Origin of the sequence: Roseibium suaedae, assembly GCF_900142725.1 — a bacterium.
In the GTDB taxonomy this organism is placed as follows: Bacteria; Pseudomonadota; Alphaproteobacteria; order Rhizobiales; family Stappiaceae; genus Roseibium; species Roseibium suaedae.
Genome location: NZ_FRBW01000001.1, coordinates 1,152,844 through 1,207,770, shown reverse-complemented (window position 1 = coordinate 1,207,770; position 54,927 = coordinate 1,152,844). Strand labels below are relative to the sequence as shown.

The 54,927-nt window shown below is 61.6% G+C and carries 56 protein-coding genes and 1 riboswitch; of the genes, 23 read left to right on the top strand and 33 right to left on the bottom strand.

The window, feature by feature from the left end; genetic code table 11:
- Nucleotides 1-116: 116 nt before the first annotated feature.
- Complete coding sequence (locus tag BUA94_RS05435) at nucleotides 117-1,448, top strand: DUF2336 domain-containing protein (protein ID WP_084081712.1); 1,332 nt, start codon at nucleotides 117-119, stop codon at nucleotides 1,446-1,448.
- Nucleotides 1,449-1,461: 13 nt separating this feature from the next.
- On the opposite strand, the gene BUA94_RS05430 is transcribed toward BUA94_RS05435, so the two are convergent.
- The 3 genes from BUA94_RS05430 to BUA94_RS05420 all read right to left on the bottom strand — a co-directional run bounded on the left by BUA94_RS05430 (nucleotide 1,462) and on the right by BUA94_RS05420 (nucleotide 4,625).
- Nucleotides 1,462-1,848 (bottom strand): DUF1491 family protein, encoded by a 387-nt coding sequence (locus BUA94_RS05430; protein ID WP_073009770.1) that lies wholly within the window; start codon nucleotides 1,846-1,848, stop codon nucleotides 1,462-1,464.
- A gap of 96 nt (nucleotides 1,849-1,944) precedes the next feature.
- Nucleotides 1,945-2,745 (bottom strand): peptidoglycan-binding domain-containing protein, encoded by an 801-nt coding sequence (locus BUA94_RS05425; protein WP_208979972.1) that lies wholly within the window; start codon nucleotides 2,743-2,745, stop codon nucleotides 1,945-1,947.
- 62 nt (nucleotides 2,746-2,807) lie between these two features.
- Nucleotides 2,808-4,625 (bottom strand): sensor histidine kinase, encoded by a 1,818-nt coding sequence (locus BUA94_RS05420; protein WP_073009763.1) that lies wholly within the window; start codon nucleotides 4,623-4,625, stop codon nucleotides 2,808-2,810.
- Nucleotides 4,626-4,956: 331 nt separating this feature from the next.
- Between BUA94_RS05420 and BUA94_RS05415 the strand changes: the two genes are divergently transcribed.
- Nucleotides 4,957-5,454: a DUF5330 domain-containing protein gene (locus tag BUA94_RS05415; RefSeq protein ID WP_073009760.1), complete on the top strand. Its 498-nt coding sequence runs from the start codon at nucleotides 4,957-4,959 to the stop codon at nucleotides 5,452-5,454.
- Between the two features lie 402 nt (nucleotides 5,455-5,856).
- Nucleotides 5,857-6,288: a SufE family protein gene (locus BUA94_RS05410; protein ID WP_073010991.1), complete on the top strand. Its 432-nt coding sequence runs from the start codon at nucleotides 5,857-5,859 to the stop codon at nucleotides 6,286-6,288.
- A 26-nt stretch (nucleotides 6,289-6,314) separates the two neighbouring features.
- On the opposite strand, the gene BUA94_RS05405 is transcribed toward BUA94_RS05410, so the two are convergent.
- The 12 genes from BUA94_RS05405 to BUA94_RS05350 form a co-directional block, all read right to left on the bottom strand.
- A complete protein-coding gene (locus BUA94_RS05405) occupies nucleotides 6,315-7,124 on the bottom strand; it encodes a DUF6456 domain-containing protein (protein WP_084081711.1) in 810 nt (269 codons plus the stop codon).
- On the bottom strand, nucleotides 7,121-7,534 hold the full coding sequence (locus BUA94_RS05400) for a helix-turn-helix domain-containing protein (RefSeq protein ID WP_084081710.1): 414 nt from the start codon (nucleotides 7,532-7,534) through the stop codon (nucleotides 7,121-7,123). Before BUA94_RS05400 ends, BUA94_RS05405 begins: the two co-directional genes overlap by 4 nt.
- Nucleotides 7,535-7,912: 378 nt before the next feature.
- Nucleotides 7,913-8,329 carry a Ros/MucR family transcriptional regulator gene (locus BUA94_RS05395; protein ID WP_073009757.1) on the bottom strand — a complete coding sequence of 139 codons (417 nt, stop codon included), beginning with the start codon at nucleotides 8,327-8,329 and terminating at the stop codon, nucleotides 7,913-7,915.
- 341 nt (nucleotides 8,330-8,670) lie between these two features.
- Nucleotides 8,671-9,015 carry a monovalent cation/H(+) antiporter subunit G gene (gene mnhG / locus BUA94_RS05390; RefSeq protein WP_073009754.1) on the bottom strand — a complete coding sequence of 115 codons (345 nt, stop codon included), beginning with the start codon at nucleotides 9,013-9,015 and terminating at the stop codon, nucleotides 8,671-8,673.
- Nucleotides 9,012-9,368, bottom strand: coding sequence for a cation:proton antiporter (locus tag BUA94_RS05385; protein ID WP_073009751.1), 357 nt, complete (start codon nucleotides 9,366-9,368; stop codon nucleotides 9,012-9,014). Before BUA94_RS05385 ends, mnhG begins: the two co-directional genes overlap by 4 nt.
- Complete coding sequence (locus BUA94_RS05380) at nucleotides 9,365-9,841, bottom strand: Na+/H+ antiporter subunit E (protein WP_073009748.1); 477 nt, start codon at nucleotides 9,839-9,841, stop codon at nucleotides 9,365-9,367. The genes BUA94_RS05385 and BUA94_RS05380 overlap by 4 nt, the downstream gene beginning before the upstream one ends.
- On the bottom strand, nucleotides 9,842-11,428 hold the full coding sequence (locus BUA94_RS05375; protein ID WP_073009745.1) for a Na+/H+ antiporter subunit D: 1,587 nt from the start codon (nucleotides 11,426-11,428) through the stop codon (nucleotides 9,842-9,844).
- A 5-nt stretch (nucleotides 11,429-11,433) separates the two neighbouring features.
- Nucleotides 11,434-11,811 (bottom strand): Na+/H+ antiporter subunit C, encoded by a 378-nt coding sequence (locus BUA94_RS05370; protein WP_073009742.1) that lies wholly within the window; start codon nucleotides 11,809-11,811, stop codon nucleotides 11,434-11,436.
- Nucleotides 11,811-12,230, bottom strand: coding sequence for a Na+/H+ antiporter subunit B (locus tag BUA94_RS05365; protein WP_073009739.1), 420 nt, complete (start codon nucleotides 12,228-12,230; stop codon nucleotides 11,811-11,813). Before BUA94_RS05365 ends, BUA94_RS05370 begins: the two co-directional genes overlap by 1 nt.
- Complete coding sequence (locus tag BUA94_RS05360) at nucleotides 12,230-14,614, bottom strand: putative monovalent cation/H+ antiporter subunit A (protein ID WP_073009733.1); 2,385 nt, start codon at nucleotides 14,612-14,614, stop codon at nucleotides 12,230-12,232. Before BUA94_RS05360 ends, BUA94_RS05365 begins: the two co-directional genes overlap by 1 nt.
- Nucleotides 14,615-15,790: 1,176 nt before the next feature.
- Nucleotides 15,791-16,681 carry an SRPBCC domain-containing protein gene (locus tag BUA94_RS05355; RefSeq protein ID WP_073009730.1) on the bottom strand — a complete coding sequence of 297 codons (891 nt, stop codon included), beginning with the start codon at nucleotides 16,679-16,681 and terminating at the stop codon, nucleotides 15,791-15,793.
- The gene (locus BUA94_RS05350; protein WP_073009727.1) at nucleotides 16,678-17,019 is read right to left on the bottom strand and encodes an ArsR/SmtB family transcription factor; all 342 of its coding nucleotides are present in this window, start codon (nucleotides 17,017-17,019) and stop codon (nucleotides 16,678-16,680) included. Before BUA94_RS05350 ends, BUA94_RS05355 begins: the two co-directional genes overlap by 4 nt.
- 190 nt (nucleotides 17,020-17,209) lie before the next feature.
- Between BUA94_RS05350 and msrB the strand changes: the two genes are divergently transcribed.
- Entirely contained in the window at nucleotides 17,210-17,632 is a 423-nt protein-coding gene (msrB, locus tag BUA94_RS05345) for a peptide-methionine (R)-S-oxide reductase MsrB (protein ID WP_073009724.1), read from the top strand.
- Between the two features lie 70 nt (nucleotides 17,633-17,702).
- Here msrB and BUA94_RS05340 read toward each other — a convergent pair whose 3' ends face one another.
- Together BUA94_RS05340 and BUA94_RS05335 are read right to left on the bottom strand one after the other, a co-directional pair.
- Nucleotides 17,703-18,305: a cytochrome b/b6 domain-containing protein gene (locus BUA94_RS05340; RefSeq protein ID WP_139251012.1), complete on the bottom strand. Its 603-nt coding sequence runs from the start codon at nucleotides 18,303-18,305 to the stop codon at nucleotides 17,703-17,705.
- A complete protein-coding gene (locus tag BUA94_RS05335; protein WP_073009721.1) occupies nucleotides 18,305-18,586 on the bottom strand; it encodes a PepSY domain-containing protein in 282 nt (93 codons plus the stop codon). The genes BUA94_RS05340 and BUA94_RS05335 overlap by 1 nt, the downstream gene beginning before the upstream one ends.
- A 260-nt stretch (nucleotides 18,587-18,846) precedes the next feature.
- On the opposite strand from BUA94_RS05335, the gene BUA94_RS05330 reads away from it, so the two are divergent.
- The 3 genes from BUA94_RS05330 to BUA94_RS05320 are packed head-to-tail and all read left to right on the top strand — an operon-like array spanning nucleotide 18,847 to nucleotide 21,103.
- Entirely contained in the window at nucleotides 18,847-19,095 is a 249-nt protein-coding gene (locus BUA94_RS05330) for a PepSY domain-containing protein (protein WP_175558000.1), read from the top strand.
- Complete coding sequence (locus BUA94_RS05325; RefSeq protein WP_073009714.1) at nucleotides 19,095-19,760, top strand: response regulator transcription factor; 666 nt, start codon at nucleotides 19,095-19,097, stop codon at nucleotides 19,758-19,760. The genes BUA94_RS05330 and BUA94_RS05325 overlap by 1 nt, the downstream gene beginning before the upstream one ends.
- On the top strand, nucleotides 19,757-21,103 hold the full coding sequence (locus tag BUA94_RS05320; RefSeq protein WP_073009711.1) for a sensor histidine kinase: 1,347 nt from the start codon (nucleotides 19,757-19,759) through the stop codon (nucleotides 21,101-21,103). The genes BUA94_RS05325 and BUA94_RS05320 overlap by 4 nt, the downstream gene beginning before the upstream one ends.
- Before the next feature lie 449 nt (nucleotides 21,104-21,552).
- Here the strand turns inward: BUA94_RS05320 and BUA94_RS05315 are convergent, their stop codons facing one another.
- Nucleotides 21,553-22,008: a winged helix-turn-helix transcriptional regulator gene (locus BUA94_RS05315; protein WP_084081709.1), complete on the bottom strand. Its 456-nt coding sequence runs from the start codon at nucleotides 22,006-22,008 to the stop codon at nucleotides 21,553-21,555.
- A gap of 108 nt (nucleotides 22,009-22,116) precedes the next feature.
- Here BUA94_RS05315 and BUA94_RS05310 point away from each other — a divergent pair, with 108 nt between their 5' ends.
- Entirely contained in the window at nucleotides 22,117-22,968 is an 852-nt protein-coding gene (locus tag BUA94_RS05310; RefSeq protein WP_073009708.1) for an SDR family oxidoreductase, read from the top strand.
- A gap of 84 nt (nucleotides 22,969-23,052) precedes the next feature.
- Here the strand turns inward: BUA94_RS05310 and BUA94_RS05305 are convergent, their stop codons facing one another.
- From BUA94_RS05305 to BUA94_RS05290, 4 genes are all read right to left on the bottom strand, one after another.
- Entirely contained in the window at nucleotides 23,053-24,201 is a 1,149-nt protein-coding gene (locus BUA94_RS05305; protein ID WP_235860446.1) for a FecCD family ABC transporter permease, read from the bottom strand.
- Nucleotides 24,202-24,204: 3 nt separating this feature from the next.
- Nucleotides 24,205-25,140 (bottom strand): ABC transporter substrate-binding protein, encoded by a 936-nt coding sequence (locus tag BUA94_RS05300; protein ID WP_073009705.1) that lies wholly within the window; start codon nucleotides 25,138-25,140, stop codon nucleotides 24,205-24,207.
- Between the two features lie 15 nt (nucleotides 25,141-25,155).
- On the bottom strand, nucleotides 25,156-25,935 hold the full coding sequence (locus BUA94_RS05295; RefSeq protein ID WP_073009701.1) for an ABC transporter ATP-binding protein: 780 nt from the start codon (nucleotides 25,933-25,935) through the stop codon (nucleotides 25,156-25,158).
- A gap of 424 nt (nucleotides 25,936-26,359) precedes the next feature.
- Nucleotides 26,360-26,572, bottom strand: a riboswitch (cobalamin riboswitch).
- A gap of 102 nt (nucleotides 26,573-26,674) precedes the next feature.
- The gene (locus BUA94_RS05290) at nucleotides 26,675-28,819 is read right to left on the bottom strand and encodes a methyl-accepting chemotaxis protein (protein ID WP_073009698.1); all 2,145 of its coding nucleotides are present in this window, start codon (nucleotides 28,817-28,819) and stop codon (nucleotides 26,675-26,677) included.
- A 605-nt stretch (nucleotides 28,820-29,424) separates the two neighbouring features.
- Between BUA94_RS05290 and BUA94_RS05285 the strand changes: the two genes are divergently transcribed.
- The 4 genes from BUA94_RS05285 (at nucleotide 29,425) to BUA94_RS05270 (ending at nucleotide 34,386) form a co-directional block, all read left to right on the top strand.
- On the top strand, nucleotides 29,425-30,666 hold the full coding sequence (locus BUA94_RS05285; RefSeq protein WP_073010973.1) for an MFS transporter: 1,242 nt from the start codon (nucleotides 29,425-29,427) through the stop codon (nucleotides 30,664-30,666).
- A gap of 215 nt (nucleotides 30,667-30,881) precedes the next feature.
- Entirely contained in the window at nucleotides 30,882-31,568 is a 687-nt protein-coding gene (gene aphA / locus BUA94_RS05280) for an acid phosphatase AphA (RefSeq protein WP_073010970.1), read from the top strand.
- An 82-nt stretch (nucleotides 31,569-31,650) separates the two neighbouring features.
- Nucleotides 31,651-33,735, top strand: a complete 2,085-nt coding sequence (locus tag BUA94_RS05275; protein WP_073010967.1) for a S9 family peptidase — start codon at nucleotides 31,651-31,653, stop codon at nucleotides 33,733-33,735.
- A gap of 309 nt (nucleotides 33,736-34,044) precedes the next feature.
- Nucleotides 34,045-34,386: a hypothetical protein gene (locus tag BUA94_RS05270; RefSeq protein WP_073009695.1), complete on the top strand. Its 342-nt coding sequence runs from the start codon at nucleotides 34,045-34,047 to the stop codon at nucleotides 34,384-34,386.
- Between the two features lie 74 nt (nucleotides 34,387-34,460).
- On the opposite strand, the gene BUA94_RS05265 is transcribed toward BUA94_RS05270, so the two are convergent.
- The 3 genes from BUA94_RS05265 to BUA94_RS05255 form a co-directional block, all read right to left on the bottom strand.
- Nucleotides 34,461-35,384, bottom strand: coding sequence for a c-type cytochrome (locus BUA94_RS05265; protein ID WP_073009692.1), 924 nt, complete (start codon nucleotides 35,382-35,384; stop codon nucleotides 34,461-34,463).
- A gap of 161 nt (nucleotides 35,385-35,545) precedes the next feature.
- On the bottom strand, nucleotides 35,546-35,992 hold the full coding sequence (locus BUA94_RS05260) for a c-type cytochrome (protein WP_073009689.1): 447 nt from the start codon (nucleotides 35,990-35,992) through the stop codon (nucleotides 35,546-35,548).
- A gap of 607 nt (nucleotides 35,993-36,599) precedes the next feature.
- Nucleotides 36,600-37,199, bottom strand: a complete 600-nt coding sequence (locus BUA94_RS05255; RefSeq protein WP_073009686.1) for a superoxide dismutase — start codon at nucleotides 37,197-37,199, stop codon at nucleotides 36,600-36,602.
- A 361-nt stretch (nucleotides 37,200-37,560) separates the two neighbouring features.
- Here BUA94_RS05255 and BUA94_RS05250 point away from each other — a divergent pair, with 361 nt between their 5' ends.
- The 5 genes from BUA94_RS05250 to BUA94_RS05230 all read left to right on the top strand — a co-directional run bounded on the left by BUA94_RS05250 (nucleotide 37,561) and on the right by BUA94_RS05230 (nucleotide 41,202).
- Entirely contained in the window at nucleotides 37,561-38,253 is a 693-nt protein-coding gene (locus tag BUA94_RS05250; RefSeq protein WP_073009683.1) for a thermonuclease family protein, read from the top strand.
- 136 nt (nucleotides 38,254-38,389) lie between these two features.
- The gene (locus tag BUA94_RS05245) at nucleotides 38,390-38,728 is read left to right on the top strand and encodes a hypothetical protein (RefSeq protein ID WP_139251011.1); all 339 of its coding nucleotides are present in this window, start codon (nucleotides 38,390-38,392) and stop codon (nucleotides 38,726-38,728) included.
- Nucleotides 38,729-39,030: 302 nt separating this feature from the next.
- Complete coding sequence (locus tag BUA94_RS05240) at nucleotides 39,031-39,576, top strand: peroxiredoxin (protein WP_073010964.1); 546 nt, start codon at nucleotides 39,031-39,033, stop codon at nucleotides 39,574-39,576.
- A 143-nt stretch (nucleotides 39,577-39,719) separates the two neighbouring features.
- Complete coding sequence (locus tag BUA94_RS05235; protein ID WP_073009677.1) at nucleotides 39,720-40,949, top strand: YbfB/YjiJ family MFS transporter; 1,230 nt, start codon at nucleotides 39,720-39,722, stop codon at nucleotides 40,947-40,949.
- A gap of 58 nt (nucleotides 40,950-41,007) precedes the next feature.
- On the top strand, nucleotides 41,008-41,202 hold the full coding sequence (locus BUA94_RS05230; RefSeq protein ID WP_073009674.1) for a hypothetical protein: 195 nt from the start codon (nucleotides 41,008-41,010) through the stop codon (nucleotides 41,200-41,202).
- On the opposite strand, the gene BUA94_RS05225 is transcribed toward BUA94_RS05230, so the two are convergent.
- The gene (locus BUA94_RS05225) at nucleotides 41,191-42,048 is read right to left on the bottom strand and encodes a branched-chain amino acid aminotransferase (RefSeq protein WP_073009671.1); all 858 of its coding nucleotides are present in this window, start codon (nucleotides 42,046-42,048) and stop codon (nucleotides 41,191-41,193) included. The genes BUA94_RS05230 and BUA94_RS05225 overlap by 12 nt on opposite strands.
- A gap of 244 nt (nucleotides 42,049-42,292) precedes the next feature.
- On the opposite strand from BUA94_RS05225, the gene BUA94_RS05220 reads away from it, so the two are divergent.
- The 3 genes from BUA94_RS05220 (at nucleotide 42,293) to BUA94_RS05210 (ending at nucleotide 44,902) form a co-directional block, all read left to right on the top strand.
- Nucleotides 42,293-43,558 (top strand): SulP family inorganic anion transporter, encoded by a 1,266-nt coding sequence (locus BUA94_RS05220; RefSeq protein ID WP_073009668.1) that lies wholly within the window; start codon nucleotides 42,293-42,295, stop codon nucleotides 43,556-43,558.
- Between the two features lie 94 nt (nucleotides 43,559-43,652).
- Nucleotides 43,653-44,087: a VOC family protein gene (locus BUA94_RS05215; protein ID WP_073009665.1), complete on the top strand. Its 435-nt coding sequence runs from the start codon at nucleotides 43,653-43,655 to the stop codon at nucleotides 44,085-44,087.
- Between the two features lie 152 nt (nucleotides 44,088-44,239).
- A complete protein-coding gene (locus tag BUA94_RS05210) occupies nucleotides 44,240-44,902 on the top strand; it encodes a haloacid dehalogenase type II (protein WP_073009662.1) in 663 nt (220 codons plus the stop codon).
- Between the two features lie 477 nt (nucleotides 44,903-45,379).
- Here BUA94_RS05210 and BUA94_RS05205 read toward each other — a convergent pair whose 3' ends face one another.
- Together BUA94_RS05205 and BUA94_RS23530 are read right to left on the bottom strand one after the other, a co-directional pair.
- Nucleotides 45,380-45,784 carry a cupin domain-containing protein gene (locus BUA94_RS05205; RefSeq protein ID WP_073009658.1) on the bottom strand — a complete coding sequence of 135 codons (405 nt, stop codon included), beginning with the start codon at nucleotides 45,782-45,784 and terminating at the stop codon, nucleotides 45,380-45,382.
- Nucleotides 45,785-45,880: 96 nt separating this feature from the next.
- Nucleotides 45,881-46,051 (bottom strand): hypothetical protein, encoded by a 171-nt coding sequence (locus tag BUA94_RS23530; protein ID WP_175557999.1) that lies wholly within the window; start codon nucleotides 46,049-46,051, stop codon nucleotides 45,881-45,883.
- Nucleotides 46,052-46,234: 183 nt separating this feature from the next.
- Here BUA94_RS23530 and BUA94_RS05200 point away from each other — a divergent pair, with 183 nt between their 5' ends.
- Together BUA94_RS05200 and BUA94_RS05195 are read left to right on the top strand one after the other, a co-directional pair.
- Nucleotides 46,235-46,846: a DUF2975 domain-containing protein gene (locus BUA94_RS05200; protein WP_208979969.1), complete on the top strand. Its 612-nt coding sequence runs from the start codon at nucleotides 46,235-46,237 to the stop codon at nucleotides 46,844-46,846.
- A 23-nt stretch (nucleotides 46,847-46,869) separates the two neighbouring features.
- Nucleotides 46,870-47,091, top strand: a complete 222-nt coding sequence (locus BUA94_RS05195; RefSeq protein WP_073009655.1) for a helix-turn-helix domain-containing protein — start codon at nucleotides 46,870-46,872, stop codon at nucleotides 47,089-47,091.
- Nucleotides 47,092-47,158: 67 nt separating this feature from the next.
- Here BUA94_RS05195 and BUA94_RS05190 read toward each other — a convergent pair whose 3' ends face one another.
- From BUA94_RS05190 to BUA94_RS05180, 3 genes are all read right to left on the bottom strand, one after another.
- The gene (locus BUA94_RS05190; RefSeq protein ID WP_073009652.1) at nucleotides 47,159-47,446 is read right to left on the bottom strand and encodes a hypothetical protein; all 288 of its coding nucleotides are present in this window, start codon (nucleotides 47,444-47,446) and stop codon (nucleotides 47,159-47,161) included.
- Between the two features lie 77 nt (nucleotides 47,447-47,523).
- Entirely contained in the window at nucleotides 47,524-49,689 is a 2,166-nt protein-coding gene (scpA, locus tag BUA94_RS05185) for a methylmalonyl-CoA mutase (protein ID WP_073009650.1), read from the bottom strand.
- Nucleotides 49,686-51,665, bottom strand: a complete 1,980-nt coding sequence (locus BUA94_RS05180) for a methylmalonyl-CoA mutase family protein (protein ID WP_073010957.1) — start codon at nucleotides 51,663-51,665, stop codon at nucleotides 49,686-49,688. The genes scpA and BUA94_RS05180 overlap by 4 nt, the downstream gene beginning before the upstream one ends.
- Before the next feature lie 550 nt (nucleotides 51,666-52,215).
- Between BUA94_RS05180 and BUA94_RS23755 the strand changes: the two genes are divergently transcribed.
- Nucleotides 52,216-52,917, top strand: coding sequence for a helix-turn-helix domain-containing protein (locus tag BUA94_RS23755; protein ID WP_073009647.1), 702 nt, complete (start codon nucleotides 52,216-52,218; stop codon nucleotides 52,915-52,917).
- Between the two features lie 1,056 nt (nucleotides 52,918-53,973).
- On the opposite strand, the gene BUA94_RS05170 is transcribed toward BUA94_RS23755, so the two are convergent.
- Entirely contained in the window at nucleotides 53,974-54,381 is a 408-nt protein-coding gene (locus tag BUA94_RS05170; RefSeq protein ID WP_073009643.1) for a DUF4332 domain-containing protein, read from the bottom strand.
- Nucleotides 54,382-54,427: 46 nt separating this feature from the next.
- Nucleotides 54,428-54,814: a hypothetical protein gene (locus BUA94_RS05165; protein ID WP_073009640.1), complete on the bottom strand. Its 387-nt coding sequence runs from the start codon at nucleotides 54,812-54,814 to the stop codon at nucleotides 54,428-54,430.
- Nucleotides 54,815-54,927 lie beyond the last annotated feature (113 nt).

Sequence of the window (54,927 nt, the reverse complement as noted above, 5' to 3'; positions counted from 1 at the left end):
TTAGGCGCCTTCAGGGTTAACAGGATGCTAACGGTTTGCGCCCTATTTTATGCATTAGGCGCTCAAACGCCTGCTCTGCTGTTTGTTTTGCGTTTTAAGCGAGAGCCTCGACCCAGATGAGTTTTTCCAGTCCGCCGGCTCCCCGGCGCCCCTTCGGGAAATGTGCCCCCGCCCCTGCGGCAGGAACCCCGTCTGCCGCTCCACCGGCGGCCGGTTCCGCTCATCCGCCCATTGACCGCTTCGCGCATTCTTCAGCCGACCGCTCCACGCAGCCCCATGTTGATCACTCCGCCTTGGGGGATGTGCTGCGCAGCGCGACCGATCTCTATGTCAGCCGCCAGAGCCATGACCCGCATGAAAAGGCTCTCTACCGGGAACTTGCGGTCAGTTCGCTGGACCTTGTCAGCATCGAAGACCGGCGCCAGATCGCGTTTCAGCTGATCCGGCACCCGGACGCGCCCCAGGACGTGCTGGCGCGGCTGGCTGCAGACGAAGATGCCACCACCGCCTATCCGGTGCTGCGCAACGCCCTCCATGTGGACCACGAAACCTTGCTCAGGCAGGCGGTCCGCGGTCCGGACAGCCTGCGCCGTGCCATTCTCACCCGTCCGGGTGTGGAATTGGAGGTTCTGGACGCCATCGCCGAGCATGGCGGTGTCGATGCCGTGCGCGAGCTGCTGCAGCATCCGGACTTCATTCTGGACGAGGAAACCGTCCACCTCCTGTGCACCCGCCACGAGATCCTGCCTGCCATCGGCACCCAGCTCGCCGCACGCGGCGTTCTCTCGTCCCGGCAGATGATGGGCAGCTTCCTGTCGCTGTCCTCGGAGCTGCGCATGGAGGCCCTCGCCTCCGCCGAGCTGGCAGCCCTTGTCGCGCTTGCCCGCAATGGCGGACGCAAGCCTTCGCGCCCCGGAACGCCAGCAGAGACCCTCATTGGTCTGGAAAGATCCGCACTCAGCGGCTCGCTAGATGCTTTTTCGCAAAGCCTGTCCGAGGCAACCGGTCTTTCCGCCGCCACGAGCCTTGCCATGGTCAACGGTGACAGCGGCGAAGCCCTTGCCGTCTGCCTGAAGAGCCTCGGCATCCCTCAGGCCAGCGCTGACCGCATGTTCATCCGCCTGCTTGGCGCCCACTTGCCGCTGCCTGAAATCCGCGGCCTGAGCGCGCTCTATGACAGCTTGAGCGAAGGCGCGGCTCTTGCCCTGATCAACCAGTGGCTTGCCGAGGAAAATCCGGGCAGACCAGCGGCAGCACCAGTACAAGCCGCCGCTCCTGTCATCACACAGCGTCCGGAACAGGCTCCTGAACGGGAGACTGACCAGCGGCAGGCCCGGCATCAGGGGCAGTACCAGGAAACCCGGCGGGCCCGTGGCACCCAGCCGGTTACCCGCGACACGATCTGGCAGGATCTCGACGACATCGAACGCCTGCTGCGGATCGGCTGACCGGCAGGCCCATTCAAAACTTGAAGAACGCGTTGGGGTCCTCGCCGCTTGGGGGCGTGGCCTCGTCTTCGGCAAGCGGAAGATCGACAGTTCCGTCCCGGGCTTCCACTTCCACCAGCCAGTAATCCGGATCCATCCGCGCCTCGCGGGTCAGCCGTGCCGTCACTGCCTCCTGATCGACACAAGAGAGCACCTTTTCAAACAGGCGCCCCTGAGGCTGGTCCATGAACATGGCTTGCGGTGCCGGGCCGTAAAGGTCCAGCGTGCCGTCCATCCGGTCAACGGAAATGAAGATCGCCCCGGCCTCTGCCGCGCCCTTGCGCGAGACGGACGCAAAGCCGCCAGTGGCAAAGGCCTTGCGCACGAAAGCTGAAACGAAGAAATCCGAAGTCACGCGCATTGCTGGTCTCCTGAGCAGCAGGGGCCTGGCAGCCGGTCCGGTCAAGACCCGCTGGCGCCCTACCGGCGGCTCATCACACGAGAGCTTGAAGCCCCATTATTGCGGAATGGTGGCGCCGCTGACCATTTCCAGGCGGGAGACGACCGCCTCGGACGGCGTGCCGGTGATCGGCAGGCCCCGGTCCAGTTCGAAGCGCCGGATGGCGCTGGAGGTGTTTTCGCCCATCATGCCATCGGCACGCAAGGGGCCGTAGCCGAGATCCGACAACAGCTCCTGGATCTTGGCCAGGCGCCGGTTTTCCGGAGCCACATTGAGCACAGGTGCCGGAGGCACCGGACCTGCATCCGCAGTCACATGAGACCCAGGCGAGGAAACAGGTGCTGGCACTGACGACACTTGTGCGGGTGTTGGTGCAGGCACCGTGGTCGAAGTCACCCGGGCGGGCGGCTCATAGGTGTCTGCGTCCGTTGGCTTGGGTACGGGAACCGGTCCGCCGGCAATGGGAGCAGGCACCGTTCCCTGCAGCACGATCAGCGCCAGCAGCCCTTCGCTTGGCTCGCCGGTCTCCGGCTTGCCCTGAAGGCGTTCATAGTGGCGGATGGCGCGCTCTGTCGCAGGACCGTTGATCCCGTCCAGCGGACCTTCATAGATACCGACACGGCGCAGGGCATTTTGCAGTTCGAGCACCAGACTGGAGACTTCAGGCGCCTCGACAGACGTCCGGTCCTGGGGCTCGACAATCACCGGGCGCTCACGGGTGGCATAGAGCGGGGCAGGATGACGCCCCGTCTGCAAGCCCACCGCATTGGCCACGATCAGGCACCCGGTCAGGGCCATGACCGCAGCCCCGCCAGCTGCCACAGGATTATCCCGCGCCAGGCTGCCAGCCCGCGACATCAAGCCTTCCGGCTCCCGCACTTGTTCCTGCCGCCGTTTCCGGCCCATGCACCGCGCCTCCGTTATGCGCTTTTGCGATTTTCTGCCGGATTGTCTCCGGCCTGTTCGTTCAATGTTTGTCCAGGGGTAGCCGCCTTCCGGCTCGCGGCCGGAAGATAGACCTCAGCAAGGGTGCCCTTGCCCTGACGGCTTTCCACCTTCAGTCGTCCGCCATGAAGGGCCACAAGTCCCTTGACGATGGACAGTCCCAGACCACAGCCCGGCGTACTGGTGCCGCCGCCTGCCTGCAGGCGGGCAAAAGGCTGGCCAATGCGCTGGATCTGGTCGCGGGCAATGCCCTCACCCTCATCGCAGACGCTGACCACCACTTCGGCGCCGTCCCGGCGGATGCCGAGCACAACCTTGCCGCCCTCGGGCGAAAACTTGATGCCGTTGCTGACCAGATTGATCAGGATCTGCCGCATGGCCCGCTTGTCCGCGGCAAGGGCTGGCAGGCCGGAAAGCGCCGGCAGAACCAGGCAAACGCCCTTTGCCTCAGCCTCAGGCGTCAGCATGGCCGCGCAGCTTCCAACCAGATCCCCAAGATCCACCGGCTCGATGGCGAGCTTGACCGATCCGGTCTCCAGGCGCGAGCTGTCGAGGATCTCATCCACCACCTGCAGGAGATGCAGGCTGGAGCGATGAATGAGGTCGGCATATTCCCGGCCGACCGGGCCGGTCGTGCCTTCGGCCGGCGCAGTGCGCAGCATGTTGGAGAAGCCGATGATGGCGTTGAGCGGCGTGCGCAATTCGTGGCTGGCGCTGGCAATGAAGCGGGTCTTTTCCAGACTTGCTTCCTGCGCATCGCGGAAAGCCGTCTGCAGTTCCTCGTCACGGGCGCGGCTTGTGGTGATGTCCTCGAGCGTCAGGCACAAGGTCCCTTCGGCCATGCCATCTCCCATGCCCTGACTGTTTGCCGGGCGAATGGTCAAGGCAGTCCAGACATAATCGGCCAGACCTGCCTCGCCCGGCTGGGCAGCCCCATGACGCAGGCGCAGTTCGACCCGGCGCGTCACGCCGTCTTCACGCACATCCGACAGGCCTGTCAGATAAAGCGGACGATCCATCACATGCAGACGCTGGAACAGCCAGTCGCCCCGGGCCGCGCGCGGACTGAGCCCCAGCAGCTTTTCCAGGGAGCCGCCGATCACGTCGGTCGTGCCATCGTCGGACAGGGTGCAGGTCACGCTGGCGATCGTTCCATTGAACAGGCGCTGGCGGGCCGCTGTCTCTTCCAGAAGCTTGCGCGAGCGCGCCTGATCCACCGCCACACGGTAGGCCAGAATGCTCATGTAGAGACAGGCCGCGATGGTGGAGATCATCAATCCGCTGCCACCGGCAACCGCATAGGCAGCATCTGCGGAAGGAACGAAAACCAGCGCCAGGGCGATCGCGGCACATCCGACTGTGGCTCCGATGATCACCTTGCGCGAGCCGGACAGCGCGGCTTCCAGCGGAACAATGGTCAGCCAGATCAGGGCAAAAGACTGGATGCCGCCAGTCAGCAGGCAGATCCCGGTCAGGAAACTTGCAAAAAGCGCAGCAGAGCCTGCATGGGCCCGCTCCAGATCGCCGGTCTGGCTGAGATAAAGCGCCAGAGGAAGCTGCGCGAGCATCCAGGCAAGGGCGAGCGCTGCCGGCAGGTTCGTGGCACCGAAAAACGCGAGATACAGCGGCAGAACCAGAAGCGCGAGCGATCCCGACGCCAGGCATCCGGCCAGAAACGAACGATGGCGCGGCAGGGCAATCGGGTCATCGGCAACAGCCGGATGCACCCAGGCCTCAAGCCAGGCGGCCAGAGAATCGGTCAGCCCCGAAAACGTCGAGATGTGGTTACGCACGCTACTCTACCAGGCCCAAAAACGCGGGCAACAGAACCATTTAGTGGAAACATTTTTGCTGCCGACCACTTAAGGAACGATAAAGGATGGGAAATTGCCGCCGCTTAAGAGCGAAAAAACAGTCCTCTCAGGGGCTTGCCGGCAGATCGGTAAAATTTGAATCAAATTCGTCTAAAAATTGGCTCAAATACCTGTTTCATTTGATGAAAATCCCACGATTGGATGCAACCCGGCTTTCGGATGTGGGTGCTAGTGTGGCCTCATAACGAAAAGCGGAGACGCCGGGGCGGCGGACTTCGCAACCGAAAGTCTGAACTCTAAGGGTAGCATCATGTTCTTTCTCTTGAGGACCGCGTTCTGGCTGACGCTGGTACTAGCGTTGATCCCGATTGGATCGGGGGGAAGCGACAGCGAAACAAAATCGATCGATCCGGTGGCCGCCTATTTTGCGGCGCAGGCTGCCGTGTCGGATCTGAGCGGTTTCTGCGGACGCAATCCAGCGGCCTGCGAAACCGGCAGCGAAGCAATTTCTGCCATCGGTGCCCGCGCCCGTGACGGCGCCCGCATCGTCTATGAATATCTGGACACGCAAGTGGCCGACGAAAAGTCCGGAACAGGCCCGGGCTTCACCGATCAACCCGGACTTGTCACCGGCTCCATCCCGGATCAGGTGGTCGAGGTTCATGATGTCAAGGAAGCCGCGCCCCAGGCAGGCGGCACCCTGACCGAACAGGACCTCGCCCTGCCCTGGAAGGCTGCCAAGACCTCGACAATCCGTCCGGAAACCCCGATTGGGCCGCTGCCCCGGCCCAACCCTCGCGCGGGCTAAAAGCCTAGAGGGGCCGTTTTAGGGAGCAGCAGGCGCTCCTCTCGAAAACGGTTGTTTGCGCCCCCCGCCTGCCGGACCGGCAAGGACCCCAGGGTCCGCGCTGCAACGGTATTGACGGCATCACTGAAGCGGATCTTGCCGCACGCCGCAGATGGTATGCTGCCCATCCCATCTGCGGCGTCTTTTCAGTGCCGTCTTCGTGGGCCTGTTGCGCTGTCCGATAGAAGAAGCCGCCCTGAAGGACAGGCGCAAACCTGAAAGACGGCGCAAAAACTTTCCCGGGTTTTTCCGGCCTTTCGGTTTTCAGACGCCGTCTCTGGGTCTATATCAGGCACTGACTTGGCGCATGCAGCTTGCAGAAGCGCCCATTTCTCCGCTCGCATGCAAGGCCTGCCGCAGATCATGACCACTTCTCTGGACGACATCCTCGAAAGCTTCGACTTCCTCGACGATTGGGAAGACCGGTACAAGTATCTGATCGACCTCGGCAAGGAACTGCCGGGGCTGCCGGAAGACGAAAAAAGCGAGACCAACAAGGTACGCGGCTGCGTTTCGCAGGTCTGGCTGGTTACGGAAACGAACCAGAACGCCAGCGGCAAGCCGGTTCTCAACTTCCGCGGCGACAGCGACGCCCTGATCGTTCAGGGACTGGTGGCGATTGTCCTTGCGCTCTATTCCGGCAAGACGGCGGATGAAATCCTGGAAACCGATGTGGATGCCCTCTTCACCCGCCTCGGCCTCAAGGAACACCTGACCCCGCAGCGCTCCAACGGCCTGAAGTCCATGGTCGGCCGCATCCGCACCGACGCCGAACGCGCCCTGGCCGCAGCCTGAGCACCGCCCTTTCCCCTGCCTGAAACTCAGTGACGCTCGGCACGAATACGGCTTGAGCGGTCGGATGCCGTGATCCTGTAGCCATAGCGGTCTGCCAGACCATCCAGGGCAATCTGCAGGACGACCTTGGCGGAACGGGCTGGCCAGCCGCGCTCTGCTTCGACGGCTTCCAGCCCCTTGAGATGACAGCAGACGTCGATGAGAAGCCCGGCCAGCACCGGCTGCAGGGAATTCAGCACCCGTTCCACCCGTTTGCGCGCTGCCAGAACGTCGTCGGTCATGTCTGCTCCCGCGTTACCTGCGCCTCTTTGACCGAGTGGCGCTTCCACCCGCCAGCCACCGGCAAGGCTTGGCATGAGACGGGCGAAACTGTAGTCGGCCCGCAGACGTTCCCCGGCTTCTACCTGCGCCCGGTCCAGAAGGGATTTGCCGCTCCGGTCCCGGCGCTTGGCCAGCCATGCGAGCGGGCTTTCGGTCAGGTTGATCCCGGCCATGATGTCCCCCTCACCATCCGGCGCTGGACGCGGCTCCTGAACAATCTCCCTGTGCTGATCCTGACAGGAGCCGCCGCTCAGCAAGCGGCGCAAGGCAAGCCGCCCCTCCCCCGTAATCGAGAAGCCCGCATCAGCCTCTTCTCCCACAAGCCCTCTTGCCAGCAACGACCTCAGCAGCGGTTCTTGGACGGCCTGCGGTTCCCGCCGGGGGCTACAGAGCTGAACCTCACCCGTCGCGCTGTCGCGTCGGATCTCTGCCCCAGGGGCGGCCAGCGCTTTCAGAAGGCGCAGCACATCCGGCTGCTTCATGGTCTCAGATGCGTCGAGCTTGGTCTTCTTCACAGCAATCCTCCCAAATGTCCGAGCGCCGGATCGTCTTCCAGCGTCACCCGATCCTCGATGGATTTGACGAGCAGATCGAAGGCCGGGTCTTCGCGGCGTTCCTCGACCGTCCGGCAGGCATGGGCCACGGTCGACCGGTCCCGGCCATAACGGCGGGCGACCTCCGAACAGGAGAGTTCCAGGACAACATGGGCGATATACATGACCAGTTGCCGGGCATCGGAGACATGCACCTTGCCGCGGGTGTCGCGGTAGAGATCCGCCGGCAGAATACAAAAGGCCCGGGCGACATAGCCTTCCGCAAGATGCAGATGGGCCTGGATCCGGTTCCGCCGGATCAGCCAGATGAATGACTTCTGCTCAAAGACCCCAGCCACCTGTCGCGCTTCACGAGGCCGCACGCCTGCCATTGCACCCCTCCACTTCCGCGGGAACCCTGCCGTTTCCCGGCTAGGCTTATTTTCCTACAAGTGTAACGCTGCAATTCATGGTTAGGGATAAGTTTAGTAACAACCTTAAAATGAAGCTTTTTGGCCATGGCCAAGGTCATCTGGCTGCGCCGGTCAAGGGTTTGAAATCGCGATTGTTTTTCAAGAGAGCAAACGCTGATTGGCTCCCCCCTCCTGCCCAGGGGCGGAGCGCCTGGTGAGGGACAAGTTTTCGCCGCTGCGGAAAACCTGACACCTGCCTCATTTGACACTCTGCGGAAACGGAAAAAGCCGCCCGGTTTCCCGGACGGCTTTCTGATGTCTTTTCCGCGGCGAATGGGTCCGCCGCCGAGAAAGATCTTAGCGGGAGCGCTTGCGCTGCTGGCCGAGACCCATCTTCTTTGCCAGTTCCGAACGCGCCGCAGCGTAGTTCGGGGCAACCATCGGGTAATCCGGACCCAGGTCCCACTTTTCGCGGTACTCTTCCGGGGTCATGTCGTAGTGCGTACGCAGGTGACGCTTCAGCGACTTGAACTTCTTGCCGTCTTCCAGACAGATGATGTAGTCCGGCATGACAGACTTCTTGACCGGAACGGCAGGCTTCAGGGGCTCCGGCTCCGGCTCGACAACGGTACCGGAAGTCCGCTGCAGGGCGCCATAGACCTCGTTGATCAGGTTCGGCAGATCAGAAGATGCCACGGTGTTGTTGCTGACATAAGCGGAAACGATATCTGCTGTCAGATCAATAAGGTTTGCATCTACCGGACTATCAGTCATTTTTCACCCGTTCTGTAGCCATTTTTGAAATATTTTCCCATCAAGAGAGAAGAGTGGCTTCAAGGACCCGGAGCACAGTCAGGTTTACTTAGGCGCTCACGAATGGAAAGCGATTCTACTTAACGGAAACGATGGCGAACTTATATCCCTGAGCGAAACGGGCGACAACCCCTAAAAACAAAGAATTCGTTTCTGTTATCTTTGTTTCCGCTAGAAACTCTAAAAGCTCTCGCTTTCAAGCAGAATTCAGATCAATGAATTCATCAGTAATTGTGGCGAAAATCGTTCAAAACATGGCAAGGCCTACAGGAACTTCTGCCCTGTAGGCAAGTTTTGTCCCATCAGTTTTTGGGGCGCATCGCGGCTTTCAGCTCGTCGATCTTGGTGTCCGCGCAGGGACGGTAGCCAACCGCATAGGCGGCCTTTGCCAGAAGATGGGCGGAAATCGGCGCTGTCAGCAGGAAGAACACCACGCCTGCGATGGCGCGGGTCACGACGCTGAGTTCACCGGCATAGACGGCCAGCGCGAGCAGCATGACGCCGGAGCCGAGCGTTCCGGCCTTGGACGCTGCATGCATGCGCATGTAGACGTCCTTGAGGCGCAGAACCCCAACGGAAGCAACCAGAGAGAACAGGGCGCCGATAATCAGCATCAGACCCACGATGATGTCGAAGACTGCGCTCATTGTCCGGCCTTTCTGCGTTCGATGCTTTCCTTGACTTCCTGAAGGATCGTCTTGTCTCCCGCCAGTCCCCGGTTCAACACGAAGCGGGCAAAGGCGACGGTGGCCAGGAAGCCGACCAGGCCCAGCGTGATCGCGATGTCGAGATACAGGTAATAGTGGGTCAAAACGCCGATTGCGGCGATGAAGCCGATCCCGACAGCCACAAGCATGTCCAGAGCCACGATCCGGTCCGGAAGCGTCGGCCCCTTGATCGTGCGGATGACGATCAGCACGAAGGAAATCGTCAGGATCGCCAGGGAAATGTGAACACAGGCGGTCAGGAATGTGCCGGCGAAGGCCTCAAAGGCTGTCATCGGAACACCTCCAGGATCTTGCGTTCAAAACCGTTCTTGATGTCATCGATCGTTCCTTGCGGATCCGGAACGTCGATGCAGTGGACGAAGAGCGTCTTGCGGTCTTCGGAAACATCAACGGACAAGGTGCCCGGCGTCAGGGTGATCAGGTTGGCAAGCAGGGTGATTTCAAAGTCACCGGTAACCGTCAGCGGATAGGCGATGATGCCCGGCTGCAGTTCGATCTTCGGACGGATCACGATGCGTGCCACGCGCCAGGCCGACAGGACCAGTTCGTAGACGAAGAGAATGGCGAGGCTGACGACCTTGCCCGCGCGCTGGAAGGACGCAGTCGTTCCAACCTGCTCGCGGATCAGGAACAGGGCGGCCAGGGACAGGGCAAAGCCGAACGCCAGATTGACGACGGAGAAGCTGCCGGTCACCGCGGCCCAGGACAGGGCCATCAGAATGTTGATCAGGAACAAGCCGGACATTTAGGCTCCTCCAAAGACTGAGCGCAGATAGCCCATGGGCTCCACGACGCCGCTTGCACCGCGGCTGACCAGCTGGAGCATCCACTCCGGCTGCAGGCCGATGTAGATCACCAGCGCCGTCAGGATGCCGAGCGACACCCAGAGGGCCGGCGAGGACAGGGCCTTGTCCGTCGGCATCAGGGCGATGGCCGTGCCATCGGCCGTGCCTTCAGGACCGCCGCGCCAGAAGGAATAGATCCAGATGCGGCCGATGGCGATGGTGGTCAGGAAGCTGGACACGAGCAGCGCCGTTGCGACCCAGACCCGGCCAGAGCTGAGCATGGCGTCCAGCAGCATGATCTTCGGCCAGAAGCCCGAGAACGGCGGCAGGCCGGAGACGGCGAAGCCGAGGATCAGGAAGATCGCCGCAAAGGCCGGGCTGGCCGCATAAAGCCCGCCAAGATCCCGCAGACGGTAGGAACCGCCCATCAGGCGCAGAATACCGGCGGCCATGTAGAGCGCAGTCATCACGATGATGGAATGCGCGGCGTAGAAGATCGCGCCGGAAATGGCCAGCGTGGAGCCGACGGCAATACCGCCGAGCATGGAGCCGATGCCGGAGATGATCATGTAACCGAGGCTGCGCCGCACTTCGCCCTGGGACAGGGCGCCCATGGCCCCGGTCAGCATGGTGGCGATCGCCACCAGGGCAATCAGGTCGCCCAGATCGGAACGGGCAGCCGGCATGATCAGCACGAAGACGCGGATCAACGCATAGACGCCGACCTTGGTCAAAAGGCCTGCGAACAGCGCGGAGACCACGATATTCGGCGTGTGATAGGAGGCCGGGAGCCAGAAATTGACCGGGAACGCAGCAGCCTTCATGGCGAAAGCCAGGAAGTAGAGCGCTGCAATGGTCGACAGCATGCCCGCCTGATCGGCGCTGATGGCAGAGACCTTCTGGGACAGGTCCGCCATGTTCAGCGTGCCGAACAGGCCATAGAGCAGAGCGGTGGCGACCAGGAACAGGTTCGTGCCGAGCAGGTTCAGGATGCCGTATTTCACCGTGCCGTCGAGCTGGGCGCGGTCATTGCCAAGCACCAGGAGGCCGTAGGAGGAAATCAGCAGAACTTCGAACCAGACATAGAGGTTGAAGATATCGCCGGTCAGGAACGCGCCCGACACACCGGTCATCATCAGCAGCAGGAACGGATAGAAGCCGTAGCGCCGCCCCGTGCCATCCACGGAGACTGAGGCATAAAGACCCGTGCAGAAGGCAACGATGGAGGCCACCAGAGACAGCCCTGCCCCCAGCGCATCCACCGTGAAGGCAATGCCGAAGGGCGGCAGCCAGTTGCCCATGACCATGGTCAGGACGCCCCGGTCGATCACCCGGGCAAGCAGAGCCACATTGGCCAGAACGAGAAGCGCGAGGAACCCGATGCCGATCTTCGGCTGCAGGCTCATATTCTTGCGGGTCATCAGACACAGGGTGCCGCCAAGGATCGTCAGGATCGACGGCGCGATCACCACCCAGTCACCCAGGGTGACAGGCGTGGTGTTCATGGACTGGGCCACAAGTTCGGGATTGAGAGAAACACCGGCCATGGTGGTCAGTATCCTTGCGGGGGAGCAGGTTCGTCGACGGGTTCGGCGACGCGCATTTCATTGGCGTCATCCGTTCCCAGCTCCTGATAGGCCCGGAAGGCCAGCACCAGGAGGAAGGCGAAGAAGGAGAAGGAAATCACGATGGCCGTCAGAACCAGAGCCTGGGGCAGCGGGTTCGCGGTCTCGACCAGCAGGTGATAGGAATCCTCCGGGATCAGGGGCGGCACCTCACGGGTCAGCCGGCCCGACGTGAAGATCAGGAGGTTGACCGCATTGCCCAGGATCGCGATGCCCAGCAGGATGCGCACGAGCTGCCGCGACAGCATCAGATAGACGGATACGGCGAAGAACAGGCCGATCAGGACCGAAAGACCGGTTTCCATCAGTCGCTCTCCCTTTCTTCCAGAGCCAGTGCGATGGAGGCAATCGCGCCCACCACGACGAGATAGACACCGATGTCAAAGACCATCGGGGTGGACAGGTCCACCTCTACGTCGAAGAACGGGAACGAGATCCACTGGCTGGTCATGTAGGACTGGTGCAGCAGCAGGGACGGCAGGCCCGCCAGTGCCGACAGGAACAGTCCGAAGGCTGAAATGCTCATCGGGTGGAACACGATGGCGCGGCGCACCGGGGCAACGCCGCAGGCGATGCCGTAGATGGCCAGCGCGGAAGCCGCGATCAGCCCGCCGATGAACCCGCCGCCCGGCTCGTTGTGCCCGCGCAGGAGCACGAAGATCGAGAACAGAACCATCAGGGCGGTCAGATAGGGCGCGACGGTGCGGAAGATGATCGTGCGCATCAGCGGCGTGCCTCCAGCTTCTTGTTGCGGGCTTCGGTACCGGCTCTCGGGGTCAAGCGGTCCTCCGGTTTGGTGCGGACGCGGATCAGCGCCAGCACGCAAAGGCCGGTCAGAACCACCACCGAGATTTCACCCAGCGTATCAAAGCCGCGGAAGTCGACGATGATCACGTTCACGATGTTGCGGCCATGGGCCACCGTGCGCGAGAACTCGGCGAAGAAGTCCGACAACCGGCTGTCGAAAGGCTGCTGGGTCACGGCCATCAGGGTCAGACCCATGCCGATGCCGACACCGGCGGCGATGATTGCGGAGATGACCGAGGCGCCGAAGGGCCGGTGATCCCGCGGATTCAGGTTCAGGCGGGTCATGACCAGAGCCAGGATCACCACAGACAGGGTTTCCACCATGAACTGGGTGAAGCTCAGGTCCGGTGCACCGAAGAGCATGAAGATCAGTGCCACGGCAAAGCCCTGGATGCCGAGCGACACAATGGCCGTCAGGCGGGTCTTGGCGACCAGCACGGCAACCAGACCGATTGCCGCGATGAACAGGATGCCCCACTCATAGAAGGTGTAGTCCGGCATTGCCGGAACCTCCGGCCAGCCGCCCGTCACATAACGCGGCAGCAGCACGGCGACGGCGGTCGCAACGAAGGTCAGCGTCATGTAGGTCTGCATCTTGCCGCCCTGCACGAAACGGGTCACCCCGTTGGAGAGCGAGACGAGACCGGCCACGAACTGGTCGAAGCCCTTGTCCGGGCCCCAGCCGATGGCCGTCAGGATGCCGCTGATCAGGTCGCGCAGACGGTTCAGCTGGAAATAGAGAAGAATGCCGAGCGCGAAGGTGCCAAGGGACACAAACAGCGGCGCGGCAATATGGGCCGGGATCAGATGCAGTTCGGTCTCGGCCGGCTGGCCCGTGATCGAGGACAGCATCGGACCGATGAACAGCGTGCCGGTCGCATGGGTCATAACCGCCGCCACCAGACCGGTGAGGGACAGGACCACCGGGCCGGCAAAGAGCATCACCGGTCCTTCATGGGCATGCTTGGGTGTTTCCACCTTGGCCCCGAGGAACGGCTTGATGGCTACAGCTGCCGCAATCACCAGCATCAGGGCATTGCCGAGAACCGCGGTGGCGGTGATCAGCAGGGCGCCGGACCCGGCCTCCAGCGTGCCTTCATAAAGCACTTCCTTGGCGATGAAGCCGATGAAGGGGAAGAAGCCGCACATGGAGAAGGCCGCAAGGCAGGCCGCCGTGAAGGTGACCGGCATGGCGCCTTTCAGCCCGCCGAGGCGGGTGATGTCGCGGGTTCCGGCCTCGTGGTCCACCGTACCGGCGACCATGAACAGCGCGCCCTTGAACAGGGAGTGGGCCAGAAGATAGAGCACCGCCCCTTCCAGCGCCTTTTCGACGCTGGTGCCCACCAGCATGACCAGAAGGCCGAGGGAGGCAACAGTGGTGTAGGCGAGCATCAGCTTCAGATCGGTCTGGCGCACCGCCAGCAGGGTTCCGACCAGCAGCGTCACGCCGCCGAAGAGCGGCAGGACGGTGGTCCAGAGCGCTGTATCTCCCAGAAGCGGATGCATGCGCATCAGGAGGTAGACGCCGGCCTTGACCATGGTGGCCGAATGCAGGAACGCGGACACGGGCGTCGGCGCTTCCATGGCGTTGGGCAGCCAGAAATGGAACGGGAACTGGGCCGACTTGGTGAAGGCACCGCCGAGAACCAGCAGGAAGATCGGCAGATACCAGCCGCTGTTCTTGATGATGTCCGGGTTCTGCAGCAGAACCGACATCTCGATTTCCTTGGTCACGCCGATGATCAGCACGAAGCCGGCCAAAAGCGCCAGCCCGCCGCCGCCGGTGACCACCAGCGCCTGCAGCGCCGCCCGGCGCGAGGCAGCCCTGAGGTGATCGAAGCCGATCAGCAGGAAGGACGTGATCGAGGTCAGTTCCCAGAAAATGAAGAGCGTGATCAGGTTGTTGCCGGTCACGAGGCCCATCATGGCGCCCATGAACAGGAACAGGAACGAGAAGAAGCGTCCCTGTTGCGGATGTCCCTTCAGATAGCCGCCCGCATAAAGAATGATGAAAGTGCCGATGCCGGAAATCAGCAAGGCAAACAGCGTCGACAAGCCGTCCACGAAAAAGGACAGATTGATGCCGTAGCTCGGCGCCCATTCGCGCGAGATCACGAAGGTCTGGCCTTCGGACACGGCGGCAACGAAGCCTGCGAAATGGAAGAAGATGAAGGCAGGCACCAGTGCCAGCAGCCAGGCTGCATTGTGCTTGAGCACCTTGGTGGCAATGGGCGCGACGGCCGCGGCGGCGAAAGGCGCCAGGATGGCCAGGATGGTGGTGTCTATCGCAGCAGTCGTCATGCGGGCTCTGTCACTTTTTCCGGAAGGGACTGGACGGACGGCGGGTGGAATCGGCGCCCCTGCGCCAACCAGCTAACGGCACTTGTCATAGTTTGCACCTTGATGGCACGCAAGCGTTAGGAAACAGTTTCGGAGCCAGAAAAAACAAGGAAAAGAGGCCTCCCGCCACTATTGATGAGCCACTAGACTTGGAAAAACTGCACAATATTGCGCCCCTCCCCGCCCCACTTGGGAGCTGAGGCCCGGCTTTTCAATAGTCCGTGAGTCATTCCCCCTTCCCCACCCGCAGCCCCGCACCCGCACTGCACAATCAGGCAGAAGGAGTTCCTTGATCCCGGCTTTCCGCGCGTTTTCTTCTTGGGGAGTGACAGGGAAATACTGTCAGATGGCCGAACTGCGGCAAGAGTGGGTCAAAAGGGCGCAGGGGGATAAGACCCGAAATGCCAGGACGCACTCCCTCACCCCAACCCTCTCCCTGAAGGGAGAGGGAGCAGGCTGCGGCAAGGAGCAAGGCAGTGCCTATTTCCGACTCTTCGGACAGCTTTTCCCCTCCCCGCGGAAAACCTCTCCACTACCTCTCCCAAGCCTGGGAGAGGTCGACGCGAAGCGGCGGGTGAGGGTTGGCAGGCTGTGCCTGTCTCTCAACGCGTTGTGCCGGAAATCCCCTCCCCTCCGTCCTGCCATGGCTTGACCCCATGCCGTGACCTTCCGGCAAACCGGGGCATTTCTATATGGAGAGGTCACGGAGTGGATTGCAGCATCGAGTGCTGCAATGACGAAAGAGGAGAGGCTGATGAGGCAAATCTCTGCCCTGCGGAAGAGAGCGAGGCACGGGCTCACAACGCGGTCATCCCGCGCTCGATGCGGGATCCAATCCACTTCACGGGACTGGCCAAAGGGAAGATGCGGATCGCAGGATGGAGCAAAGCAAAGCCCCCAGGTGCAGCCGGAAGGGCGAGTGGATCCCCGGTCGAGCCGGGGATGACCGGGGGAAGATCTGAGCGCGCGCCCTCACCCCAACCCTCTCCCTGAAGGGAGAGGGAGCAGGCTGCGGCAAGGCGTGAGACAGTGCCTATTTCCGACTCTTCGGACAGCTTTTCCCCTCCCCGCGAAAACCCTCACCGCCCCCTCTCCCAAGCCTGGGAGAGGTCGGCGCGCAGCGGCGGGTGAGGGGTGTCAGCCCTCCAAAACCACTTTCTCCAGTTTGCCCAGGGTCTGCTGGCCCAGAGCTTCTGCACCGAAGCCCTTGGCGGTCTGGAACTCGGCTTCCGTTGTGAAGACGATGGCGAGCGTGACGCGGGTTGCGCCGTTCCTGTCCTCGAAGGAAGCCCAGGCATCGGCGTGTTTCGGTCCGTTCTCGCCCCAAAGCAGCGTGTAGCCGAACCGTTCTTCCGGCACGATGTCGTGGTAGAGATGATGGTTCGGGAAAACCCTGCCGTCCGGCGCGATCATGTCGAAAACCCATTCGCCGCCGGAGCGCAGATCGATCCGGGAGGTGCGGCAGGAAAATCCGTCCGGTCCCCACCATTTGGGCAGGGTTTCCGGGTTCATCCACGCAGCCCAAACCAGGGAGCGCGGCGCCTTGATCTCCCGCTGCAGCACCATGGTGCGCGTGGCAACACCCGACAGATTGTCGAGCCCGGAGCCAAAGCCCTGCCGGTACCCCTCTTCCATTCCCTCGCCCAGCGCCGAGAGCTGAACGGTCAGCGTCAGCTGGCTTCCGGATCCGCTTTTCGCAAATGCCGCCGTCACCAGAGCTGCGGACAAGGTCTGCCCTTCGCAGGAGATCACCTCGTAATTGATGCTGCGCTCGCCCTCGGCAAGGAACAGCCAGCCGTTTTCGCAGCGGATGTCCGGCTCCCCCTCGACCTTGCACAGGGAAACCTCCCGGCCGCCAACCCTTGTATCTGCCTCAAGGATCTCCACGGTCACGGAAGGGTCTGGAGAGGCCCAAAGGGCCCGGGCTGCGGGGGCCGTGCAGGCCTGCCAGAGAACGCTCACGGGCGCGGCGATCTTCCGCTCGAATGTCAGGGTCGCAAACCGGGTTTCTGCCGGGTCCTTCGTCATTTTTCCTTGTCCTCCATCAGGGTCATTACCAAGGCATCCAGCCGGTCCAGCCGCGCCTCCCAGATCTGCCGCTGCTCATCCAGCCAGTTGCGCACGGGGGCCATCGCCTCGGGCACGATCGCGCAGGTCCTGATCCGGCCATCCTTGGCCGACGTGATCAGCCCCGCCTCCTCCAGCACGGCCAGATGGCGCATGACCGTGGGCAGACGCAGGCCGGTCGGCTCTGCAAGTTCACCAACGGGCGCCGCCCCCCCGGCCAGCCGGGTCAGGATCGCCCGCCGGGTCGGATCGGAAAGCGCGTGAAAGAGCAGCGAAAGGTCAGGATCATGCTTAGCCATGTGACAAACTATTCAGAGGCTGCCGGAAGAAACAAGAAAAACTTAGACAGATTGCTAAGTTTCTACCTCCCGTCTTCGTCACGTCCTCCGCTCCAAAGCGTGATGCCCCGCAGAGCGCGTGCTCTCTTGCTCAAGCGGGAGCCCCGGCCTATCTGTGGTGCCAGAGTTTCACTGACATGAGGAGCCCGCCATGGTTGATGCTGCGGCAAAGGACGGCAAACTGATCAAGAGCCTGGACGACTGGCGCGACCAGTTGACGGCGGAGCAGTTCTACATCACCCGCCAGCACGGCACGGAACGGCCCTTCACCGGCCCCTACTGGAATTCCTTCGAGCCGGGCCGCTATGATTGCGTGTGCTGCGATCAACCGCTCTTTCTGTCCGACACCAAATTCGATGCCGGTTGCGGCTGGCCGAGTTTCTTCAAGGCAGTAACCCCTGACGCGATCACCGAGATCGAGGACCGCTCCCACGGCATGGTGCGCACGGAAATCCGCTGTTCCAAGTGTGAGGCCCATCTGGGCCACGTCTTCCCGGACGGCCCGCCGCCCACGGGCCTGCGCTACTGCCTGAACGGCCACGCCATGGCCTTCGTGCCGCTGGACGAGCGGTAACATCCCGTTTCAAGAACAGCAAAAGGGCCGGAGGGTGTGTCTCCGGCCCTTGTCTGGTGAAGACTTCCGGTCAAAGGGGGCGTTTTAGACCGGTAATCATGGACTTCACCAGATCCTCGCCATGCTCCAGGCTGGCGACGAGGACGCCCAGTACATGTAGCCCGACAAGAACGAGAACCAGGTTCGCCAGCACCTCATGCAGTCCTGAGACCCAGTCGACACCCCAGAAGGCATCGGTCGTCTGCAGGTAGCCGGTAAGTGCCGTCCCTGACAGGACCAGGATCAGCGCGACGATCATGGCAGCCCCGGCCGGATTGTGACCGAGATGCCGGCTTGCCCGGCGGCTGGCGATATCGCGCAGATAGCCAAGGGTGGTGCCGGGGCCACGCACAAAGCTCGTGAACCGGGCGAAACGGCTGCCGATCACACCCCAGACCAGGCGGAAGGCAAGGAGACCGACAATCACATAGCCAACCGGCTCATGCACTTTCTGGATTTCGTCCCCGGTCAGCCAGGCGATGGCAACAAGGGCAACCAGCGACCAGTGGAAGATCCGCACCAGCGGATCCCACACCCGGACCATGCCCCCGGCAGGTGCCGGGGAGACGGTCCCGTCTGCCCCGGCCAGCGGCATCCCGCCGCCCGCCGGAGACATTTCCGGAGCGCTGGTCATCAGTCGTCCTTGTCGGAGCTGAGGATTTCGCCGGTCACCGGATGAACAAGCTGCTCAACCTTGGCGCCCTTGGCATCGATGGCATAAACTTCATAGACGCCGTCTTCTTCCTTCACTTTGCGCACATCATAGCCTTCGGCGGTGAACTTGGCCTTGATGGCATCGGTGGTCATCCACTGGTCGCGCGGAGCGTCGATCTTGAAATCCTTGCCGGAGGCAAAAGCGGTGCCTGCTGCTGCGAGGGAAAGGGCAAGGGCGGTGGCGGCAATCAGCTTCTTCATGGTTCCAGTTTCCTTATCATTAGCCTGCCGCTTCTTTGTCTTCAGCAGCGGGGCTCGTTGGTGACGAAACCTGTTTCGCACACTGGCCCTGACACCCCGCTTGTGGCCTTTGTCAGGCTTTTGTCAGCTTGTCCGCGGTAGTAAGAAGGATCATGATTTTTTCGCCCGCCCTCCTTGCCCCAGTTTCAGTCCGGCCCCGCCGGAAGACGCTTTCTGCGTGTCTTCTGCTCGCCGTCGCGATGCTGGGACAGGGAATGCAGATGGCGAAGGCCGATGATGACGACCACGAGCGCGCCCGCCGGGCAGTCGAGACGGAACAGGTCCGGCCCCTGGCGGAAATTCTGGCCAAGGTTCGCCCTTCCCTTCCCGGCCGGATCATCGGCACGGAATTCGAGGAAGATGACGGCCGCTACATCTACGAGTTCAAGGTCATTTCGCCCAACGGCCGCCTGCGCGAACTGCATGTGGATGCCACCAGCGGCGAAATCCTGTCCGAGGAGGATGACTGATGCGGGTGCTTGTTGCCGAGGATGAACCGCGCATCCGCGAAGACGTTGCCACCACGCTCCGGGCCGCCGGCTATATGGTGGAGACCTCGGAAGACGGGGAAGACACCTGGTTTTTGGGCGACACGGAAGACTATGACCTGATCGTGCTGGACCTCGGCCTGCCGCAGCTCGATGGCCTGTCCGTGCTCAAGCGCTGGCGGGCAGCCGGACGCCTGATGCCCGTGCTGATCCTGACGGCGAGAGGCTCCTGGCCGGAACGGGTCGAGGGTATTGATGCAGGTGCCGACGACTATCTGCCCAAGCCCTTCCGGATGGAGGAGCTGACGGCCCGCGCCCGTGCCCTGATCCGCAGGTCGGCCGGTCTTGCCAGCCCGATGATCGAGATTGGCCCGCTGAGCCTTGATGTGCGCCAGATGCGCCTGACCCGTAACGGCGTGCCGATCAGCCTGACACCCCTGGAATACCGCCTGACCTCCTATCTGATGCATCACAAGGACAGGACCGTGCCGCCGGTCGAGCTGCTGGAGCATCTTTACGGCGACGACGATGCCCGCGACCCAAATGCACTGGAGGCCGTGCTGACCCGCCTCAGGAAAAAGCTTGGTCCGGACACGATCGAGACCCGGCGCGGCTTCGGCTATCAGATGTCCGGCGCCGCCGGATGAAGGGCCGCTCGCTCCGCCTGCGCCTGCTTCTGGCGGGCGCTGTTTCCACTGTGCTTGCCCTCGCCCTGTCGGGAGCGGGCCTGACCCTGCTCTTCTCCCGCCATGTGGAGCAGCGCGAGGAGGCGGAACTGGCCATTCTTCTGGACCAGCTCGCGGGCAACCTGGAATGGAACCCGGCAACAGCGACCCTGTCCCTGCCCCGCCCGCCCGGCGACCCTCGTTTCGACACGCCGCTTTCGGGCCGCTACTGGCAGGTGGAGGCTGGCGGCAAGACCCTGCGCTCCCGCTCGCTCTGGGACGGTGTCTTGCCGATGCCGGACGATAGTCTGGCGGATGGTGCCATCCACCGGCATTCGGGCAAGGGCCCTTCCGGAGAAGACCTTCTCATTCTGGAGCGGGGCATCACCCTGCCCCGCAGCATGGGCAGCGAAAAGGCCGAGATCGCGGCGGCCGTCAGCCTTGCCGATGTTCAGGCCGCCTCACGGGACTTTGCCATCGGCCTTCTGCCCTATCTGACACTTCTGACCCTGTTCCTGACGGGAGCTGCCTATGTGCAGGTGACCGTCGGTCTCAGCCCGCTGCGCCGGATACGCTCCGGGCTTCAGGCCATTCACGCCAGCCCGTCAGAGCGGCTCGGCGATGATTTTCCGGCCGAAATCCAGCCAATCGCCAGCGAGGTCGATGCGCTTCTGGCAGCCCGCGAAGACCAGATCGGCAAGGCACGGGCGCGCGCCGCCGACCTTGCCCACGGCCTCAAGACCCCCTTGCAGGTGCTGGCTGGCGATGTGGCGCGGCTGCGGAGCCTTGGACAGGATGCCATCGCTGGCGACATTGAGTCCCTCGCCGACGGCATGCGCCGTCATGTGGACCGGGAGCTGGCCCGCGCCCGCATGGCCGCGGCAAGCAGCAATGCGCGGGCGAATGTGGCTGCAGCCGTGGCACAGGTTTCCAGCGTGGTTCAGCGCACTCCGCAGGGACAGGCCCTCACCTGGAACATTGGCCTGCCGGACGCTTTGCAAGCGGCCATCGACCCGGATGATCTGTCCGAGATCCTCGGCAATCTCATCGAAAATGGCTCCCGCCATGCCTGCAGCCGGATCACGGTGTCGGCAGAGGGCTCCGGTGACACCATCAGCCTAATGATCCGGGATGACGGTCCGGGCATCGAGGCGGAAAAACTCGGCCAGATCCTGAAACGCGGCACCCGTCTGGATGAGACCCCCGGCGGCACCGGCCTCGGCCTTGCCATCGTTCAGGACATTCTGAACGCCTGGGCTGGATCGCTGGAGATCACCTCCAGCGCAGGCGGAACTTGTGTGAAGGTGACCTTGCTGCGGGGGTGACCGATGGAGAGGCAACGCCCTGCCCTCATCCGCAAGGCTGGCATTCTCGCCCCTTGCGGGAAGGCTATCGCATATGACACCAAGGTCCCCTATGCGGGATAGCCATGACGCTTTTCGAGCGTGCAGCCCATCCTTCGAGACGCAGCCTTGCTGCTCCTCAGGATGAGGTTATCGTACTGAAAACGCGTAGGAAAATGATCTGTCGCGAATATTCCCCTCATCCTGAGGAGCCTGGCAACCGCCAGGCGTCTCGAAGGATGGGCCACTTGCAGAAACTTCATTTATCAACGGAGACCGGCTTCCAGCGTTCCGTTGCCCGCAAGGGGGAGAATGATATCTGCCGAGCGTTTGGCCATCCCCCAAAGCAATTCAAATGGCAAAACAAGAGATCACACCTTGCCGCAGCAGGTTCCCTCTCCGTTCAGGGAGAGGGTTAGGGTGAGGGCAAATCAGCCCCGTTCAGCCGTCATTCCGGCTGCAGCGATGCTCTCGCGGGTCTCCAGGATGCGCCCGATGTTGTCCTCGATCCAGATGACGAGGTCGCGAACCTTCAGGGCGGCTTCTTCTCCAAGTGGGGTCAGGGAATATTCCACGTGGGGCGGAACGACCGGGAAGGACTGGCGCAGGACGAACCCGTCCGCCTCCAGCGTCTGCAGGGTCTGAGCCAGCATCTTCTCGCTGACACCGCCGACCTTGCGCCGAAGCTCGGAAAACCGGTGCGTGTGCTCCAGCAGCGCGATCAGCACCAGCACGCCCCAGCGGCTCATCAGATGGCTGAGAATTTCCCGGGAGGGGCAGCGCTCGTTCAGCACTTCGCCACGCTTCAAAATTCCTTCGAGCGTGAGATCTCGTTCCGGAACGGCAGAAACCTCAGTATTTGCGCGGCTTTGCGACTGTGCACTCATGACGCTCTCCAACTTTTTTCAAACTTACCTTTTTGTATGTACTTACCAAAAGAAAGTTTGCAAGACATATCTCACTGCATCGACGGACCCCACATTAGGAGATCGACAATGATTGCAGTGACCGGTGCGAATGGCCAACTGGGCCGCCTTGTTCTTGAAGCCCTGACCGCCAAGGGCGCAACCTCTGTCCGCGCCCTCGTGCGCAGCCCGGAAAAGGCGCAGGACCTTGCCAGCAGCACGGTTTCGCTGGCCGAAGCCGACTACACCAAGCCGGACACGCTCGCCAAAGCCCTTGCAGGCGTCGAGCGTCTGCTGCTGATTTCCAGCAATGAAATCGGCCAGCGCACCACCCAGCATCTGGCCGTCATAGACGCTGCCAAGGCCGCCGGTGTGAAGCTGATCGCCTACACCAGCCTGCTGCATGCGGACACGTCCAAGATGGCGCTGGCACCGGAGCACAAGGCAACTGAAGAAGCGCTTGCGGCCTCGGGCATTTCCTATGTGCTGCTGCGCAACGGCTGGTATCTGGAGAATTTCGATGCTGCCCTGGCCTCCGGCCTGGAGCATGGCGCCATTGCCGGTGCCGCTGGAGAAGGCAAGATCGCAGCCGCCTCCCGCAAGGACTACGCGGAAGCCGCCGCTGCGGTTCTTCTTGGCGCGGACACTTCCAGCCGGACCTATGAACTGGCGGGCAGCCCGGCCTTCACCTTGAGCGAACTGGCGGCAAGCCTGTCTGAAGCCTCCGGCAAGGAGATCCCCTATCACGACATGCCGGAAGCCGATTACGCCAAGCTTCTGACCCAGGTCGGCCTGCCGGAAGCCTTTGCCGGCGTTCTGGCCGACAGCGACGCCAATGCTGCCAAGGGATCGCTCTACGAGACGTCTGACGATCTGGAACAGCTGACCGGCCGCAAGAGCCTGTCCTACAAGGAATACGTCCGGAGCTTCCTGGCCCGTTGATCCTGTCTTTCCCGGCAAGTCACGCGACAAGCCGGTGAAGCGAGCGTGCAGGCCCCGCCCCCGGGGCCTGCATGTGTTTTTGCCTCAGCCGCTCTTGCGCCGCAGGATGCCGAGGAAGAAAACGCCGCCCAGAAAACCGGTGACGATGCCGACCGGAATGTCTTCCGGTGCCAGCAGCGACCGGGCGGCCAGATCGGCCCAGATCATGATCAGGGCACCGGCCAACAGCGAGGCGGGAAGCACACGGCGGTAGCTCCCTCCCACAATCCGCCGGACGATATGCGGCACCATCAGGCCGACAAAGCCGATGATGCCCGAAAAGGAAACCATGACCCCGGTGATCAGCGAGCAGACGACAAAGATCGTCAGCCGGAACCGCGTCACGGCAATTCCAAGGGTCGCGGCTGTTTCGTCGCCGATAGTCATGGCGTTGAGGTCTTCCGCCCTCGCGATGAGATAGGGGATCGTCAGTGCCAGCACGCCCGCCGGGAAGATCAGGTGGCTCCATTGGGCCAGCCCCAGACCGCCCAGCATCCAGAAGATCACCGTATGGGTCGCCCGCGGATCGCCCATGAAGATCAGCATGTTGCCAAAGGACATGAGAATGAAGGAGACGGCCACCCCGGCCAGAACCAGCTTGTCCGCGCTGGTGGCCCCGGTCAGCCGCGTCACCGCCAGCACCATGACGGTTGCAACCAGCGCTCCGGCAAAGGCCATGACCGGCACTGTCAGCAGCCCCAGGAAAAGACCGGTGTGCAACAGCGCCGTGATCGCCCCGCAAGCCCCGCCTGCGGAAATGCCCAGAAGATGCGGATCAGCCAGAGGATTGCGGGTCACCGCCTGAAGTGCCGCACCGACGGCCGCAAGACCGGCACCGACACAGGCGGCCAGGATCGCTCTTGGAATGCGGATATCCCAGACGATGGCCTCCCGCCCGGCAGACCAGACCGGCTCCACCGTTCCCGGCAAAAGCTTGTTGGCCAGAATGCTGGCCACATGACCGACCGGCACCGGAACTGAGCCGGTGCCGACAGCAACCAGGAAAGACAGGACCAGAAGAAGGAGCCCCCCAAGCACGACAAGCCGGAAGCGCCCCTGCCCGGCAGAGGCGCGTACCGTTTGCGCCGGAGTGTCCTTCGGCTGCGCAACCGGCAGGCCAAACGGGGCTTTCATCCCGTCAGGTGCGTCCCGCTCTTCGCGCTCAAGTGCCTGTCCTGCCGTCCGGTCCAGCATGGGTCACTGCCCCCAGAAGGCGGAAGCGAGGGTCTTGACCGCTTCGATGTTGCGCGGGCCGGGCGTCGCCTGGACATAGTCCAGCGTGACGAAACGGTTGTTCTTCACCGCGTTGATCTTCGCCAGAGCCGGGTTGCTGCGCATGAAGTTACGCTTCTGTTCGGCGGTGACATTGCCGTAGTTGACGATGACGACCACGTCCGGGTTCTTTTCGACGACGGTTTCCCAATCGATGGTGGCCCAGCTCTTTTCAAAATCATCCAGTACATTCACGCCGCCAGCCGCTTCGATGAGCGCGGTCGGCATGGCATAGCGGCCAGCCGTGAAAGGTTTTTCCTCGCCGCTGTCATAGACAAAGACCTTCAGCGGCTCGCTTGTAGTTTTCAGCGTGGCTCGGAACTCTTCCAGTTCCTGGCGGTATCCGGCCACCAGCGCTTCTGCCTTGTCCTCCACATCAAAGATACGGCCGAGGTTCAGGAGGTCATTATACATGTCCTCCATGGTGACCTTGGGCTTGCCACCGATGTGGATGCAAGATTCCGTCAGCTCATAGACCTTGATGCCGAAAGGCTCGAGGGTCTCCGGCGTCACTTCCCCGCCCACCTTCATGCCGTAGTTCCAGCCGGCGAAATAGAAGTCCGCATCCGCGCCGATCAGCACTTCCTTGCTCGGGTATTTCTCCGAGAGTTCCGGCAGCTCGGCGATGCCCTCGCGCATTTTCTCGTCCAGGGTCTTCCAGCCGGAAATGCCGGTATAGCCAACCATCCGGTCGCGCAGCCCAAGCACCAGCATCATCTCGGTCAGGTTCACGTCGTTGGAGACGGCAGCCTTGGGCGGATGATCGAAGGTGACATCCCGGTTGCAGCTTTTCACCGTGGTTTCAGCCAGAGCAGGCGAAACGGAAAGCAGCAGGGCAAGGGCAGTCAAAAGGCGTTTCATGGGATCGGATCCGGTTCAAAGAGGAAGTGAAAAGGTGAGATGCGGACGGCCGCTGGGCTGCAGCTCTTCCCGGTGGCAGACAACGCCGAAGGCGGCGTCCACGTGATGTGGCGTGATAACCTCCGCAGGCGGCCCATAGGCCAGCGCCCGGCCCGAAGACAGGATCAGCACCTGATCGCACAGGCTCGCCGCCATGTTGAGGTCATGCAGGCTGGTGACGATGGTCACTGGCAGCGTGCGCACCAGCTCCAGGATTTCGAGCTGATGGCGGATGTCGAGGTGGTTGGTCGGCTCGTCCAGAACCAGCAGCGTCGGCTCCTGGGCAAGAGCCCGGGCCACCATGACCCGCTGGCGCTCGCCGCCCGAAAGCGTACCGAACCGGCGGCTGGACATGCCCTGAAGTTGCATGTCGGACAGGGCCTTGGCGACAATCTCCTGATCCCGGCCCGAGGGCGAGGCAAGGCCGGAGAGATGCGGACGGCGGCCAAGGGCAACAATCTCGCGCACGCTCAAGGCGAAATCCGTCGGCTGTTCCTGAAGCACGGCCGCCACCTTGCGGGCGGTCTGACGGGCGCTCATCTTCCAGAGATCGTCCCCATCCAGAAGAATGCGGCCGGTGCGCGGCTTCAAGTAACGGTAGATCAGACGCAAAAGGGTGGACTTGCCCGCGCCGTTGGCCCCGACAACCCCGAGACAGGCGCCCGGCTCCAGCGCAAGACTGACCGGATGCAGCAAGGTCAAGGACCGGCTGGGACCCCAGCTTACCTCTTCGATGTTCAGCCTCGCAGCACTCATTTGCCGCCCTCTCCTGCCTGTTTTCTTCTTCCCAGCGCCAATGGCTTGCAGTTTGTAGCCATTGGCCTGTGGCCGGGGCACTTGCCCCGATGTCTCTGACGGCCGTCGACCGTGAGAAATTTGTTATGTTATTACGTTACAAAACTCAAGCCGTATTGTCCGCCTTCAGATCAAAAGGCGGAAGACCGGCTGCAGGCTGCGAGCACGAGCCCAGACTGACGAAGAGCTGCCGTAGTCCGTTTCAGGACCGGCCAGGCCTCCAGCCGGACACTTGCGCGCACAGACTAGGCTGCGAGCAGAAGCGCACAGGAAGCCGCAAACGGGCCTGACGGGCCAGCTGCGGAAACCGTCCGGAAACCGGACTTCAAGTGGGGGAAATCAAATGCCATCTCTGTCAGCTCCTCCGGGACACCCCGCCCGGGTTGAGGGTGAAAGTCAGATGGCAGGTCTCCTGACTTGCGGGTCGCTGCATCCCTGAGCCTTCCCGGATCGCTCCAGTGGCCGTCTTCAGGTTTGCTCGCCGCCTACAGTTGCGGGGGCAGTCACGGACTCGGCGCCTGTTGGCTACACCTTACCGTGTTCCCTTTTCATCCCGGTCCAAGCCTTGGCCCCGGGAACCATCAATCACAGTTGCTAAAGCTGAAAGGAAGGAGTGTCAACCGCAGCCGGTAAAGACCTCCCAAATGCAAAAGGCCGCCCCAAGAGGGACGGCCTCCAGCGAGATTGAAAGAGTTGATGATCAGGCAGCGCGCACCGTTTCGAGAAACTCGCTCAGCTTCACTTCAAGTTCGGTGGCCTGTCTGGCAAGTTCTGCGGATGCGGACTGAACCTGAGACGCGGCAGCGCCCGTTTCACCGGCTGCCTGACTCACGCCGGTGATGTTGGAAGAGACTTCGGTCGTCCCTTGCGCTGCTTCCTGCACATTTCTTGCGATCTCATTGTTGGCGGATGCCTGTTCCTCAATGGCAGCAGCAACCATTCCCGAGATCTCGTTCATCCGCATGATGGTCTGGGTGATGTTTTCAATCCGTCCAACCGACGCCTGGGTAGATGACTGCATGGCGGAAATCTGCGCCGCAATCTCATCGGTTGCCTTGGCGGTCTGGCTGGCCAGCGCCTTCACTTCCGAGGCCACGACGGCAAAGCCTTTGCCTGCCTCTCCCGCACGGGCCGCTTCAATGGTCGCATTGAGAGCCAGCAGATTGGTCTGGTTCGCAATCTCCTGGATCATCTGAACCACGTTGCCGATCCTTTCTGCGCCTTCGGACAGACTGTTGACCGCAACATTGGCCTGATCGGCTTCCTCGACTGCCTGGCGGCTGATGACGGAAGATTCAGAGACCTGCCGGTTGATCTCCTCGACGGAGGCGGACATTTCTTCGGTGGCAGAGGCAACGGCCTGCACATTGGCGGATGCCTGCTCAGCCGCGGCAGCCACTGCCGAGGCTTGATGGGTCGTCTCTTCCGCAGCCCCCGCCATTGTCGTAGAGGTCTGGTTCAGCTCCCGTGCCGAATAGGAGACGCTTTCGATGATGCTGCCGACCGCCTGCTTGAAGTCGTCCGCGAGGCTGTTCATCATCGCCCGCTTCTCGATCTCAGCCCGAGCCTTTGCCTGTTCCTGCTCCTGACGCAAACGATTGGCTTCACTCATGTTCTCTTTGAAGACACCAAGCGCACGCGCCATGTCACCCAGTTCGTCCTTGCGCTCGCCTCCCTGTACCTGAACGGTCAGATCCTGATTGGCAAGACGGGACATGACCCCGCACATGGCCGTCAGCGGCGTCGAGATGCCACGGGCCGCCAACCAGCCAAGGGCGGTCGCGATTGCGAGGATCAGAGCACCGGTCAGGATCATCGTATTGCGCAAGGCGTGGACCGGCCCCAGGATTTCAGCCATGTCCTTTTCGCCGAGGACAGCCCATTTGACGCCCTCGAACTCAAGCAGGCTTACAGCAGAGAGAACCTCAACCCCACGGTAATCCTGCCCCTCGACAAGCGTGTTGCCACCCGAGAACGCCACATTCACGGCGTCCGTATCCACTTTGCGAGACAAGATGGTGCTCTCGGTGGAGAAACGGGAATCGCTGCGCATCAAGCGGTCTTCACCGACAAGATAGGTTTCCCCAGTTTCTCCCATGCCGACGTTGGACTGCATGATCTCATTGATACGGCCGACAGGCATCTGGAAGGCAAGAACACCAATGAGCTTGCCACCATCAAAGACCGGTGTCGCAATGAAACTCGCGGGCACACCCTTGCTCGGCGCATAGGCCTTGAAATCGTAGAAGGCGACCTGTCCCTCGGTCTCCGTCTGAGCGTCGCTGAAGACACGGCCAAGGTCTGTCGCCTTCCAGGGACCATCCTTCAGATTGGTCGCAAAGTCCTCTTCCTTGTAGACAGTGTAGACCACGTCTCCCGAGGCAGAGAGCAGGAAAACATCATAGTAGCCCTTGGTCTCAAGCAGAGACCGGAACCAGGGATGAAACTTGGCGTGAACATCGTTATAGGCGCTTTCCGCCTTTGCACGTTCAAGCTTCAGCTTCTCGCCCTCGGGAAAGGGGCTCTCGTAGATATACTGCTGCTTCAGGTCACGGCCGGCATCCGGACCAAGTTCCGCATAGGCAGAGGAAAACGCCTTCACGGCGTCCTTCACATCCAAAGACGCAGATGTAACTCTGAGATCTTCCACAATGCCGCTGAGATAGCTCTTCAGGGCCACGGCACGGCTATCGGTGAGAGAAGTCAGCTGGTCTCCGCTCAGCTCGCGCATGTCAGCGCTGGACTGATATATACTAAGAGTGGTGACAGAAATAATGGATAGCAGAGCTGCGGAACAGACCAACAGGGGGATCTTCGCTGCGATCTTGATATCGGAGAACTTCATTCTCTCAACCCTTCCTCAATTTGAGGATGTAATCGCGCTCCTGGATTTAAAAATGCCTTAACTTCACCATTTACTCAAAGGCAGCCTCCCTAAATGAAAAATGTAAACGCTTGAGTTTTCAAATCTCCACCATTTCCCTACAGGCCATCTTTCATAGGTAATTTGCCCGAATTTTACCCTTATTACGTGTTGTTTTCGATTGAAGATTCGCGCAATAATTGAATTTATTCTAATCATTTACCAAAGAACGCCTTTGGCATTTTTTGAATTTTCTTTTTCTAAAAACCCGCCGCGCACTCCTCGTTTCAACGCAAGAGACACACTACCCCACCAAAGACCACCTGAAGTTATTTAAATAAAACCACACGGAACCATCTCCCCAATCGCGCAATATCAAGTTGCTTGATCACCTGAAGAAAATGCAAACCTACCCGGAAAAAGGGATGGTTGTTCCGGCTCGTCGGAAACTCCACCAAAGGGATACCTACCGGGATGCACAGCCTCGCCCGCAGCCCAGCCGTGCGCACAAGCAAGACACGTCTTCTTGGTAGACTTGGACACAGGAATGCTGCCTAGTGTCCCGGTCCATTTCGGGAGTCCCTTCCTTGTCCTCTGCCGCTCACCCCACTGCCCCCAACCAGGTTGACGGGCCTCGGGCCTGGTTCCGTCTTGCTGTCTGCATTCTGCTCAGCACGCTGGGTGGCGCGGGCATGTGGGCGGTGGTGGTGGTGCTGCCTGCGGTGCAGAGCGAATTCGGCATCGACCGGGGCGACGCCTCCCTGCCCTATACGCTGACCATGATCGGCTTCGGCCTCGGAAACTATCTGATCGGCCGGCTGGTGGACCGGGCCGGGGTGCTGCTGCCGGTTATCGGATCAGCGCTGGCGTTGGCGGCCGGCTTCTCCCTGGCAGCGCTGTCCAGCAATATCCTGCTCTTCTCGCTGGCGCAGGGTCTCTTCATCGGCACAGGAACAGCCGCGACCTTCGGTCCGCTTCTGGCGGACCTCTCCCACTGGTTCGAGAAACGCCGCGGAATTGCCGTCGCAGCTGCTGCCAGCGGCAATTATCTGGCAGGCATCCTGTGGCCGACCCTGATCAAATGGTCGCTGGCCAGCACCGATTGGCGGGCCACCTATTTTCTGATTGCCGCGATCATTCTTGTTGCCATGGTGCCGCTGGCATTGCTGCTGCGCCAATCGCCGCCGGAACGGGCTGTTCACGCCCCCGCCTCCCTGAATGGCTCAGGCAATGGTCCCGGCAAGCCTGTCCTGTCGCCGACCGTGCTTCAGTGGCTGCTGTTTCTCGCGGGGCTTGGCTGCTGCGTGGCCATGTCCATGCCGCAGGTTCACATCGTCGCCTATTGCGTCGACCTTGGATATGGTGTCGCCCGCGGTGCGGACATGCTGGCGCTAATGGTGGCGGGCGGCGTCGTCAGCCGCCTTCTCTCCGGAGTGCTGGCAGATGCCATCGGCGGCGTGCGCACCCTGCTTCTGGGCTCACTTGCCCAATGCGCTGCCCTGTTCCTTTACCTGCCCTTCGATGGGCTGGCTTCGCTCTATCTCGTCTCGCTGGTCTTCGGCCTGTCACAGGGCGGCATTGTGCCGAGCTATGCCATCGTGGTGCGCGAATATCTGCCCGCCCATGAGGCAGGCCAGCGCATCGGCCTCGTCATTGCCGCAACCATCCTGGGCATGGCGCTCGGCGGCTGGCTGTCCGGATGGATCTACGACCTCACCGGTTCCTATCAGGCCGCATTCCTCAATGGGATTGCCTGGAACCTGATGAACATCGCCATCATCGTGTTTGTGCTGCTGCGGGGGAAGCAGCGCAAAGAGGTGTTTGCTTAGGGGTCGAGCCCATCCGGGAGTATGCGGAACCTCTGCGCGCAGGACGGGACAAAAATCCTTTCACCTCTTGAAAAATTCTGCAAATAATTAGCCGTCAAATCTTATTGACGCTTCCTCCCACTCAGGACCTGCCCCTGATTTCTCCCTTTCAGAACGAATACCGAAGGTGGCTGGTTCGAAAAAATCGAGACATTCCGATGAAGATGACCTGCAAAATGCTCCGCAACACATCTCTCGCGATCAGCCTGCTTCTGGCTCCTGCCCATATGGCATTCGCGGCCGATGTGGATCCGCTCAATCCGGGTGCGACCACCAGCGAACTGTCTCATCAGGCGCCCATTCACTGGGTCAGTGTGGAGCAGGTCGCCAAGAGCTTTGAAGGTCAGCCGCCGATGACCATCGGCTTTGACGTGGACGACACGGTTCTCTTCTCCAGCCCCTGCTTCTACTACGGCCAGAACAAGTACTCCCCGGGCAAGTTCGACTATCTGAAGAACATCGATTTCTGGACCGACATCAACGCCAATTGCGGCCCCTACTCCATTCCGAAGGAAGTCGCAGCCAAGCTGATCAAGATGCACACGGACCGGGGCGACACCATCTTCTTCATCACCGGGCGCACCGCCAGCGAAGGTGAAAAGCTGACCGAGACCATCCAGACGGCCTTTGGTCTGGAGAAGATCAATCCGGTTGTGTTCACCGCAGGCAGCGAAAGCAAGACCGCCTTCATGAAGGAACACGCAATCAAGGTCTATTACGGTGATGCAGACGGCGACATGCGGCAGGCCCTGGAGATCGGCGCCCGCCCGATCCGCGTCATGCGCGCCTCCAACTCCACCTACAAGCCGATGCCGAAGAACGGCTCTTTCGGTGAAGAAGTGATCATCGATTCCGATTACTGATTTGCGGAATACAGGCAGGCGGCGAAAGCCGCCTGCTTGCCCCTTGCCGCACCGTCGAAAAAACCCTAACTCGGGGTGTATGATGACAAAGCTCACTCCCCCCAGCGCCGAGGCGCGTCCACTCCTCCTTGAAACCCATGGCAAGACCCGTCAGGACGATTACGCCTGGCTGAGGGCCGAGAACTGGCAGGAGGTCATGCGCGACGGGCGCGAGGCCCTCAGCCCGGACATCGCAGCCTATCTGGATGCGGAAAACGCCTATCAGGAAGCCATTATGGCCCCGACCGGCGCGCTGCAGGAGACGCTCTTTGCCGAGATGCGCGGCCGTATCAAGGAAGACGACAGCTCCGTGCCGTCACCGGACGGCGACTATCTCTACGGCCTGAAATATGTCACCGGCGGCCAGCATCCGAAATTCACCCGCTCCAGACGGGACGGCTCGGGCGAGGAAGTGCTGCTGGACGGCGACAAGGAAGCTGCCGGCAAGGCCTATTTCAAGTTCGGCGGCGCGGGCCATTCGGACGACCACAGGCTGCTGGCCTGGGGCTATGACGACAAGGGCTCGGAATATTACACCGTCCGCATCCGCGATCTGGCGACCGGAGAAGACAGCGCCACGCGCATCGAGGACACCGGCGGCGGCGGGGTGTTTTCCGCCTGTGGCAAGTATCTCTTCTATGTGCGTCTGGACGCCAACCACCGCCCGTCCAAACTGTTCCGCCACGAGATCGGCACCGATCCGGCAGCGGACGTCCTCGTCTATGAGGAGAAGGATCCGGGCTTCTTCATGGGCATCGGCCGGACCCAGTCGGGCAACACGCTGCTGATCGATATCCATGACCACGAGACCTCGGAAGTCTGGACCATTCCCGCCGATCAGCCCTTGGCCGCCCCGAAGCTGGTCGCCCCGCGCGAGACCGGCATCGAATATTCGATCGAGGACAATGGCGGCCTCTATTACATCCTCACCAATGCCGGGGATGCGGAAGACTTCAAGATCGTCACCGCGCCAAAATCTGCGCCGTCCAGGGACAACTGGACGGATCTGGTGCCGCACACGCCGGGCCGCCTGATCCTGTCTCATGTGGTCTACAAGAGCTTCATGGCTCGTCTGGAACGGGACAACGGCCTGCCGCGCATTGTCATCCGGCGCCTGGCAGACAACATCGAACACGCCATCGCCTTTGATGAGGAAGCCTATTCGCTGGGCCTGTCCGATGGCTACGAGTTCGACACCCGAACCATCCGCTTCACCTATTCGTCCATGACCACCCCTGCCCAGGTCTATGACTATGACGTGGAGACTCGGGAGCGGACCCTGCGCAAGGAGCAGGAAGTCCCGTCCGGACATGATGCAGGGCTCTATGTCACCCGCCGCCTTCAGGCCCCTGCCGGCGACGGCGAGACCGTGCCTGTGTCGCTGATCTACCGCAAGGACACACCGCTGGACGGCTCCGCCCCCTGCCTGCTCTATGGCTATGGCTCCTACGGCATTTCCATTCCCGCCAGCTTCAACACCAATGCCCTGTCGCTGGTGGACCGGGGCTTCGTCTATGCCATTGCCCATATCCGCGGCGGCAAGGACAAGGGCTTCCGCTGGTACAAGAACGGCCGCCGCAAGGACAAGAAGAACACCTTCACCGATTTCATCGCGGCAGCCCGCCATCTGGTGGCGGAGAAATTCACCGCTCACGACCGCATAGTCGCCCAGGGCGGCTCTGCGGGCGGCATGCTGATGGGCGCGGTTTCCAACATGGCGCCGGACGCCTTTGCCGGGATCATCGCCGAGGTGCCTTTCGTCGATGTTCTGGCCACCATGCTGGACGACACCCTGCCGCTGACCCCGCCGGAATGGCCGGAATGGGGTAATCCGGTCACCGATCCGGAAGCCTATGACTACATCGCCTCCTATTCGCCATACGACAATGTCGAGGCGAAGGCCTATCCGGCGATCATGGCCGTGGGCGGCCTGACCGATCCACGCGTGACCTATTGGGAGCCCGCCAAGTGGGTTGCCAAGCTGCGCGCCACCAAGACCGGCGACAGCCTGCTGATGCTGAAGACCAACATGGAAGCCGGCCACGGCGGCGCCTCGGGCCGGTTCGACCGCCTGAAGGAAGTCGCCCTGGTCCAGGCCTTCGCCCTCATGGTCACCGGCAAGGCGTAAGAACGACTGCGGAGGGGGCCTGCCCCCTCTTATCCGTCTGACAAACGGAACAAACTTCAGTCGTTTTCATTCTGCATGGCTCGACCATGGGAGCCATGCCGGTCTCTTTCCACGCTCGCCATTCCCGCAGGCTTTCACCCATGCTTTCCGCCAAAAGCTGGGAATTCCTCAATCCTCACCGTGGAAACGGCGGCGGGAAGGCATATATCAAATGCGGATGCAGGGTTGTATGGTTCCTGCGCTGAAGGCAGCCTTTATGGGCACGCCGCTGAAATCGTGGCCGGGTGAGGCCGAACGGAGAAAGACCTGATGATGAAATCCGCAACCGCAGTTCTGGCAGGCGCTTTCCTGACATTTGCCGTTTCCGCCCCTGCGGCTCAGGCCGGGCTGCTGGAAGACCTGTTCTTCGCACCGACCTACAGCAAAACCAACATCCCCCAGACCACCGGCACCCGCTACGACTGCAAGGCCTATCCGGCCGGTCAGCCGGGCTGGAAGGGCATCATCGGCGGCAAGACCTATGACTTCAGCCGCACCTTCAACGTCTCACGCGAAGGCTGCTTTCAGACCAAGGCGGAATGCCAGACTTTCCTGAACTACATGTCCGGCTATATCGACCTGGCAATCTACAACCGCTGCCAGCCTCTCTAATCGACAGGACGGACAGCGGCTCTCTTTAAAAAGCCGGAGCCGCTGCCTGAAGGGCGGAACAGACTGCCCGGGTCTCACTTGGCCGCTGCGGGCAAAGCCTTCAGATAGACCGCGATCGCTTCGCGGTCGCTGGCGGGAAGCTTGGCCATATTGGCCTGCACTTCCACCATTTCTCCGCCAACGCTGTCGTATTCGGGCGTGAACCCACTTTCCAGATAATAGGCGATATCGGGAACGCTCCAGCTGCCCAGTTCGGACGCCGGATCAAGGCCGGGGATCTTGCCCTCGCCGGTCGGCGCATCGGCTCCGCTCAGCCAGGCAGAATAGTCCAGCCCGCCAATCGGATTGCGCGGCGTATGACATTCGCCGCAATGGCCCGGCCCTTCGACCAGATATCGCCCACGGTTCCACACATCCATGTCCACATCGGCCCCTGCGGCCGGTTCCTTGACCACGGGACCGGAGGACATGTTCACCAGCTTCCAGAGCCCGAGGCCACGGCGGATGTTGAAGGGAAAGCCCAGTTCATGATCCGGTGCCTTGCCGGCAACGGCCGGCAGGGTCTTCATGAAGGCAAAGAGATCGGTGACATCCTGAATGTCCATGCGGGAATAGGATGTGAAGGGAAAGGCCGGATAGAGGTTCTCGCCATGCGGACCGGTGCCGGTCATCATCGCATTGGCAAAGGATGCCGCGCTCCAGCCGCCAATTCCATCCTGTGCATCGCTGGAAATGTTGGGGGCGACGAAAGTCCCGAAGGGGGAGACCAGCTTCAGGCCACCGCCAAGCTTCAGCTTGTCCTCGCCTTCGGCTCCCGGCGCCGAGTGGCAGGAGGTGCAGCCGCCTGCCCAGAACATGGCTTCACCGCGCGCCGCATCGCCTTCCGGCAGGCTGCTCAGAACCTCGGCGGGCAAGGGTGTCGAGGCACTGAGAACCCAGCCCGTCCCTGCACCGGCGATCGCCAGAACAACACCAAGGCCCAGGATCTTCTTCAGCATTTTGCCCTCAACACAATCGGGAAACAGGAAACGGCCAGAGCGCGGCGCATGTCAGCGCGTGGAAGGATCAGCGCAACGGCAGCAAACCGGACCGGGACCACCGCCTGACGAGCGATGATCCACCGGTCCGGAGAAACAGGATCCGGCAGGGCCGGACCACCTTACTTCTTGACGCGGAACGTCTCGTGGCAGGACTTGCAGTTTGCCATGATCGGGCCAAATGCTGCCTTGAAGGCATCCACATCCGCCGGGCCATCCTTGCCGGAGGCCTGAACAGCTGCATCGCTGGCTGCAGCAAACTTGGCGAGAGCAGCTTCAAAACCTGCAGCGTCGGACCAGATGGCCGGGGCTGCGGTGGTGTCACCGGCCTCAGAGCCTTCCGGGAAGAATGCACCGAAGGAATGGGACGCAGCGGCCATGGACATGATGGCGGCCTTGCCGGCTGCCGGCGTATAGGCGATTTCGCCCTTCATCATGCCGCCGCCGAGGCCAGCGGCCGCGGCAACCGAATCCATGATGGTCTTGCGCGTGGTAATGGCATCGCCCGCAGCAAACGCGGCGCTCGCCGTCAGGCAGACGCAAAGCGCCGCCGCGACAAATTTCTTCATAGTCCTCTCCTCATGTGCCCGGATCACGTCTCCGGCTTTTGTCATACAGCATGATTAGAGTGACTAAGAAAAATCACGGGGCTGTGAAGTGTTGTTGTTTCAACCGTGAACGGTCAGGCTTCGTTTGACGGATCGTCAACCAAAGGGAAACAATCAACCCTCACCCGGCGCTGCGCGCCGACCTCTCCCAGGCTTGGGAGAGGTGATGGGGAGGAGAAGCTCAGGACTGCCAATCAGGATCATATTTCTTCAAACCTTTCCGTTTCCCCCCCCTCGCCCCTCTGGGGAGAGGGCCGGGGTGAGGGGAAAACCGGAAAGTAAAAAGGCGGCCCGTTGGGACCGCCTTTACAGACAGCAGACAAAGTCCCAACCCGCCCTTGCAGGGGTCAGACCGCGAAAAATTGGATGTCATCCCTGCGGAGGCAGGGATCCAGTAACCACCTGAGGTAAATGGCTTTTTCAAGAGCCAACTCTACGAGATACTGGATCCCGGTCTTGGTGCTCTCGCACCAAACCGGGATGACCAACAAACTTGGATGCTTTGTCATCAAACAAAAAAGGCGATCCGCTGGGACCGCCTTTCCATGATCGCTCAGAAGCGCGTGTCTCAGACGGCGGCTTCGTAAAGCTCCAGGACGTAGTCCCAGTTGATCAGGTTGTCGACGAAGGCCTCGAGGTACTTCGGACGGGCGTTGCGATAGTCGATGTAGTAGGAGTGCTCCCACACGTCGCAGCCCAGAATCGGGGTTGCGCCATGGACCAGCGGGTTTTCGCCGTTCGGGGTCTTCATGATTTCAAGCTTGCCGTTCTTAACAGCAACCCAGGCCCAGCCCGAGCCGAACTGACCAGCGCCAGCAGCCAGGAAGTCGGCGCGGAACTTGTCGTAGCCGCCCAGATCGCTGTCGAACTTGGAAGCGAGAACGCCCGGCAGGGACTTGCCGCCACCGTCCTTCTTCATCCACTTCCAGAAGTGAACGTGGTTGTAATGCTGGGCAGCGTTGTTGAAGAGGCCGGCGTTCTTGCCGAAGCTTTCCTTGACGATCTCTTCCAGCGACTTGCCTTCCAGACCGCTGTCCTTCAGCAGGTTGTTGCCGTTGGTGACATAAGCCTGATGGTGCTTGTCGTGGTGGAACTCGAGGGTCTCAGCCGACATGTACGGGCCGAGAGCGTCATAGGCATATGGCAGTGCGGGAAGTTCGAAGGACATTGTACTCTCCTTATGATTCCGTGGCTCTGAGACCGCGCCCCTGGGCCCGGCCTCCAAAGTCTTCTGGACCTGCGCCAGCCCGCCCCCGTCCATCCGGGTTTCTACCGAGCCGCCGCGTCGAGAGGCAATTTAGGGCTGTCTTCGTGACGGGGCAATGTCCCTAAGGCGAAATAAAAAAATATTTTTGTTTTTTTATATGCGCTGGGGGTTCAGCCTTTCACGTCTTTGTACCTGGAACGTCCATCCACAGCGCACTTGCCGGGTTAGCGGCCATTTGAGGGGCAGGTGTTGAACCGATGCGGACTGAGGCCTCAGGCTCGGATCAAAGAGACCTCTCGATTCGCATTTTAGGACGAAACGCATGTTCCTGCGGGCAAAACCGCTCCGGATGGCCCTGTTCCTTGGCCTGGCTGAAATACTCATTTCGAGCAGCACCCAAGCCACCCCATCCCTTCGCGTGATCGATGGCGACACGCTCGTCCTCGACGGAGAGCATGTGCGGTTGAATGGCATCGACGCCCCGGAGATGGCGCAGACCTGCCGGTCGGCCAGAGGCAAGGAGACGCGCTGCGGAAAGGACGCCAAGGCCGCGCTGGAGAAACTTGTTGCCGCAGGACATGTCGAGTGCCGGGGCACAGAACAGGATGCTTATGGCCGCAGGCTTGCCACCTGCTACGCAAATGGCCGTGACATCAACGCCCAGATGGTCCGCCTTGGCCATGCTTTTGCCTTCCGCAAATATTCGCTCGCCTATGTTGCGGAAGAAGAGCTGGCCCGCAGGGACCATGCGGGGCTCTTTGCCGGGAAGGCGCAGGCGCCGTGGGAGTTCCGCGCCCGCAAATGGCAGGTGGCCAGCAAAGGCGGCAGCCAGAAGAATGATCCATCCGCTCCCGAAGGCTGCCCGATCAAGGGTAACATCTCCGGCAACGGCAAGATCTATCATACGCCCTGGTCGCCCAGCTATGAGCGCACCCGGATCGATCCATCGAGGGGCGAACGCTGGTTCTGCTCGGAAGACGAGGCGATCGCTGCCGGATGGCGGGCTCCGGGCTGAAGCCACACAAAAGCGGGCAACAGCGTTTTCCGTGACCGCCATCACATCGCCCTCCCCGGCGATCGCCTATTTCTTTTCCCAGCGCGGCGGACCCGCGCACCGGGGCCCCCGCCCCACCAACACTTGGGAGAAGACAATGACCCAGACCCTGAAAAGCCTGACCAGATCCGCAGCCTGTGCCTTCACTGCAAGCGCAATGCTGCTCGGCGCCTCCACCCTTTCCGCTTCTGCCGGACCGGGCATGGGTAACAACCTTGGTGAGTGCTACAACAACTGGATCGGCTGGTGTAACGACAAGACCTCGGGATACCCGAACGAGTGCTACACCAAGAGCCTGAAGAAGTGCGACCAGACCCACAAGGCCCGCAGTTCGACAATCCCGCCGGCTCAGCTGGAAGCCATGAAGAGCGCAAGCCTTCGCAAGGCGAAACGGGTGGAAGCAGCAATCGCCCCGGCTGGGACGGCCACACGCTGATCGCTGCCTGACAGGTTCCAAAAGGCCCTGCCGCGGACAACCGCTGCAGGGCCTTTGGCGTTTCAGGGCCAGGCGTCACGGACTGGGGATGCTTCCTGCTAAAAATCCCGAGCCGAATTGACAGACACCGGGCAGCCTCCCTATTTTGCGGCGCACAATTGCGCTGCGGCAAGTTCCGTCAGGCCTTCAGGTTCCCTCCCGGTCCCCAAGCCTTTTCTGTGCTGCAGTTGCCCAAGCAATTTCAAACCGGCGCCCCTTTCCACCTCCCGGAAGTGCCAGGCGCCCAGCCCCGGAGTGACATGATGATCGCAAGAAACGTTCCCGACGTGACCTTCCGCACCCGCGTCCGCGATGAAAGCATCGAAGGCCCGAACCCGTTCCGCTGGGAAGACAAGACCTCTGCCGACTATTTCTCCGGCAAGCGCGTCATCCTCTTCTCCCTGCCGGGTGCCTTCACCCCGACCTGCTCCACCTACCAGCTGCCGGATTTCGAGAAGCTCTATGGTGAGTTCCAGGCCGAAGGCATCGACGAGATCTACTGCATCTCCGTCAATGACGCCTTCGTCATGAACGCCTGGGGCAAGGCCCAGGGCATCGACAAGATCAAGCTCATTCCGGACGGATCGGGCGAATTCACCCGCAAGATGGGCATGCTGGTTCGCAAGGACAACCTGGGCTTCGGCCTGCGCTCCTGGCGCTATGCAGCCGTGATCAACAACGGTGCCATCGAGAAGATGTTCGTGGAAGAAGGCTTCTCCGACAACTGCGAGACTGACCCGTATGGCGCGTCTTCCCCGCAGAACATCCTGGAAGCGCTGCGCGCCGACAAGGATTCCGCTGCCGCCTGACGGCCAGCACACGTTTCCCCTGTCCGGCTGCGGCCGGGCAGGGTCTTTGGCTGCGAGGGGCCCGATCATCTTCGCTTGCCACGGGCCGTCCACCATGCGACGACTTCAAGCCCTATCCCTTTCCGCATGCGCAGATCTCGCCCATGTCCTCTCCCGCTTCCCGGTTCCTTGCCCTGCGCCTTGCATCAGGCGGCCTGATTGCCCTTGGCTCCGCGATGGGCATCGGACGGTTTGTCTTCACGCCGATCCTGCCCTTCATGGTCGAAGGCACCGGGCTGACACCCGCTCAGGCCGGCCAGATCGCCACCGCCAATTTCATCGGCTATCTGCTGGGCGCCCTCGCCGCCTCCATGGGCAGCCTGCCGGGCAGCCGGCGCGCCTGGCTGCTCGGGGCGCTGGCGGTCAGCGGCCTCACCTCCATGGCGATGAGCTTTCCCGCCTTCTCCTCCTTTGGCACCGGTGTGGATGTCTGGCTCTTCAGCCTCCTGCGCTTCGTCTCCGGACTTGCCAGTGCCTTTGCCCTGGTCTTTGCCTCTGCGCTGGTGCTTGACCGGCTGGCCTTTCTGGGACGCCCCGGCCTGTCGGCGCTCTATTTCTCTGGAGTGGGAGCAGGTATCGCCTTCTCCGCCATTCTGGTCGCGGTGCTCAACCGAACGGGTGCCAGCTGGGACGGGTTGTGGAATGCCTCGGGCGTTGCCACCCTGATTGCCGCCGGTGCCGTCGCCCTTCTGATACCGGGCGAAGACCACAAGCGGGCAGCGCCAGGCAGCGCGTCTTCTGCCCCCGTCAGGGAGACGCCGGCCGCAAGACCCGGCACCCCTCCCGCCTTGAAGCGGCTGATCCTCGCCTATGGGCTCTTTGGCTTCGGCTATGTGATCACCGCCACCTTCATTGCGGTGATTATCCGCGAAGCGCCTGCGCTGGCCGGACTGGAAGCGGCCTCCTGGCTCGTGGTGGGGCTGACAGCCGCTCCGTCCATCTACATCTGGAACAAGATCGTCCAGCGGATCGGCGGCGGACGCTCCATCGCACTGGCCTGCCTGCTTGAAGCCGGAGGCGTGGCCTTGAGCGTCTTCAGCTCCTCCCCTGTCGGCATTTTGCTGGCGGCAGCTCTTCTGGGGGCAACCTTCATGGGCATCACCGCCATGGGTCTGATGGAGGCCCGCCGCTTGACGCGGGGCGACCAAAGGCGGATCCTAGCCGTAATGACGGCCAGTTTCGGCGTTGGCCAGTCGCTCGGCCCGTGGTTCGCAGGCTATTTGCACGAACTGTCCGGCGACTTTACCAGCGCATCGCTTGCGGCCACCGCAGCCCTGATTGTGGCTGCAGCCTTGACGGCACCCGGCGGAAGCCGTAACGGCAGCCGCATGTAACCGTCGGCAGCCTGATTGAAACGGCCAGACCCGGATTTTGGAGAAAGGGACTGATCCCATGTCACAGAGCGGAAAAGGCCCTGAAGCCCACAAGGCCACCGACTGGGAAAGCCTCAGACAGGAGCTGCTGGCAGAAGGCAAGGCGGATCTGGTCGATGCGCTGGATCAGCTGATCCGGGAAAGCCACTCACAAGAGGCCGCCCGGATCCTGAAGCAGATCACATCCCGTCTGGATGGCAGCTTACGCCTTTGAGAACTCGAAATAGAGCTGGCGTGCGCGGGCTGCGACCGGACCCGGCTCTAGCTGACGCTCGTCAATGCGGTTGACCGGGACCACCTTGTTGTAGTTGCCGGTCGAGAAGATTTCATCCGCGTCCTGAAAATCCGCATAGCGCAGCGAACGCTCGTGAACGGTGACACCTGCGCCACGCAACAGGCTGATCACGCGCTGCCGGGTGATGCCATTCAGGAACGTGCCATTGGGCACCGGCGTGTGCACCACACCTTCCTTAACCATGAAGACATTGGCAGAGGTCAGTTCGGCCACGTTGCCGAGCATGTCCAGAACGATGGCATTGTCGAAGCCCTTCGCCTTTGCTTCCAGCATGGCCCGGGCGTTGTTCGGATAAAGACAGCCGGCCTTCGCATTGACCGGCATGCAGTCCAGCGTCGGGCGGCGGAAGGAGGACAGGGTCAAGGAGTTCGCAGCCCCTTCCGGAGCCATCGGCGCATCGAACAGGCACATGCAGAAGCGGGTGCTGTCCGGATCACCGGCGATGACCCCCGGACCGTCGCTCTCGGCCCAGTACATCGGCTTCACATAAAGCTGCTTGTCCGGAGAGAACTTCGACGCCCCTTCCCGGGTCAGCTCAACCATCTGGCCGACACTCATGGTCGGCTTCAGGCCCAGCGCCACGGCGCTGTCATTGACCCGCTGGCAATGCAGATCGATATCCGGCATCACGCCGCTGAAGACGCGGGCACCGTCGAACACGCTGGAGCCGAGCCAGGCAGCATGGGAGCGCGGTCCCATCATGGGCGGGTTGCCCTCGTGCCATGTGCCGTCAATCCAGGTCCAGGTTTCGCTCCAGCCGGTCATTGTCTGTCTCGCTTCCAGATTTTCGTGATTAGGAGAAGCGAAAGAACTCCCTTCCCCGCTGTCCGTCAACACACCTTTCCCATGATGCGTCAAAATGCAGGACCTGTTCCGGTAGACGCACGGGAGGCGAAGTTTCTTTCCAGAAATGCGCCCTATGGGGAATACTACGGCTTGCGGCCCGGGATGCCATCGGCTTTGATGAGACCTCCTTCCCCCGCCCTGCGGCACCATCCAGGCCCGATTCATGCGCCAGCCCATGCTCGTTTCCGCGCTCAAGAGCTATTCACGGCAGGATTTCCTTGCGGATCTTTCCGCAGGCATCACCGTTGCCATGGTGGCCATTCCCCTGAGCCTCGCCATCGCCATTGCCTCAGGCGCAGATCCGGCCACCGGCCTTGTCACAGCCATCGTCGCGGGCTTCCTGATCTCTGCCCTTGGCGGCAGCTCGGTCCAGATCGGCGGGCCGACCGGTGCGTTCATCGTCGTCGTCTATGGGGTGATTGCCGAGCATGGTTATGACGGCCTGGTGCTGGCAACGCTCATGGCCGGGATCATCCTGATGATCGGCGGCTATTTCCGGGCCGGTAACCTGATCGCCCATATTCCCGAGGCCGTGGTCAACGGCTTTACCATCGGCATTGCGGTCATCATCGGCACCAGCCAGCTCAAGGACTTCCTGGGTCTTCAGGCAGATCATGTTCCCGCGGACTTCCTGGAAAAGCTCTCGGCGCTCTGGGCCGTGCGCGACACGCTGAGCCTGCCGTCCCTGCTGATTGCCCTGGCAACCCTGCTCCTGATCGTCGGCCTGCGCCGTCTGGCACCCCGCTTTCCCGGCCTGATCGTGGCTGTGGGCATCGGGTCCATCGCCGTCTGGGCGCTTGGACTTCCGGTCGACACGCTGGGCGGCCGGTTCGGGGCCCTGCCCGACCATCTGCCCACGCCCCACCTGCCGGAGATCAGCCGCGACCGGATCATCGAACTCTTCCCCTCAGCGGTGATCATCGCCTTTCTGGCCGGGGTTGAGTCCCTGCTCTCCGCCATGGTGGCCGACCGGATGATTTCCGGCACCCACCGGCCCAATGCGGAACTGACCGCCCAGGGCGTTGCCAGCATCGCCTCGTCCCTCTTTGGCGGATTGCCTGCCACCGGCGCGATTGCTCGGACAGCAACCAATATCCGGGCAGGAGGCCGCACGCCCGTTGCCGGCATGATCCATGCTCTGGTGATCCTGCTGGTGATGATGCTTGCCGCACCGCTTGCCGGCTATCTCGCCATGCCCGCTCTTGCTGCACTCCTGATGCTGACCGCCTGGAACATGAGCGAGCCGCACAAGTGGAAGGAACACATGCAGGCAAAGCGGTCGGACAAGTTCCTTCTGCTCCTGACCCTTGCGCTCACCGTGCTGCTGGACCTGACGATCGCCATCGGCACCGGCGTTGCCATCGGCCTGGCCTTGCGCCTGCGCGAGCGCAAGAAGCTCGACAGCGACTGGACGACACCGGAACGCTGAGACTGGATCCTGTCTGCCGATATGAATGCGGCTTGACTCCGAATGCATGTTCCTATTTTGTTCCAATCACCTCATCAATGCAGGAACATGTCTCATGGAACAGCGCATCAGCCTGATCACCCTTGCCGTTGACGACCTCCAGCAGACCTCCCGCTTTTTCGAGGACGGGCTCGGCTGGACCCAGGCGCCCGGCGGCAACGAGCATATCGCCTTCTACCAGCTGAACGGCTCTGCCCTTGCCCTTTACAGCCGCGCCCATCTGGCCAAGGACCTTGACCGCGCCCTGGCCGCAGACACCATCGGCGGCATGACCATCGCCTTCAACGCCAGAAGCGAGGAAGAGGTCGACAGCGTCTATGCAGAAGCGCTTGCGGCCGGTGCGGAGGCAACCGTGCGGCCGGAAAAGGTCTTCTGGGGCGGCTACTCCGGCTATGTCACCATCCCGGGCGGGCACCTTCTGGAAATCGCCTATAACCCCTTCTGGCCACTGGACGAAAAGGGCGGCATTACCCTTCCCTCAGCCGGCTGACGATATGATCCCCTGCCCGGATTGATTCATTTCGGCTTTTTCCGGCGCAGATGAGACAAAATGCGCCTTGGCTGCGCAGGGTCCGGCTTGACGCAAGCCAGCTAAGGCTGTCTTCTGCCCCTGCTGATTTTCCCGATCCGGAGACCCCTGCGATGGCTTATGCGGCCTATGTGTTCGACGCTTATGGCACCTTGTTCGACGTGCACGCGGCGGTCCGCAAACATGCCGAGAAAATGGGGCCGGATGCGCAGACCTTTTCCTTTGTCTGGCGGCAGAAGCAGCTGGAATATTCCTGGGTCCGCGCCCTCATGGGCCGCTATCAGGATTTCTGGGAGCTGACGGAACAAGCCCTGGACACCGCCTTCGCGCTCTATCCTTCCGCTGACAAGAGCCTGCGCCAGGATCTTCTCAATGCCTATTGGTCGCTGGACTGCTACCCGGAGGTGCCGCAGGTGCTGACGCGGCTGAAGCAGGATGGCGCAAGACTGGCGATCCTCTCCAACGGGTCGCCCTCCATGCTGGAGGCTGCGGCCAAGGCTGCGGGCATCACGGAGCTTCTGGACGAGATCTTCTCGGTCCACCAGCTGCGCACCTACAAGACCGCGCCGGAAGTCTACGACATGGTCACGACCCACTTCCGCATCTATCCGGAAGCCGTGTCGTTCCAGTCCTCAAACCGCTGGGACATTGCGGGCGCCACAGCCTTCGGCTTCCGCACCGTCTGGATGAACCGCACCAGTCAGCCGGACGAATATCCGGATCTGGCCCCCAGCGCCGTCCTGAACGACCTGACGGGCCTGCAGGCTCTGGGGTAAGCGCAGAAAGCGGCTCTCTAAATCCCCCTCACCTTTCCCTCTCCCCAAGGGGAGAGGGTGTGCTGCGGCATGGAGAAAGGTATTGCCAGACCTGACGGCAAAAGTGGGCAACGCTTGATACGCCCCCAAGCGCCACCTCATGCGTTGTGCTTCAGAGAGCTCAAGAACCTCTCCTCCCCACCACCTCTCCCGAAACCGGGAGAGGTCGGCGCAAAGCGCCGGGTGAGGGTTCACAGCGCAGACGGAAGCCCCCCCTCACCCTGCCCTCTCCCCAAGGGTGCGAGGGTGTGCTGCGGTGTGGAGAAAGGTATTTCCGAATCTGACGGCAAAGGAGGTCCGATGCGGTCAACGCTTGGAACGCCCCGACCGCCGCCTCATCCAATGAGTTTTAGAAACTCAAAAACCTCTCCTCCCCACCACCTCTCCCGAAACCGGGAGAGGTCGGCGCAAGGCGCCGGGTGAGGGGTCACAAAGGCATCATTCCGCAGGAATCGTCAGCGGCTGGCCCTTTTTCACGATATGGGTCGTGTAGACGACAATCGGTGCCGAACCGGTGTTGGTCAGGTTGCCGTGCACCTTGCCTTTCGGAAACATCATGGCCATGCCCGGCTTGAACTCCAGCACCTTGCCATCCGGCAAGGACAGGCTTCCCCCATCCAGCACGATCAGATGCTCATCTCCCGGGTGACTGTGGGGAGGAACCGTAGCGCCCGGCGCAATTTCCAGGCGGGAGACCACCACTTCGAGCCCATCGACACCCGACACATCCGCCCGGTTCAATTCGGTCCGGGTCAGTCCATCGTCTGCAAGGGCCGGAACAGCAGCACACAACAGACCTGCCGCGACCATGGCGACGGCCGGAAACGTCCGGGAAAATGTCATTCTGAAGGTCCTCCACACAGTCAGAGTCTGGTCCCGAACCTTGCGTGTGCGGAGGCGGATTTGCAAGGAAAAGACCGGTCGTGACAGCGCGTTCGCTCAGGCGCCGGTGGAAGATGCCACGCAGAAAACCTGCATCAGGACCAGTGTCAGAGACACAGCGCCCAGCAGAAGCGGCTTGCACAGCCCTGCATCCGCGCCGGGCAAACGCCCGATCCGCCCCGGCAAGGACCGGAAGGGGGACTGGATGGAATGGGACAACGACCTCAAGGCGAAAACTCCTCCGCATCGGCAGACTCGCATCTGCACTTTCAAAAATTATTGTATTACGATAATTTTCTCATGCAACAGGATATATTCATCCTCAGCTGCGGCATTTTCGGTTGCCTGTATCCAGCCCGGCAGATACCTGTCGCGCAAGATCACCGCTGCGAGGAACGGCAGGAGGGTCACATGACATCCCTGGAGACAACCCACATGCACCGCTGCAGCCTTCCGGAAGAAACCCGACAGCAAAGGCTCAACCGCATCCGGCGCGTATCCACCTGCATGCAATGGGTCGCGGCTTTCATTTGCCTTCTGATCCTCATCACCGCTGGTCTGGTTCTGGCAGTCGTGGTGAACCCGGCCCTCTGTCCGGACGTGACCGCAACCATGATCGGGCTTGATGACATCAAGCGGCCGCTCGGTGACATTCCGCTGGCGCAGCGCATGGGGCTTGGCGTGATCTCCACCCTCGCCTTTGCCATCCTGCTTGCGGTCTTTGTCCATGTCACCCAGCTGTTCCGCCGGTTCCGGCAGGCGGACTTCTTTTCCTCCGACAGCCTGCGCCGCATGGTCTCGCTTGGCCGGTGGCTGATGGCCTTCGGCGTCTACGACATTCTCTGCGATCCGGTGGCAAGCATCCTTTCCACCCTGGACCTGCCGAAAGGCCAGAAGTCCCTCGCCTTCAGCCTGGATGGAACCGAGCTGTTTTTCGTGACCTTCGGCTCCCTCGTCCTGGTGTTCGGCTGGATCCTGCGCGAAGCGGCGCTGATCCAGGATGAGAACAGCCAGTTCATCTGACGCCCCGCAGGAAGGTCCGGACCATGCCGATCATCGTTGAACTCGATGTCATGCTCGCCCGCCGCAAGATGCGCTCGAAGGAACTCGCCGAGCGCATCGGCATCACAGAGCAGAATGTCTCCCTGCTGAAATCCGGCAAGGTAAAGGGCGTCCGTTTTGAAACCCTGGAAAAAATCTGCGAAGCCCTCGACTGCCAGCCCGGAGATATTCTGGTCTTCAAGGCTGAGGAGAACAGCGGCGGCTAAGGGCGTTTCGGATGTTAGCCAGTTGGAAACCTTGTAGCTAAACAGGTTGATAGCCGATCTATCGCAATTAAATGGCGATCAGCTCAATAGAAGCTTCAACCCTTTCCCGTTTCCGCAGCTCTTTCGGAATGAAGTCCAGCATTTCTGCAATTTCCGCTTCACTTACAGGTTCCGAGACTGGCGTCTCCCATTTCGTATCCGTCCGAATGTAAATTATAAATTCCGGGTCTCCCTCAGGCGCCCAATCTACGGCAAGAGAAACACCTTTCTTTCCCATTCGAACAAGGCACGTTCCGCGATTTACAATTCGCGCGGAGCGCTGGTCAGCTTCTTTTCCAGTAAACAATCTGAACATTGCAGTCGCTTAATTTCAAACTCTTGGATGGTCCAAGCTCGCGAGGAGACAACCGCGATGAATGCTCACAGTAGACGTTACTCCGCCGCCTGCGCCGGTGCGTAGCCCAGGGCCTTGTTGAGCTTGCCGATGAGATCGACGGCGGCTTCCGCAATCACGGTTCCCGGCGGGAAGATGGCCGAGGCACCAGCCGCATAGAGGGCGTCATAATCCTGCGGCGGGACAACACCGCCGACGACGATCATGATGTCTCCGCGCCCTTCGGCCTCCAGAGCCGCTTTCAGGGCGGGCACGAGCGTGAGGTGGCCAGCGGCCAGAGAGGAGACGCCAACCACGTGGACGTCGTTCTCCACCGCCTGGCGGGCGGCTTCCTCCGGGGTCTGGAACAGAGGCCCGATGTCCACGTCAAAGCCGAGATCGGCAAAGGCGGAGGCGATGACTTTCTGGCCGCGGTCATGACCGTCCTGCCCCATCTTGGCCACCAGAATACGCGGACGGCGGCCGTCATTGTCCTCGAAGGCTTCGACCAGCTTCTGCACCTTTTCCATGGTCCCGGACATGGCTCCCGCCTCCCGCTTGTAAACGCCGGAAATGGACTTGATCTCGGCCTTGTGGCGGCCGAAGACCTTTTCCATGGCCATGGAAATCTCGCCCACGGTTGCCATGGCGCGAGCGGCCTTGACCGCAAAATCCAGAAGGTTGCCTTCACCGCTGGCCGCGCAGGCCGTCAAAGCGTCGAGCGCCGCCTGGGTGTCCGCCTCGTTGCGCTCGGTCTTCAGGCGCTGCAGCTTTTCGATCTGGCGGGCGCGGACTTCCGCATTGTCGACCTTCAGAACCTCGATCGGCTCTTCGAAATCCGGCTTGAACTTGTTGACGCCGACCACGGTCTGGGCGCCGCTGTCGATACGCGCCTGCGTCTTTGCGGCAGCTTCCTCGATGCGGAGCTTCGGAATGCCTTTCTCAATGGCCTTGGCCATGCCGCCCAGCTCTTCCACTTCACGGATGTGAGCCAGCGCCTTTTCGGCGAGATCCGCCGTCAGCTTCTCCACATAGAAAGACCCGCCCCACAGGTCGATCGGCGACGTGGTGCCGCTTTCCTGCTGCAGGAACAGCTGGGTGTTGCGGGCAATGCGGGCGGAGAAATCCGTCGGCAGGGCCAGCGCTTCGTCCAGCGCGTTGGTGTGGAGCGACTGGGTGTGGCCCTGCGTGGCCGCCATGGCCTCCACACAGGTGCGGATGACATTGTTGAAGACGTCCTGCGCGGTCAGCGACCAGCCGGAGGTCTGGGAATGGGTTCTGAGCGACAGGGACTTGGCGTTCTTCGGCGCGAAGTTCTCCTCCATCAGGGTTGCCCAGATCAGGCGGGCAGCCCGCAGCTTGGCCACTTCCATGAAAAAATTCATACCGATCGCCCAGAAGAAGGACAATCTTGGAGCAAACGTGTCGATATCCATGCCCGCTGCCACACCAGCGCGGGCATATTCGATGCCGTCGGCGATGGTGTAGGCCAGCTCCAGATCCGCCGTCGCCCCCGCTTCCTGCATGTGATAGCCGGAAATGGAGATCGAGTTGAACTTCGGCATGTTGGCCGAGGTATAGGCAAAGATGTCGGAGATGATCCGCATGGAAGGCGCAGGCGGATAGATATAGGTGTTGCGGACCATGAACTCCTTCAGAATGTCGTTCTGAATGGTTCCGGACAGCTGCGCCTGGGAAACGCCCTGCTCTTCCGCCGCAACGATATAGAGTGCGAGAACCGGCAGCACCGCGCCGTTCATGGTCATGGAGACGCTCATCTTGTCCAGCGGGATGCCGGAGAAGAGCGTGCGCATGTCATAGATGGAGTCAATGGCCACACCGGCCATGCCCACGTCGCCGGAGACGCGTGGATGATCGCTGTCATATCCGCGGTGGGTCGCAAGGTCGAAGGCGACCGAAAGGCCTTTCTGGCCCGCCGCCAGATTGCGCCGGTAGAAGGCGTTGGAGTCCTCGGCGGTGGAGAAGCCCGCATATTGGCGGATCGTCCAGGGCTGTTGCACATACATGGTCGGATAGGGGCCACGCAGGAACGGCGGCAGGCCCGGCCAGGTGTCCAGGTGGGTCAAACCGGCAAGATCGCCAGCGGAAAAGACCTGCGGAACCTCGATGCCTTCGGGGGTTTCCCATGCGGTCCCGCTGGTGTTTCCGGCAGACGGAAGGGCGTCCTTGAAGGCCGCCTTTGAGAAATCCGGGATCCTGCTCATGCCAATGCCTCCTGACCAGATGCGACGCCAAGCCGGATCTGAGCCTCGCTCAAGAGCTCCAGAAGATTGCACCCAGCATAGATCATCCTGTCAATGCCCGCAGCCGTCAGAGCGGCTTCCTGGTCCTTGGGCCTGCCGGCAAGATAAAGGGCGTCCGCCCCGGCCTGTTTCAGCGCCTTTGCGGCGTCTTCCGCCTGCTCCGCATAGATGGTGTCGGAGGAAACGAGACAGGCCACCGTGCAACCGGAGGCCTTGAAGGCTTCGACCAGGGCCTCGAGGCTCTTCACCTCGGCTCCACCAGTGCTGCTGATCCCGCCGGCTGCAAAGGCATTGGCGGTCCAGGTGGCGCGGGCGGTGAACTGGGACAACGGCCCGAGGCAGGCGAGGAAGATGGAGGGCGCACAGGAGGCGTCCGCCCGATCGCGCAGGACCTCGAAAGGCTCGGACAGGCGCTCGGGTCGCGGCAGTGGCGTTTCCAGCGTGATCATGTCGCGCCAGCGGCGGGACAGAACGATATCGGCGATCGAGGCGCCCGCCTTCAGACGATCGGAAATGGCGCTCATCAGGTCGCCGCCCGGCCCTGGCTCCGGCAGTTCACCGGCCCCCATGCCCGAACTCACGGTGTCGGCGGCCCCATCGAGCAGCCGCAAGGTGGTTTCGGAGAGGCTCGGGAAGGCGCTGACGCCGGTGATTTCCTGACGGCGGGTGGCAATGCGCTCGTAACGCGCCTTGCGGCTTTCCTGAAGCCGGGCCTGGACCTTGCCCTGGATCAGGCTCTGCACGATGCCGCCTTCGGCCTCGATCTGCTGGAACAGATCCCAGGCAGCACTCACCATGGCGTCGGTCCGGGCCTCGATGGCGCCTGACCCGGCAGCAGGATCGGCAACCTTGTGCAGGTTGCACTCTTCCAGAAGGATGGTCTGGGTGTTGCGGGCCACGCGCCGGGCAAAGGCATCAGGCAGACCATGGGCGGAACTGAAAGGCAGCACGGAGATGCTGTCCGCCCCGCCGATACCGGCAGCAAAGCAGGCGACCGTGGAGCGAAGCATGTTCACATGCGGGTCCGGCCTGGTCATCATCCGCCAGGAGGTTTCCATGTGAAGATGAGCGCCAGTGGCCGGCATGCCGCATTGGCTCAGAACAGAGGCCCACAGGCGGCGCAGGGCCCGCGCCTTGGCGATGGTGCTGACCTGATCCGCATCGGCTGCAAGCGCAAAGCTGATATAGCCCGTCATGTCCTCCAGGCTGAAACCGCCTGTGTCCACGTCGCGCAGATATTGCAGGCCGCTGGAGAGGGCAAAGGCCAGTTCCTGAACCGGCGTCGCGCCCCGGTCATGCCACAGGCGGCCATCGGCGCAAAGCAGCGGCCCCTTCAGGCCCTTGCCACGGACGAATCCCGCCAGATCAATGATCCGCCGGGCGAGATAGGGCACCGAATTGCGCAGGAGATCCGTGTGGCCGAGCTTGGAGATATAATCGCTGCAGGAAATGATGTTGAGCGAAGCCGGATCGATGCCGCGCTGCTCCGCCAGGATCAGCAGCATCGCCAGGACCGACGAACTCTCGTAGCCACCGTCGATGCGGATCTGCACCAGATCCAGCAAGACACCGTCCAGCAGGCGAGAGAAACCGGCGACGTCCTCGCCCGTCACTCCATAGCCGCGCGCATAGGCGGAACTGTCCAGAACAAGATCAAACCCGTCGGCGCCGCCTTCCAGCTCCTCCAGCAGCAAGGCATTGGCGGTATCCAGATCCGGATGATCGACGCGGCACATGACGCGCCAGGGCGCACCGGGCCTGCGGGCCGAGCGGGGCATGGCATCCGCGCGGCGGTCATACAGCGGGGAGATTGCCAATCCATCCTCAGTCTTGCCGGTCAGACGGTCCCTGGAGGCACCTTTCAGGGCCTTGTCCACGCCCGCATGCCAGGCGTCCTGTGTGCCATCCAAGAAGCTCTGAGGAATGTTCAGCGTCATTTCGATCTCCCATAGACAGCCTTTGTAGTCCGCGCGGGCGAAGCAAGGCAACTCATCAGAATGACGGATGCGGGAAAGCCCTGAAACTACACGCGCTTGCAGCCGGCCCGCCATCACGGGCGCTAGGTACTTAAACTTATGCGCTAGACCGGTTGCAAGGCGATCTACCCGTGGTTTGTTTTATTTCCAGGCCCCAGAATAGGAGGCATTGGACAAGAAACTGGCGCCATTCGACAAAAAATGCCGATCAATTCAATGGAGATGTCCGAATTTATATTGTAACTTATACAGGCTGCCGTTTGGGAACAGTCCCTCTCGGAAAGACCGATAATTTTGTCGGCAAGATGAAGAGAGGACGACACTTAGGTCACCGGATCTATACCTCTGGATGCAAACGCTAGGGCATGCATTTGGAAGTGACGTTCAGGACCTAAACCAGACAGGCAGACCACCTGACCCATACGAGCGGAACACCGCCGCAGGTGACAGTCAAATAAGCAAGGCGAGACGCACGTAGAGGCGGGCCTTCACAAATAATGGATGTGCACAAATGTATGACCAAAATGAACTGAAGAATAAGCTGAGAGCTGTTTCCGAAGCGGGTGCAGCTCACCATGTGCTGGATATTCTTGAATCCAACCTCCGCCGCATGGGGGCCACTCATATTCTGGTCACCGGGCTTCCAATGCCCAACCGCCCCATTGATACCCTCGTGCAGCGTTTCCGCTGGCCGGATCTGCGCAATGACGGTATCGAATCGACCTCGCTCTCCGCAAACGACAGCGCCCTGATGCTGGGTCTTGCGTCCAGCCGTGCGAAGATCTGGACCATCTCCGAAGGCGATACCGAGCATTCGGAACTCATGGCTGCCGCAAACGCAGGCAACCAGATGGTGATCGTGCCGGTGACGGAACTGCACCCGTTCCAGGCGTTCGTGTTTGCCAGCGGCCCGGCCATCCAGGCCAACAAGTGGGACCTCGCGGCCCTTGAAGTCCTGTGCGCAGCCGTCTTCTCCCGCCTGCGGGAACTGGGCGCGGTCTCCGGTCAGCGTCCTGGCGGCCTGTCCACCCGCGAGCGCAAGGTCCTGGAACTGACGGCTTTCGGCAAGACCGCGGGCGAGATCGCGGATGTGCTGGACATTTCCCAGCGGACCGTCCACGCCCACCTGCAGAACGCCAGCGTCAAGCTGAACGCTTCCAACAAGACCCACACGGTCGTGGAAGCCCTGCGCTACGGCCAGATCCGGGTCTGACCGTATCCTGAACGCCATTTCAGCATAGGTCCTAAAAAGACCCTGCCTTGAACATTCCGACCCCGGCCCGCTTGAATGTGCGCTGGGGTCGAGTGTTTCCGGTCGGCCGACTTGGCAGGAGACCCTTCCAGCCCGGGAAAAGCCGATGGTGGTGCGCGTCGCAAGCCTCGCAAAACAGCATCCGCTCCCAGTCCACCAACCAACATTGCGCCAGTCCCTCCCCCATCGACACCCTCCCAAGGTCATCCCGGACGCAGCACAGCGGAGATCCGGGACCCGCTCATTGCCAGAGCGATCCGGGACCTCGCAGATCGCGCGAAGTCAGTCCCGACGGCTTTGACCAGCAGCTCTCCCCCTTAGAACCTCTCTGCAAACGAGTAGCCCCCGGCTCGCCGGCTGCGCCTGCGGCCGGGGTGACGTCTTTGCGCAAAATCGCGGCCATTCCAGCTGCTCTCCGTGCTCCCAGTCAACCAACCAACATTTCGCCAGCCCCACTCCCATCGACACCCTTCCGAGGTCATCCCGGACGCAGCGAAGCGGAGATCCGGGACCCACTCATTGCCAGAGCGATCCGGGACCTCGCAGATCGCGCAAAGTCAGTCCCGACGGCTTTGACCAGCAGCTCACCTCCCTTTAGAACCTCTCTGCAAACGAGTAGCCCCGGCTCTCCGGCTGCGCCTGCGGCCGGGGTGACGTCTTTGCGCAAAATCGCGGCCATTCCAGCTGCTCTCCGTGCTCCCAGTCAACCAACCAACATTTCGCCAGCCCCACTCCCATCGACACCCTTCCGAGGTCATCCCGGACGCAGCACAGCGGAGATCCGGGACCCACTCATTGCCAGAGCGATCCGGGACCTCGCAGATCGCGCAAAGTCAGTCCCGACGGCTTTGACCAGCAGCTCACCTCCCTTTAGAACCTCTCTGCAAACGAGTAGCCCCGGCTCTCCGGCTGCGCCTACGGCCGGAAAGCCGATCAGTGATGCCTGTGCCTCAAGCAAAACACCCCGGCCTTTTCCCAAAGACCGGGGTGTTTTCAGATCTGGCAGACGAGGCTGTGTCAGTAGGTCAGGACCGGAGGCAGTTCCTTGGCCTGTTCGACCCACTTGGCCACCTGGCTCTCGCTCGGCACCTGGCGCACCAGCTTCTTCGTCTCGTTCACTTCCGCCATCTTGGCGGTGAGGTTTTCGGCGTTCCGGTGCTTGAGTTCCTTCACGGTGTCGACACCGGCAGCTTCAAGCAGTTCCGAATATTCTTCGCCAACGCCCTTGATGCGCATCAGGTCGGCCATGTTGGCCCACTTGAGGATGCGGGAGTCGTCAATGCCGGTGGCTTCCGCCAGTGCCTTGCGTCCCTTCGGATCCTTTGCGTGCTCCAGGTAGTCGCCGGTTGTCTTGATCCCCTGCTCGCCCAGTTTGGCAGCATAGACAGGACCGATACCTTCAATATCAATGATCGGATAAGACATTGTTCCCTCACTTCCCTTATGGTCAATGAAGCTCCATTAGCGGCAATTAGACGATCTGACTCAATCCCGGGATGGAAGAAATCACCTCGTCAACTGCCTCATCCCCGGCTTTTTCCCTCGCAATCTGAACAAGGGTCTTCACCACGGTCTGGATCTGGCCCATCTCCAGACCGGCCGCGGAAAGCTCGTTCAGGGCGTTCATTGCGCCCATGCCCGGCACCATTGCACCGAGGCCGGCAAGAAGACCGCCCTTGGACTTAGCGCCACGGGCAGCCACCAGTTCGGCCGCCCCCGGCAGCACGTCAAACACCTGCTGCATGCGCTCGGCCGGAGCTTCCTTGTTCAAAAAAGACAAAATGATCGCCACCGCTTCGCGGGTGGTGTCTTCATCAAGACCGGTCTTGGTCATGATCGCGGAAATAAGGGTTTCCATAAACGGCTCCCGGCTGTTCTAACAAGGTCCGGCAAGCGGAAAAACGTGGCCTGCCCGGCAGGTCTACGGCTATACACGCAAGAGGGACCTGCCGTCGACCGTGTGAAGCAGTT

Coding starts and splice junctions, on each gene's coding strand:
- BUA94_RS05360 (WP_073009733.1), bottom strand. CDS start 14,614: ATGACGACTGCTGCGATAGACACCACCATCCTGGCCATCCTGGCGCCT.
- BUA94_RS05310 (WP_073009708.1), top strand. CDS start 22,117: ATGATTGCAGTGACCGGTGCGAATGGCCAACTGGGCCGCCTTGTTCTT.
- BUA94_RS05275 (WP_073010967.1), top strand. CDS start 31,651: ATGACAAAGCTCACTCCCCCCAGCGCCGAGGCGCGTCCACTCCTCCTT.
- BUA94_RS05320 (WP_073009711.1), top strand. CDS start 19,757: ATGAAGGGCCGCTCGCTCCGCCTGCGCCTGCTTCTGGCGGGCGCTGTT.
- BUA94_RS05180 (WP_073010957.1), bottom strand. CDS start 51,665: ATGACGCTGAACATTCCTCAGAGCTTCTTGGATGGCACACAGGACGCC.
- BUA94_RS05330 (WP_175558000.1), top strand. CDS start 18,847: ATGGCGAAGGCCGATGATGACGACCACGAGCGCGCCCGCCGGGCAGTC.
- BUA94_RS05225 (WP_073009671.1), bottom strand. CDS start 42,048: ATGACCGGCTGGAGCGAAACCTGGACCTGGATTGACGGCACATGGCAC.
- BUA94_RS05375 (WP_073009745.1), bottom strand. CDS start 11,428: ATGGCCGGTGTTTCTCTCAATCCCGAACTTGTGGCCCAGTCCATGAAC.
- BUA94_RS05335 (WP_073009721.1), bottom strand. CDS start 18,586: ATGAAGAAGCTGATTGCCGCCACCGCCCTTGCCCTTTCCCTCGCAGCA.
- BUA94_RS05220 (WP_073009668.1), top strand. CDS start 42,293: ATGCGCCAGCCCATGCTCGTTTCCGCGCTCAAGAGCTATTCACGGCAG.
- BUA94_RS05240 (WP_073010964.1), top strand. CDS start 39,031: ATGATCGCAAGAAACGTTCCCGACGTGACCTTCCGCACCCGCGTCCGC.
- BUA94_RS05260 (WP_073009689.1), bottom strand. CDS start 35,992: ATGAAGAAATTTGTCGCGGCGGCGCTTTGCGTCTGCCTGACGGCGAGC.
- msrB (WP_073009724.1), top strand. CDS start 17,210: ATGGTTGATGCTGCGGCAAAGGACGGCAAACTGATCAAGAGCCTGGAC.
- BUA94_RS05190 (WP_073009652.1), bottom strand. CDS start 47,446: ATGTTCAGATTGTTTACTGGAAAAGAAGCTGACCAGCGCTCCGCGCGA.
- BUA94_RS05410 (WP_073010991.1), top strand. CDS start 5,857: ATGACCACTTCTCTGGACGACATCCTCGAAAGCTTCGACTTCCTCGAC.
- BUA94_RS05265 (WP_073009692.1), bottom strand. CDS start 35,384: ATGCTGAAGAAGATCCTGGGCCTTGGTGTTGTTCTGGCGATCGCCGGT.
- BUA94_RS05250 (WP_073009683.1), top strand. CDS start 37,561: ATGTTCCTGCGGGCAAAACCGCTCCGGATGGCCCTGTTCCTTGGCCTG.
- BUA94_RS05255 (WP_073009686.1), bottom strand. CDS start 37,199: ATGTCCTTCGAACTTCCCGCACTGCCATATGCCTATGACGCTCTCGGC.
- BUA94_RS05235 (WP_073009677.1), top strand. CDS start 39,720: ATGTCCTCTCCCGCTTCCCGGTTCCTTGCCCTGCGCCTTGCATCAGGC.
- BUA94_RS05340 (WP_139251012.1), bottom strand. CDS start 18,305: ATGACCAGCGCTCCGGAAATGTCTCCGGCGGGCGGCGGGATGCCGCTG.
- BUA94_RS05245 (WP_139251011.1), top strand. CDS start 38,390: ATGACCCAGACCCTGAAAAGCCTGACCAGATCCGCAGCCTGTGCCTTC.
- BUA94_RS05205 (WP_073009658.1), bottom strand. CDS start 45,784: ATGACATTTTCCCGGACGTTTCCGGCCGTCGCCATGGTCGCGGCAGGT.
- BUA94_RS05365 (WP_073009739.1), bottom strand. CDS start 12,230: ATGCGCACGATCATCTTCCGCACCGTCGCGCCCTATCTGACCGCCCTG.
- BUA94_RS05430 (WP_073009770.1), bottom strand. CDS start 1,848: ATGCGCGTGACTTCGGATTTCTTCGTTTCAGCTTTCGTGCGCAAGGCC.
- BUA94_RS05395 (WP_073009757.1), bottom strand. CDS start 8,329: ATGACTGATAGTCCGGTAGATGCAAACCTTATTGATCTGACAGCAGAT.
- mnhG (WP_073009754.1), bottom strand. CDS start 9,015: ATGAGCGCAGTCTTCGACATCATCGTGGGTCTGATGCTGATTATCGGC.
- BUA94_RS23755 (WP_073009647.1), top strand. CDS start 52,216: ATGTATGACCAAAATGAACTGAAGAATAAGCTGAGAGCTGTTTCCGAA.
- BUA94_RS05415 (WP_073009760.1), top strand. CDS start 4,957: ATGTTCTTTCTCTTGAGGACCGCGTTCTGGCTGACGCTGGTACTAGCG.
- BUA94_RS05355 (WP_073009730.1), bottom strand. CDS start 16,681: ATGACGAAGGACCCGGCAGAAACCCGGTTTGCGACCCTGACATTCGAG.
- BUA94_RS05370 (WP_073009742.1), bottom strand. CDS start 11,811: ATGGAAACCGGTCTTTCGGTCCTGATCGGCCTGTTCTTCGCCGTATCC.
- scpA (WP_073009650.1), bottom strand. CDS start 49,689: ATGAGCAGGATCCCGGATTTCTCAAAGGCGGCCTTCAAGGACGCCCTT.
- BUA94_RS05270 (WP_073009695.1), top strand. CDS start 34,045: ATGATGAAATCCGCAACCGCAGTTCTGGCAGGCGCTTTCCTGACATTT.
- BUA94_RS05325 (WP_073009714.1), top strand. CDS start 19,095: ATGCGGGTGCTTGTTGCCGAGGATGAACCGCGCATCCGCGAAGACGTT.
- BUA94_RS05165 (WP_073009640.1), bottom strand. CDS start 54,814: ATGGAAACCCTTATTTCCGCGATCATGACCAAGACCGGTCTTGATGAA.
- BUA94_RS05350 (WP_073009727.1), bottom strand. CDS start 17,019: ATGGCTAAGCATGATCCTGACCTTTCGCTGCTCTTTCACGCGCTTTCC.
- BUA94_RS05210 (WP_073009662.1), top strand. CDS start 44,240: ATGGCTTATGCGGCCTATGTGTTCGACGCTTATGGCACCTTGTTCGAC.
- BUA94_RS05295 (WP_073009701.1), bottom strand. CDS start 25,935: ATGAGTGCTGCGAGGCTGAACATCGAAGAGGTAAGCTGGGGTCCCAGC.
- aphA (WP_073010970.1), top strand. CDS start 30,882: ATGCTCCGCAACACATCTCTCGCGATCAGCCTGCTTCTGGCTCCTGCC.
- BUA94_RS05300 (WP_073009705.1), bottom strand. CDS start 25,140: ATGAAACGCCTTTTGACTGCCCTTGCCCTGCTGCTTTCCGTTTCGCCT.
- BUA94_RS05315 (WP_084081709.1), bottom strand. CDS start 22,008: ATGAGTGCACAGTCGCAAAGCCGCGCAAATACTGAGGTTTCTGCCGTT.
- BUA94_RS05290 (WP_073009698.1), bottom strand. CDS start 28,819: ATGAAGTTCTCCGATATCAAGATCGCAGCGAAGATCCCCCTGTTGGTC.
- BUA94_RS05380 (WP_073009748.1), bottom strand. CDS start 9,841: ATGTCCGGCTTGTTCCTGATCAACATTCTGATGGCCCTGTCCTGGGCC.
- BUA94_RS05170 (WP_073009643.1), bottom strand. CDS start 54,381: ATGTCTTATCCGATCATTGATATTGAAGGTATCGGTCCTGTCTATGCT.
- BUA94_RS05195 (WP_073009655.1), top strand. CDS start 46,870: ATGCCGATCATCGTTGAACTCGATGTCATGCTCGCCCGCCGCAAGATG.
- BUA94_RS05215 (WP_073009665.1), top strand. CDS start 43,653: ATGGAACAGCGCATCAGCCTGATCACCCTTGCCGTTGACGACCTCCAG.
- BUA94_RS05305 (WP_235860446.1), bottom strand. CDS start 24,201: ATGCTGGACCGGACGGCAGGACAGGCACTTGAGCGCGAAGAGCGGGAC.
- BUA94_RS05200 (WP_208979969.1), top strand. CDS start 46,235: ATGACATCCCTGGAGACAACCCACATGCACCGCTGCAGCCTTCCGGAA.
- BUA94_RS05435 (WP_084081712.1), top strand. CDS start 117: ATGAGTTTTTCCAGTCCGCCGGCTCCCCGGCGCCCCTTCGGGAAATGT.
- BUA94_RS05400 (WP_084081710.1), bottom strand. CDS start 7,534: ATGGCAGGCGTGCGGCCTCGTGAAGCGCGACAGGTGGCTGGGGTCTTT.
- BUA94_RS05425 (WP_208979972.1), bottom strand. CDS start 2,745: ATGTCGCGGGCTGGCAGCCTGGCGCGGGATAATCCTGTGGCAGCTGGC.
- BUA94_RS05385 (WP_073009751.1), bottom strand. CDS start 9,368: ATGACAGCCTTTGAGGCCTTCGCCGGCACATTCCTGACCGCCTGTGTT.
- BUA94_RS05230 (WP_073009674.1), top strand. CDS start 41,008: ATGTCACAGAGCGGAAAAGGCCCTGAAGCCCACAAGGCCACCGACTGG.